This window comes from Streptomyces sp. NPDC014991 (assembly GCF_043080665.1).
Lineage (GTDB): Bacteria > Actinomycetota > Actinomycetes > Streptomycetales > Streptomycetaceae > Streptomyces.
In genome coordinates this window covers 187,041-242,762 of record NZ_JBIBVY010000010.1, presented here as the reverse complement: position 1 = coordinate 242,762, position 55,722 = coordinate 187,041, and the positions used below count along the sequence as shown (strand labels likewise).

Below are 55,722 nucleotides of genomic sequence, written 5' to 3'. Positions count from 1 at the left end.
CTGCTGGGCGTGGGCGACGCCGGCGACCCGGACCTGATCGGCCGCTCGGTGGCCGGGCTGGGGCTGCCCGCCCCGCTGACCGGCGCCCTGCTGTCCTCCGAGCCGCGGGTGGACGAGGTGCACCTGACGGCGTCCCGGGTGCTGGTGGTGAACACGTCCCCGGTGTCCGGCGGTGAACGCCGGGGCACGGTCGTCACCCTGCGCGACGTGACCGAACTCCAGTCACTGATGGGTGAACTGGACTCGGAACGCGGCTTCACCCAGGCCCTGCGCTCACAGGCGCACGAGGCCGCGAACCGCCTGCACACCGTCGTCTCCCTGATCGAGCTGGGCCGGGCCGAGGAGGCGGTGGAGTTCGCGACGGCCGAGCTGGAGCTGGCCCAGGCACTCACCGACCAGGTGGTCGCGGCGGTGAGCGAACCGGTCCTCGCCGCGCTGCTGCTGGGCAAGACCGCCCAGGCGAACGAGCGGGGCGTGGAGCTGGTGGTGTCCCCCGACAGCCGGCTGGACGACGGCCTGCTCCCGCTCGAACTGTCGGCGAGGGACCTGGTCACCATTCTCGGCAACCTGATCGACAACGCGGTGGACGCGGCGCAGGGGACAGCGGGGGCGCGGGTGACGGTGACGGCGTACGCTTCGGCCGCCGAAGTCGTGCTGCGCGTGTCGGACACCGGTCCCGGTGTCGACCCCGCCCATGCCGGCCTGGTGTTCCAGCGCGGGTTCTCCACCAAGCCGGCCGGGCCCGGCGGGCGGGGGCTCGGGCTGGCCCTGGTCCGGCAGGCGGTGAACCGCCACCAGGGCACGCTGACGGCGGTGGAGTCCGACGAGGAGGGTGAGGGCGGAGCGGTGTTCGAGGTGCGGTTGCCGTTGCGCACGGCCCCGGGCGGTGGCGGATGACGAGCGGACAGCAGCCCATCCGCGTGCTCGTCGTCGAGGACGACCCGGTGGCGGCCGACGCCCACGTGCTGTACGTCGGCCGGGTGCCGGGGTTCGTCGCGGTCGGGAAGGCGCACACGGGTGCCCAGGCGCGGCGCGTCCTGGACCGTACCCCCGTGGACCTGCTGCTGCTGGATCTCCACCTCCCGGACGTGCACGGTCTCCAGTTCGCCCGGTCCCTGCGGGCGGCCGGGCATCACGCGGACGTGATAGCGGTGACGTCGGCACGGGACCTGGCGGTGGTGCGGGAGGGTGTCTCGCTCGGGGTCGTCCAGTACGTCCTGAAGCCGTTCACGTTCGCGACGCTCCGGGACCGGCTGGTCCGGTACGCCGAGTTCCACGCGGCGGTGGGCGAGGCGAGCGGACAGGACGAGGTGGACCGGGCGCTGGCGAGCCTGCGGGCACCGTCGCCCGCGGCGCTGCCGAAGGGGCTGAGCGGGCCGACGCTGGAGCGGGTGACGGGCGCGCTGCGGGAGGCGCCGCAGGGGCTCACGGCGGCGGGGGTCGCCGAGGCCGTGGGCATCTCCCGGATCACCGCCCGCCGGTATCTGGAGCACCTGGTGGAGGCGGGCCGGGCCGGACGGAGCCCGCTGTACGGGCAGGTGGGACGGCCGGGGCTGGTGTACCGGTGGGGTGCGCCGAGCCGGTGAACACGCCGGCCGGCGGCCGAGGACACCCCGGGGTCCGCCGGCCCGGCGGATCGGGGCCGCGTGACCCGGCCGGCGAAGGCGGCAGCGGAGCACCCCGGGAGAGGACTGGCCGGGCGGTTCGCGGACGGGTGGCACCGGGGGTCGGCCCAGCCCGCGTGATCCCCCCTACGTTCCTACGGTCCGTGGTCCCGGTGGAACCGACCGTGGTCAACCGCGCGGTCCGGGCCTACGTGGTGCCGGGTGCGCCGTCCCACGGCCCGGCCCGGCCTCCCGGCTCCCCCGTTCGACGCCCCCGCCGCCCGCAGGCTCCGTGCCGCGCTGGGCATGGGACCCGGGCACGTCGCCCATGGGCTGCGTGCCTCCTACGGGCTGCCGTTTGTCACGCCCGACCTCGTGACCGCCCGGAAACACGGCACGATCACCCCGAGCAGTCCCGAGCTCATCGCGCCGGCAGGCGCGTTGAGGTGTTCTCCGGGCGGACTCATCGGCCCGGCCGCGGCCCCTGCGCGAGCATCGCGCAGCCCGTGCCGTGGCACCCCAGGACGTCGCCCGCGCCGTCGGCATGGGCCTGCGCGCGTATCTGCGGACGGAGGAGAGCGGCCGGTGGCGGGGCGCCGAGCGCCGGTCGGCCGCGCCGGCCCGGGTCCTCGGCCGCGCCCTGCCCGACTTCGTCGCCGCCACCGGACGCGAGGCCGGGCTCGCCGAACTGCCGCACAGCGCGGTGACCAGCCGCCGGCAGGCCTACGTGGTGCCGGTGAGGCGGCTCGCGCCCCTGGACCGGGGCATCCTGGAGCCGGTGCTGCAAGGGCCGCACCTGGAACCGGACCGAGGCCACCGGCACCGGCATCGGCTGACCGGAGCCGGCCCCGATCCGGGAGGCAAGCCCTAGAAGACCGACTCGGCCTCGTCCATGCGGTCCTTCGGTACCGTCTTCAGCTCGGTGACCGCCTCCGCGAGCGGCACCATCAGGATGTCGGTGCCGCGCAGCGCGGTCATCCGCCCGAAGTCGCCGCGGTGCGCGGCCTCGACGGCGTGCCAGCCGAAGCGGGTGGCGAGGACACGGTCGTACGCGGTGGGCACGCCGCCGCGCTGGACGTGGCCGAGGATGACCGGCTTGGCCTCCTTGCCCAGGCGCCGCTCCAGCTCGTAGGCGAGGGCGGTGCCGATGCCCTGGAAGCGCTCGTGGCCGTACTGGTCGATGGCACCCTTGCCGTAGTCCATGGTGCCCTCGGCGGGATGCGCGCCCTCGGCGACGCAGATGACGGCGAACTTCTTGCCGCGGGCGAACCGCTCCTCGACCATCTTGACCAGGTCGGCCGGGTCGAAGGGCCGCTCGGGCAGGCAGATGCCGTGGGCGCCGGCGGCCATGCCGGACTCCAGGGCGATCCAGCCGGCGTGCCGGCCCATGACCTCGACGACCATCACCCGCTGGTGGGACTCGGCGGTGGTCTTCAGCCGGTCCATCGCCTCGCTGGCCACGCCGACAGCGGTGTCGAAGCCGAAGGTGCGGTCGGTGGAGGAGATGTCGTTGTCGATGGTCTTGGGCACGCCGACGACCGGGAGGCCGGCGTCGGAGAGCATGCGGGCCGCCGTCAGGGTGCCCTCGCCGCCGATCGGGATCAGCGCGTCGATGCCGAACTCCTCGACCATGTCGGTGGCCCGCTCGCAGGCCTCGCGCAGCCGGTCGCGCTCCAGGCGGGAGGAGCCGAGAATGGTGCCGCCGCGGACCAGGATGCCGCTGACCGCGTCCAGGTCGAGGGCGCGGTAGTGACGGTCCAGCAGACCCCGGTAACCGTCCTCGAAACCGATGACCTCGTCGCCGTACTGCGCCACCGCCCGGTGCACGACCGACCGGATCACGGCGTTCAGGCCGGGGCAGTCGCCACCTGCGGTGAGAACTCCGATGCGCATCGTGCTGTGTCTCCTGCTCGCTGTCGGTACCGGTGAGCTGATGCCGATTCTTTCACGTCCGTGGGGCAGGAGAGGTCTTGACGGGCGCCTTATCTGGCAGCAGGGGTACTGTCAAGAGGGTTCTGCTCACCTCGGTGAGCGATTTTTATGCCGACGACGCGACAGACACGACGGACGCGACAGAAGGAACGGAGTGGACACGTGACGCGCAGCGTGTACGTGACCGGGATCGACCGAGGTGACGGCCGTCAGGTCGTGGAACTGGGGGTCATGGAGCTGCTGACCCGGCAGGTCGACCGGGTGGGTGTGTTCCGTCCGCTGGTCCACGACGGTCCCGATCGCCTCTTCGAGCTGCTGCGGGCGCGCTACCGCCTCACGCAGGACCCGGCGACCGTCTACGGCATGGACTACCACCGGGCGTCCGCGCTCCAGGCCGAACAGGGCACCGACGAGCTGGTCTCCGCCCTCGTCGACCGCTTCCACCTGGTGGCCAGGGACTACGACGTCGTCCTGGTCCTCGGCACCGACTACGCCGACACCCAGCTGCCGGACGAACTGTCCCTGAACGCCCGGCTCGCCAACGAGTTCGGCGCGTCGGTGATCCCGGTGGTGGGCGGCCGCCGGCAGCCGGCCGAGTCCGTGCTGGCCGAGACCCGCAACGCCTTCCGCGCCTACGACGGCCTCGGCTGCGACGTCCTCGCCATGGTCGCCAACCGGGTGACCCGCGAGGACCGCGACAGGATCGCCGAGCGGCTCGCCGGCCGGCTGCCGGTCCCCGCCTACGTGCTCCCCGACGAGCCGGCGCTGTCCGCGCCGACCGTCGCGCAGATCGCCCAGTTCCTCGGCGCCCGGGTGCTGCTCGGTGACGACTCCGGGCTCGCCCGGGACGCGCTGGGCTTCGTCTTCGGCGGGGCGATGCTGCCGAACTTCCTGAGCGCCCTGACCCCGGGCTGCCTGGTGGTCACCCCCGGGGACCGCGCCGACCTGGTCGTCGGTTCGCTGGCCGCGCACAGTGCCGGCACCCCGCCGATAGCCGGCGTGCTGCTCACCCTGAACGAGGTGCCGAGCGACGAGATCCTCACCCTCGCCGCCCGCCTGGCCCCGGGCACCCCGGTGATCTCGGTCTCCGGCAACAGCTTCCCCACCGCCGAGCAGCTGTTCTCCCTGGAGGGCAAACTGAACGCGGCCACCCCGCGCAAGGCGGAGACCGCGCTCGGCCTGTTCGAACGCTACGCCGACACCGCCGACCTGGCCCGCCGGGTCTCGGCACCCAGCAGCGACCGGGTCACCCCGATGATGTTCGAGCACAAGCTCCTGGAGCAGGCCCGCTCCGACAAGCGGCGGGTCGTCCTGCCCGAGGGCACCGAGGAGCGGGTGCTGCACGCGGCCGAGGTGCTGCTGCGCCGGGGCGTGTGCGACCTGACCCTGCTCGGCCCGGTCGAGCAGATCCGCAAGAAGGCCGCCGACCTCGGCATCGACCTCGGCGACTGCGAACTGATCGACCCGGCCACCTCCGAGCTGCGCGACGCCTTCGCGGAGAAGTACGCGGCGCTGCGCGCCCACAAGGGCGTCACGGTCGAGCTGGCCTACGACGTCGTCTCCGACGTCAACTACTTCGGCACCCTCATGGTCCAGGAGGGCCTGGCCGACGGCATGGTGTCCGGCTCGGTGCACTCCACGGCGGCCACCATCCGGCCGGCCTTCGAGATCATCAAGACCCGGCCGGACGCGTCCATCGTCTCGTCGGTGTTCTTCATGTGTCTCGCCGACAAGGTGCTGGTGTACGGCGACTGCGCGGTCAACCCGGACCCGGACGCCGAGCAGCTCGCGGACATCGCCGTCCAGTCGGCCGCCACGGCCGCCCAGTTCGGCGTCCAGCCGCGGATCGCGATGCTGTCGTACTCCACCGGTACGTCCGGTTCGGGCGCCGACGTCGACAAGGTGCGCGCGGCCACCGAGCTGGTCCGCGGCAGGCGGCCCGACCTGAAGACCGAGGGGCCGATCCAGTACGACGCGGCCGTGGAGCCGTCCGTCGCCGCCACCAAGCTGCCCGGCTCCGAGGTCGCCGGACAGGCCAGCGTGCTGATCTTCCCCGACCTCAACACCGGCAACAACACCTACAAGGCCGTGCAGCGCTCGGCCGGCGCGATCGCCGTCGGTCCGGTGCTCCAAGGTCTGCGCAAGCCGGTCAACGACCTGTCCCGGGGCGCCCTCGTCCAGGACATCGTCACGACCGTCGCCATCACCGCCATCCAGGCCCAGAACCTCGACCAGAAGGCACCCGAGCAGTGAGCACCCCCACCCGCGTCCTCGTCCTGAACTCCGGTTCCTCCTCGGTGAAGTACCAGCTGCTGGACATGCGGGACAGCAGCCGGCTGGCGGCCGGTCTGGTCGAGCGCATCGGCGAGCAGACCTCACGGCTCCGGCACACCTGCCTCGGCACCGGTGACACCCGTGAGCACAGCGGCCCGATCGCCGACCACGACGCCGCCCTCAAGGCCGTCGCCGGGGAGCTGAGCCGCGACGGCCTCGGCCTGGACTCCCCCGAGCTGGCCGCGATCGGGCACCGCGTGGTGCACGGCGGACTGTTCTTCACCGAGCCCACCGTCATCGACGACGAGGTGCTCACCGAGATCGAGCGGCTGATCCCCGTCGCCCCGCTGCACAACCCGGCCAACCTCACCGGCATCCGCACCGCGAAGGCCCTGCGCCCCGACCTGCCCCAGGTCGCCGTGTTCGACACCGCGTTCCACACGACGATGCCGGAGTCGGCGGCGCGCTACGCCATCGACCCGAGGATCGCCGACCGGCACCGCATCCGCCGCTACGGCTTCCACGGCACCTCGCACGCCTATGTCTCCCGCGAGACGGCACGGCTGCTGGGCAAGGATCCGTCCGAGGTCAACGTGATCGTGCTGCACCTGGGCAACGGCGCCTCGGCGTCCGCGGTCGAGAAGGGCCGCTGCGTGGACACCTCCATGGGACTGACGCCTTTGGAGGGGCTCGTGATGGGTACGCGATCCGGTGATCTGGACCCGGCCGTCATCTTCCATTTGGCGCGTGTCGGCGGAATGTCCATGGACGAGATCGACACTCTTCTCAACAAGAGAAGCGGTCTGTTCGGTCTGTGCGGGGACAACGACATGCGGGAGATCCGCCGCCGGATCGACGAGGGCGACGAAGAGGCCGCTCTCGCCTTCGACATTTACATTCACCGGCTCAGGAAGTACATCGGCGCCTATTACGCGGTCCTCGGCACGGTGGACGCGGTGGCGTTCACCGCCGGGGTCGGCGAGAACGCGGCACCGGTGCGTGAGGCGGCGGTGGCAGGCCTGGAGAGCCTGGGCCTGGCGGTCGATCCGGAGCGCAACGCCGTCCGCGGCGGCGGGCCGCGGCTGATCTCGCCGGAGTCCGCCCGGGTGGCGGTGGCCGTGGTACCGACGGACGAGGAACTGGAGATCGCGACGCAGACCTACGCACTGGTCGGAAAGCACAACTGAATAGCACCTGAGCGGTGCCCCACTCATTTGTATCTTCCACCAGACGGAATATTCCGTAGCGAAACAAACCGATAGGATCGCTCCATGCGCCGTTCGAAAATCGTCTGTACTCTCGGCCCCGCGGTCGACTCCCACGAGATGCTCGTCGCCATGATCGAGGCGGGCATGAACGTGGCCCGGTTCAACTTCAGCCACGGCTCCCACGCCGAGCACCAGGCGCGGTACGACCGCGTCCGGGCCGCTTCCAAGGAGACCGGCCGCCCCATCGGCGTCCTCGCCGACCTCCAGGGCCCCAAGATCCGCCTGGAGACCTTCGCCGAGGGCCCGGTCGAGCTCGAGCGCGGCGACGAGTTCGTCATCACGACCGAGGACGTGCCGGGCGACAAGCACCTGTGCGGTACGACGTACAAGGGGCTGCCGGGCGACGTCTCGCGCGGCGACCAGGTCCTGATCAACGACGGCAACGTCGAGCTGAAGGTCCTGGACGTCGAGGGCCCCCGCGTCCGGACGATCGTCATCGAGGGCGGCGTCGTCTCCGACCACAAGGGCATCAACCTGCCCGGCACGGCCGTCAACGTGCCGGCGCTGAGCGAGAAGGACGTCGAGGACCTGCGCTTCGCCCTCCGCATGGGCTGCGACATGGTCGCCCTGTCCTTCGTCCGGGACGCCAAGGACATCCAGGACGTCCACCGCGTCATGGACGAGGAGGGCCGCCGCGTCCCCGTCATCGCCAAGGTGGAGAAGCCGCAGGCGGTGGAGAACATGGAGACCGTCGTCGCGGCGTTCGACGCCGTGATGGTCGCCCGCGGTGACCTCGCCGTCGAGTACCCGCTCGAGAAGGTCCCCATGGTGCAGAAGCGCCTGATCGAGCTGTGCCGGCGCAACGCCAAGCCGGTGATCGTGGCGACCCAGATGATGGAGTCGATGATCACCAACTCCCGTCCGACCCGCGCCGAGGCCTCCGACGTGGCCAACGCGATCCTGGACGGCGCCGACGCGGTCATGCTGTCCGCCGAGTCCAGCGTGGGCGCCTACCCGGTCGAGACGGTCAAGACCATGTCGAAGATCGTCACCGCGGCGGAGCAGGAACTGCTCTCCAAGGGCCTCCAGCCGCTGGTCCCGGGCAAGAAGCCGCGCACGCAGGGCGGTTCGGTGGCCCGCGCGGCCGCCGAGATCGCCGACTTCCTCGGCGGCAAGGGCCTGGTCGCCTTCACCCAGTCCGGTGACACCGCACGCCGTCTGTCCCGCTACCGCGCGATCCAGCCGATCATCGCCTTCACCACGGACGAGTCGACCCGCAACCAGCTGACCCTCAGCTGGGGCGTCGAGTCGCACGTCGTGCCGTTCGTGAACACCACCGACGAGATGGTCGACCTGGTGGACCAGGAGGTCGCCAGGCTGGGCCGCTTCGACGCGGGCGACACCGTCATCATCACCGCCGGCTCGCCCCCCGGGGTCCCCGGCACCACGAACATGATCCGCGTCCACCACATCGGCGGCCAGGGCAACTGACCGTCCCGCAAGGACTCGTACGACGCCGAGGGCGCCTCCTGGGACGGGGGGCGCCCTCGGTCGTTCCCCGGCTCAGCCGCCCTGGGTCGCGTGCCGGCCCGGGTTGCCGGACGATGCCGGAGTTGTCGCCGTCCGGCTCCGGCGTCCAGGTGCGGGAGCCATAGGGCGTGGCCCGGTCCTCGAACAGAGGACCGGGCCACGGTGTTGCGGCTCCCGGAAGGGTTCGTTGCGTACGACGACGGTCAGTCGGTCGTGTACTGGCGCATGCCCGGGATGGTCAGGGTGCCGCCGAACTGGGCCGCCTGGACGACCTTGACGTGGGTGAAGAGGATGTACGGGATGTTCAGCGGAGGCGGGTTGTCGGGGGTGAACGTCACGGGGATCAGGCCCAGCAGGTTGCCCGAGATGCTCTCCGTGTACATCGTGGTCTTGCCGCCGTCGATGGTGGACTCCCCACCCTTGGCGCTCTGCACGTGGTAGGTCTTGCCCGACTGCTTGTCCTTCACGATCTGGTGAAGGTCCACGATGCTGGTACCGCCGGAGATGACGTACTTGAGTACCTTCTTCGTGGTGCCGCTCGCCGTCTTCACCTCCACGACGCCCTGGTAGTCGGCGCCGTTGAGCGTCAGGCGACTGGCCTCCAGGTACCAGGGATCGTCCGCCACCAGAGTGCCGTTGTCGACACCGCCGACCTTGTCGGTGGCCGCCGGGCAGTCCTCCGGGGACGTGCTGGAACTGGCGGACGGGCTGGGCGTGGCCGACGCGGTCGCGTCTCCGGCGGTCTTGGCGGCGTCCCCGGCCTTCTCGGTGGCGCTGCCGGCGGTGTCCTTGACCGTGTCGGTGGCCTTCTCGGCCGTGTCCTTCACGGTGTCGGTGGCCTTCTCGACCGTGTCCTTGACGGTGTCGGAGGCGCTGCCGCCGCCCGGGGAGGACGAACCGGAGCCCGAGGAACCGGTGCCCGGGTCGGACGACGGGGAGGGCGCGGACGACGACGGGGACGCGGAGGGCGTCGGGGTCGCGGTCGACGTGCCGGAGTCCTTGTGGCCGCCGGTGAGGATGTCACCGACCGTGTCGCCGATGGTGTCGAGGACACCCCCGACGCCGCTCTGTGTCTGCGACGGGGTCGGCGTCGGCTTCGACGTGGCCGTGTCACCGCCGGAACCGGAACCGGAACCCGTACCGGAACCGGAACCCGTACCGGAGGACGCGGTCGGCTCAGGGGTGGCCTTGTCGCCGGAACCTGAATCCGGCGAAGAGGTCTTGCCCGGGGCCTTCGAATCGTCCGGCGTCTTCGTGTCCGGCTTGCCGGCGTCGGCGCTCGCCGTGGGGGACGGCGTCGCGGACGTACTCTCCGATGCCGATGCGGACGGCGACGGCGAGGCCGACGCGTCCTTGGAGTCGTCCAGGGCCTTCAGACAGTCCTTGTAGTCCTCGGCCTGCTGGCTGGTGGACGCGGACGTGCTGCCGTTGGCGGCGAGGGCGAGCGAGGACGTGTATCCGAAGCCCATGAGCACCGCGGTCGGCATCGCCACGGACGCTATCGCCTTGCCGGCGGGCATGTGGAACCTGGTGAACAGCGTCTTCTTGGGGGCTGCGTGACGGGGCCCGGTTCTCTCACGGAGCCCTTCCACGTCGGTCCCGTGGATCACCTCGTCAGCCGGCACTGTGCCTCCCGTTCGCCCCGTTGGCCGGGCTCGTTCCTGACAGGTCGTTCGCCTCGCTGAACCCGTGGGCCGTCTCGGGCGCGCTCTCCACGGGAGCGTCGTCGTCCGTCAGGGCCGGCGCCGTCTTCCGCGACCCGGACTTGGCCGGCGCCCAGGCCACCGCCATGGCCCCGCCGAACAGCGAGAGCAGGAAGCCGACGATGAAGCCGCCGAAGTTGGAGACCGGGAGTGACACCAGCGCCAGCAGGATCGCGGCGACACCGGCGAACACCCGCACGTGCTGCTGGAACCACAGGGTCAGGCCCAGGACGACGAGGAGCACGCCGATGATCAGGGATCCGGCTCCGGCGGTGGTCGACATCGCCACCGTGAGCGCGCCCAGCTTGAGGTGCGCGTACGGGAAGTACATGATCGGCAAACCGCCGATCATGACGTACAGGCCCGCCCAGAACGGGCGGTTGCCCCGCCAGGCGCGGAACTGCAGCCTACGGCGGGTGAACTGGCCGGGGGCGGCAGAAGTCTCGGCGCTCATGGAAAACAGCTCCCTGGTGCGGCGTTGCTCTGGTGATGTGGTGCTGGGTGGAGCGGTCGGGGGTGCGGGCCGAGAGGCCGGGCGGGGAAACCGGTGGCTCCCCCGCCCGCCATCAAGCGCTTAGTAGCACTCGATTCCCGCGCCGCTGCCCCACTGCAGGCCCATGTGCAGGTTGGACAGGGTGAAGGTGCCGGCGGTGGTCGCCCACGCCGTCTGGTGCACGCCGGTCAGCGTGGCCGTGTCGGCCTGCTGAGCGAACCCGAACGGGTTGGCCTTCTTGCCCTGGTACTCCTCGGCCTTGGGCTTGGGGCCCTTGGCGCTGCCGGCCGCGACGCCGATGTCCATGTTGTCGAACACGGCCTGGTCGGCGTCGAGGTTGGCGACGTCGATGTAGAGCTTCGACGCCTGGACGTCCTTGCCCTTGTTGCCCGCGGTCAGCTTGAGGGTGATCTGCTTGTTCAGGAACGGGACCGGGGTGACCACGGACTGGCACATGTTGGTGATGCTTGCCGTCTCGAACGCCGAGACGGCCACCGGGTGCGCCGCGTCCTTGCCCTCGAGGTCCTTGCCCGTGTCGAGCGCGCCGTACTGGGTGAAGTCATGGCCGACGAGCTTGTCGGCGCTGACCTTGAACTCCTGGCCCGACACGCTGAACGAGGCAGCCAGCGCGCCCTGCGCGAGGGCGACACCTATCGCTGCCGTAGCGGCGACGCTGGGCACCATGACCACAGCGAACCGCTTCCATCTGGTCCCGCCACGCACCTGGGACTCCATATTTCCTCCTTCTCGGACGTACATCTCCTGGCCCGGCCACGCCCCCGGACGGCGGCTCAGCCTGGCAGGGATGGGAGAAGCTCTACGTCCTCGGGAAGGAGAGCGCCCGTACCCGGAGGCGCGAACCGCGCCCGAATCACCGGCGATCACCCCCGAGCGACAACCACTGGTCGCGCCTGACACGCAATCACGCACAACCCTGCTGGACAGGCTTCGCCGGCCGGCGAAGACCCCCCTGCCCGAGAACCGGCGCCACTGCCGCCGGCTCTGCTCGGTGGGGACCCTGAGTCTCCCGTGTCCCGGCCGGATGCCGGGGTGCGGGAATGGACCGAGCGTCGCCGATCGTGGTGCATTCTCGGCCCGGACACAAGGGGGTTCGTTACTGGCTAGTAACGGCTGGATAACCGGAGGACGACCGACCGGTCTCGGAACGCGACACTCGGTGGTGACCCGGGTACGAGAAAAGCCGTTGATCCCTGGACGAACCCAGACAGATCAACGGCTTTGGCTTACTCGGAGTAACAGTGACCGCGATTGCCAAGTTTTGGCAAAGCGCGGTCACCGCGACGCCCCGGTGGCGAATCTTTCACCCCGGCATCACACACCGTGGCGTTTAGTGACTGGTCAGAACAGCGCCCGCGCCAGCGCGCGGCGCGCCCCCACCACCCTCGGGTCCTCCGGGCCCACCACCTCGAACAGCTCCAGCAGCCGGACCCGTGCCGCGTCCCGGTCGTCACCCGCCGTGCGCTGCACGGTCTGGATCAGCCGGCCGAAGGCGTCCTCGACGTGTCCGCCCACCAGGTCCAGGTCGGCGGCGGCGATCTGCGCCCGCACGTCCGACGGCTTATCCGCCGCCTCCTGACGGACCTTCTGCGGATCCATACCCTGCACCCGCTGCAACAACTCGGCCTGCGCGAGACCCAGCAGGGCCTCGGGGTGGGCCGGGTCGTCGGCCAGCACGTTGCGGTAGGCCTGGATCGCCCCGCCCAGGTCGCCGGCGTCCAGCGCCAGCGCGGCGGCGTTCAGGGCCGCGTCGTACGGCCCTGCCGCCGGAGCGGCCTGCGGGGCACCGCCCGGCTCGGCGTCCGGGTCGACGGTCAGACCGGTCAGCCCGAAGCGCTCCTCGGCGACGGCCACCAGCTGGTCCAGCGTCTGCCGGATCTGCTGCTCGTCGGCCGCCCCCTGGAACAGCGGCAGCGCCTGCCCGGCGACGACCGCGAAGACGGCCGGGACGCCCTGGATCCCGAACTGCTGCATCAGCATCTGGTTGGCGTCGACGTCGATCCGGGCGAGGAGGATGCGCCCGTCGTACTCGACGGCCAGCCGCTCCAGGACCGGGCTCAGCTGCTTGCAGGGCTGACACCACTCGGCCCAGAAGTCGATGACGACGGGTACTTCGGCGGAGCGCTGGAGGACGTCGCGCTCGAAGCCCGCCTCATCGACGTCGATGACGAGGTCGGCCGGCGAGACGGCCCCCGTCCCGCCCTGACGGGCGGCTTCGGCGCGCGCCTGCTCGGCCTTGGCCTTGGCCTCTTGGGCCGCCTTCACCGCGGCGAGGTCGACGACTCCGCTCATGGACATGTTCCGTGGCTGCATGCGTCTATCCTCCCCCGATCCCGCGCCGGAACGAAAAATGCGTCGTAGCGGCGCCGGGTCCCCACCCCACGCCTGTGGTCGTCGCCCGTGCACGTCCCTCACGAGCTTTCGCTACGACCCGTAGCGTAATGCCATGCGGGCAGCGCGCGACACCCCGCCCCGGTGATCTCCCTCACGGCACCGCATCATCCGCCGGTTATGGTCGTGGCATGCAGAGCCGTACCCCCGCCGGCCGTCCCGGACGCCCGCGCAGCGCCACCGCGGACGCCGCGATCCTGGCCGCGACCCGGGAGGCTCTCGTCGACCTCGGCTGGTCCAAGCTCACCCTGGGGGACGTCGCCACGCGCGCGGGGGTTGCGAAGACCACGCTCTACCGCCGCTGGGCAGGCAAGAACGAACTCGTCGTGGACGCCGTGGCGGAACTCTTCGACGAACTGCGACTGCCCGACCGCGGCAGCCTCGCCGACGACATCGAGGGCGTCGTCCTCCAGTTCGCGGCCATCCTCGCCCGGCCCGAGGCGAAGAGCGGCCTGATGGCGGTGATCGCCGAGTCCACCCGGGACGACGCCCTGCGCGAACGCATCCGCGCCTCCATCGTGGAACGCCAGATGTGCCTGGTCCTGGAGGGCCGCGCCCGGGCACAGCAGCGCGGCGAGCTCCCCCCGGAGCCCGATGCGCGGGAGTCCGCCCGCACGGTCGACCTGATCTTCGACGTGGTGGCCGGCGCGGTCGTCCACCGCACCCTGGTGAGTGGCAAACCGGCGGACGAGGAGTGGGTCCACAGCTTCACCCGCGTCCTGCTCCACGGCCTGGCGGAAGCCCCGGGAGACGGCTAGGGTCTTTCGTTCGGATCAGGCCGGATCAGGGAGCGGGTCCTGGTGCCGTGCATCGCAAGGCGGAGGAGGGCGCCATGGCGGAGCCATGGCAACCGACGACAACGCGGCGAGGCGCGGTGCCAGGGCCCGCGAGCCCGGCATGATCCGAACGAGAGGGCCTAGCACGCCGCGGGCGGCTCCCACGGGAGGTCGCGCGCCGACGCAACGCTGCCCGCCGGCTGTCGGACCGGCGGGCAGCTTGTCGGGAGGGGGTCAGAAGCCCGGGGGCTCCGTGTACACCCCCCACTCGTCGCGCAGTACCCCGCAGATCTCGCCGAGTGTCGCCTCCGCGCGTACGGCGTCCAGCATCGGCTCGATCATGTTGGCGCCGGAGCGGGCGGCGGCCAGCATGCCGTCCAGGGCGCCGCGCACCGCCGCCTCGTCGCGCGCGGTCTTCCGTCCGGCGAGCGCCCGCACCTGCTCACGCTCCACCTCGTGGCTGACGCGCAGGATCTCCAGGTCTCCGGTCACCGAGCCGGTGGCGACGTTGACGCCCACGACCCTCTTGTCACCCTTCTCCAGGGACTGCTGGTAGCGGAACGCGGATTCGGCGATCTCCCCGGTGAACCAGCCGTCCTCGATGCCGCGCAGGATGCCGGAGGTGATCGGTCCGATCGGGTGCCGTCCGTCCGGGTGGGCCCGCCGGCCCCGCTCCCTGATCCGCTCGAAGATCTTCTCCGCGTCCGCCTCGATCCGGTCCGTCAGCTGCTCGACGTACCAGGAGCCGCCCAGCGGGTCGGCCACGTTGGCGACCCCGGTCTCCTCCATCAGCACCTGCTGGGTGCGCAGGGCGATCTCCGCCGCCTGCTCGCTGGGCAGTGCCAGGGTCTCGTCCAGGGCGTTGGTGTGCAGCGAGTTGGTCCCGCCGAGCACGGCGGCCAGCGCCTCCACGGCCGTACGCACCACGTTGTTGTAGGGCTGCTGCGCGGTCAGTGAGACCCCGGCGGTCTGGGTGTGGAAGCGCAGCCACTGCGCCTTGTCGCTCTTCGCGCCGTACACGTCCCGCATCCAGCGCGCCCAGATGCGCCGGGCGGCCCGGAACTTGGCGATCTCCTCGAAGAAGTCGACGTGCGCGTCGAAGAAGAAGGACAGGCCGGGCGCGAAGACGTCGACGTCCAGTCCGCGGCTGAGGCCCAGTTCGACGTACCCGAAGCCGTCCGCGAGCGTGTACGCCAGCTCCTGCGCGGCCGTGGCGCCGGCCTCCCGGATGTGGTAGCCGGAGACGGACAGCGGCTTGTACGCCGGGATGCCCGCCGCGCAGTACTCCATCAGGTCGCCGATCAGCCGCAGATGGGGCTCCGGCTGGAAGAGCCACTCCTTCTGGGCGATGTACTCCTTGAAGATGTCGGTCTGGAGCGTTCCGTTGAGCACGCCCGGATCGACGCCCTGGCGCTCGGCGGCGACCAGGTACATGCAGAAGACGGGCACGGCGGGCCCGCTGATGGTCATGGAGGTCGTGACGTCCCCGAGCGGGATGTCCTTGAACAGCACCTCCATGTCGGCGGCCGAGTCGATGGCGACCCCGCAGTGCCCGACCTCGCCGAGCGAGCGCGGGTCGTCGGAGTCGCGGCCCATCAGCGTCGGCATGTCGAAGGCGACGGACAGCCCCCCGCCGCCGGCGGCGAGGATCATCTTGTACCGCTCGTTGGTCTGCTCGGCGTTGCCGAACCCGGCGAACTGCCGGATCGTCCAGGTACGGCCGCGGTAGCCGGTCGGGTGGAGCCCGCGCGTGAAGGGGTACTCCCCGGGCCAGCCGATCCGGTCGAATCCCTCGTACGTGTCGCCCGGTCGGGGGCCGTACACCGGCTCCACGGGGTCGCCGGAGAGCGTGGTGAAGTCCGCGTCGCGCTTGCGCGCGGCGTCGTAGCGGGCCTGCCAGCGACGGCGGCCCTCCTCGATGGCGTGAGCGTCCATACCCTTGAATTTACTAGGACGTCCTAGTAAATGTCGATGGCTGACCGCCGTACGACATCCGTACGGCGGTGTGCGCTACGCCTTGGCGACGGCCGGGGCCCGGTCGCCGACCTGCGCGTCCAGCTCGCGGCTGATCTTCCGCTCGACGAAGAAGGCAGCCGTCGGAATGGTGCCCGCGAGCAGCACCCACAGCTGCTTGCCGACCGGCCACTTCGCCTTGGAGCCCAGGTCGAAGGCGAAGATCAGGTAGACGACGTACAGCCAGCCGTGGGCGATGGCGACGACCCGGGTGAAGTCGGCGGCACCGTCGACGCCCAGCCCGTACTTCGCGATCATGCTCAGGCACAGCAGCACCAGCAGGACACCGGTGGTGTACGCCATGACGCGGTAGCGGGTCAGCACGCTTTTTTTCATGGAGCCGAGCGTAACCACCCGTTCCGGGAGATCTTGCCCCGGGTCACTCCTCGTCGAAGTCGTGCGCCGCGATCCGCAGGGGCCGGAGCATCGCGAAGATCTCCTGGCACTCCTCGGCGTCGTACACGCCGAGGCCGAAGTCCATGGCCATCAGGTCGCGGGTGGCCGCGTCGACCACCTCACGGCCCTTGTCGGTGATGACGGCGAGGGTGCCGCGGCCGTCGTTGGGGTTGGGCCGCTTGGCGACCAGCCCCGACCGCACCAGCCGGTCCACGGTGTTCGTCACCGACGTGGGGTGCACCATCAGCCGCTCGCCGATCTTGGACATCGGCAGCTCACCGGCCTTGGAGAAGGTGAGCAGCACGAGCGCCTCGTACCGGGCGAACGTCAGCCCGTACGGCTTGACCACCGCGTCCACCTCGGCGAGCAGGATCTGCTGGGCGCGCATGATCGAGGTGATCGCGGCCATGGACGGCACGTTCCCCCAGCGCTGCTTCCAGAGCTGGTCGGCGCGGTCGATGGGGTCGAACGGAAGGCTGAGAGGCTTCGGCACGTCTTGAGACCCTACCGGCCGGTCATATGCCGGTCAGCTCCGTCTCGGCTTTCGGTCACCTGGGCCCGGGGAGTCACGTCGGCTCAGTGGCCGGCCCGCCGCAAACGGTGCCGTACCGCCCGTTGTGCCACCGGCCCGAGGTCCTCCAGGGCGGCCACCAGTGCGCCGAGCTGCTCCAGCGCGCCGAGCGCCGCCTGCGCACCCTGACCGTCGACCCCCTCGTACAGCTCGATCCCGACGAAGGACGCCGCGACCGCCCGCGCCAGGCCCGCCGGGTCGACGAACTCGCCGAACGGCGTCGAAGCGAGCAGGCGCGTGAGCACCCGCTCGATCTCGGTGATCCACAGCCGCAGCCCGTCGGCGGTGGCCGGTCCCACCGCGGCGTGCGTCGGTGCCCCGGCCAGCAGCTGGCCGAGCAGGGCCACATGTCCCCCGGCCCGCTCCCGCTCGTGGATCTCCCGCCCGAGAGTGAGCAGCTCGGACAGGGAGGAGACACCGGCGAGCCGTTCCCGGTAGCCGGCCACGGCCTTCTCCGCCCCGTACCGGCAGGCCGCGGCGAGCAGTTCGTCCACCGATCCGAAGTGGTAGAAGACCAGCGCCTGATTGACGCCGGCCGCCGCCGCCACCGTCCGCGCCGACGTCCTGGCGATGCCCTGCTCGGTGAGCGTCCGCAGGGCGCCCTCCAGCAGCTTCGTCTTGGTCTCCTGCGCCTTCGCCGTCTCCGGGCTCATGCGCGCGCCTCCTCCCGCACCGGCCTCAGCCCGGGCCGCACCCCGCGGACACGCACATCCGTGTACGACGCCGTGAACGAGCCCTCGTAGCCGAAGAGCGGCCCTGCGTACCGGTTCACCACCCGGACCCGGATGCGTAAGCGGCCGGTCGACTCGTCGTAGGACTCCCGCACCTCGGCCGTGGCGCCGATGATCTCGGGCACCCGGACGTCCACCGGCCCCTCCCGGAACCGGTGCTCGCCGGAGCGGATGAGCAGCGAACCGTCGGGTTCGGCACGCAGGTGCAGGTCGCTGGCGAGGTGCTGGTGGGTGCCGAGGTAGTCGAGGATGCGGTCTCCCCGGGGGCTCAGCACCATCTGCGCGTCGAAACGGCGGGTGCGGCCGGGCAGGTCGAAGGTGCGCACGAAACTCACCGTCTCACGGCCGAAGCTGTCGACGTAGGGCACGTTCTCGATCACGAACGGAATGTTCCGCCCGGCCCGGGGGACCAGGATGTTGCGGACGGCGCCCAGGGCCAGGAACGGCCGCACGAACGCCGGACCGTGCCAGATCCGGTCCATCACACCCCGGCCCGTGCAGGCCTCACCGCTCGCCAGGCCCACCGAGAAGCGGCGCCGCAGGGCCGGGTGGAGGCGGTCGAAGTCGGCGCCCATCACGGTCTGGAAGATCGAGGTCATCCGTGCTCCTCCAGGGTGCGCAGGAGACGGGGTGCCCGGACGCGGGTGGCGGGGGCGCGCAGGCAGCGCCGGGCGGCCGGGGTCCCGGCGAGCGGGGCCTTGAACAGGGCGAGGGAGACGCCGACGACCAGCAGCAGCGGGCACAGGTAGGCCATGGCGTCCGTCAGGGGGCCTAGCGGGCCGGGGAGGGCGCCCTGCCCGAGTCCGGTCAGGCCCAGGGCGAGCAGCAGCGTGCGGACCGTCAGCTCGGCGAGCCAGTTGGCGAGGGCCCGCTCGGGGGTGACGCCCCGCTCCAGCCAGAGCCGGAGCCGGTCGAAGGACCAGGCGGTCGCCCAGCCCATGAGCGGACGGAGGAGCAGGCGGTCGGCGAGGGCGCCGAGGGCTCCCCAGCGGGGGCGGTAGTCGTAGCCGGTGAGGAAGCGGACGCCGTGGGCGTCGGGCACGTAGCGCCAGTAGCCGCTGCCCTCGGCGATCAGCGAGAGGGGGTGGGGGGAGCAGAAGCGCAGGGCGGAGGTCCGGGTGCCGTCGGGGCGTTCCCGTTCGCCGGCCGCCACCCCGGTGCCGGACACGGTGAGGAACGGCAGCACGCGGGTGGCGTAGCGGAAGCGCTGCGGCTCACCCTCCGCGCGCGGGAGGTGGTGGATCTCGGTGAAGCGCAGGTCCCAGCGCTGGTGGCACGCCGGGTCCTGGGTGCGGGCCCATAGCTCGTCCAGGTCGGCGCGGATGTGTGTCTCCACGTACAGACCCATGTGTTCCCCCACGTCAGCATGGTGTTTGAGCGAACGCTCAAACCGTCTGCCCCTGAACGTACCGCTCTTTGAGCGATCGCTCAAACACTTGTGCACGGAATCAGCCGGTGCACGGGAGGACCCCGCGCACGAAAAACCCCGGCCGGTGCGGGCCGGGGTGTCGCCGGAGCGGCGGAGCTACTGCGCCAGGTGCCGCTCGACGGTCGCGACCTTGGAGGTGAGTCCGTCGGTCACACCGGGCCGGATGTCGGCCTTGAGGACGAGCGAGACGCGCGGCGCACGCTGCTCGACGGCGGCGACGGCACGCCTGACGACGTCCATGACCTCGTCCCACTCGCCCTCGACGGAGGTGAACATGGCGTCGGTGCGATGGGGCAGGCCGGACGCGCGGACCACGCGGACGGCGTCGGCGACGTACTCCCCCACGTCCTCGCCGACACCCAGGGGCGTCACGGAGAAGGCGACGATCATGCGTTGGCTCCTTGCCGGCGTGCGCGGGCGGCGATGACGGCGTCCTCGGCCTCGCGGCGCAGCTTGCGCTCGGCGAAGAAGCCGCCGGTGGGCAGCACCGAGAGGACGAAGTAGAGGGCCGCGGTCTCCAGCGGCCACTTGGCGCGGTTCCAGGCGTCCGCCCAGAAGAGGACGTACAGCACGAAGAGGACGCCGTGGATCGCGCCCATGACGGGGACCGCGTTGAAGTCCGTGGTCCGCTTCAGCACCGAGCACAGGAGCAGGATCAGGAAGGACACGGCCTCCGGGGCCGAGACCAGGCGGAGACGGCGGAGGGCGGTGGCGGTCTTGATGTCCACGGGTCACCTTCGGTGGGAGTAATCGTTTGTGAACGCACGCACAAGCGTCTCCCCATTGTGGCAAACGGCGCCCCCAGGGGTCCGGTCAGGGTGGGTGTCCACCCGGCGGCCCTGTTCCGTCCACCCGTCCGGCGGCTACTTTCGCAGCGTGGCGATGTTCCGACTCCAGGGGAGCAAGGTGCTCGCCGTCGACGTGACCGGTGACGCCGTGAAGGCGAAGAACGGCTCGATGGTCGCGTACGACGGGCGGATGACCTTCAAGAAGCTGAGTGGTGGCGGCGAGGGGCTGCGCGGGATGGTGACCCGGCGGCTCACCGGCGAGCAGATGACGGTGATGGAGGTGAGAGGCCAGGGGACCTGCTGGCTGGCGGACCGGGCCGCCGAGATCAACCTGGTCGCCCTGCGGGGCGACAAGCTGTACGTCGAGGCGGGCAACCTGCTGGCGACGGACGGGGGGCTGCGGACGGGCACGACGTTCACGGGCCTGCGCGGCGCCTCGCAGGGCAACGGGCTGTTCACGACGACCGTGGAGGGGCACGGCCAGGCGGCGATCCTCTCCGACGGGCCGGCGGTCGTGCTCCGGGTCACCCCGCAGTACCCGCTGACCGTGGACCCGGGCGCCTATGTCGCCCACCAGGGCGAGGTGCGGCAGTCCCTCCAGTCCGGTGTGACCTTCCGCACCTTCCTCGGGGAGGGCGGCGGCGAGGCCTTCCAGATCCGCTTCGAGGGCGACGGCCTGGTGTACGTGCAGCCGAGCGAGCGGAACACGATCGCGGGGGACCTGTGAGATGACCTTCCGGGAGATCAACGCCAAGATGGTCGAGGCGACCGTGCTGCCGGGGCAGCGGCTGTTCAGCCAGCGCGGGGCGATGCTCGCCTACAAGGGGGACGTGTCCTTCACGCCCAGCGTCCAGGGCGGCCAGGGCGGGGTGATGTCCATGATCGGACGCCGGGTGGCCGGCGAGGCGACCCCGCTGATGACCGTGGAGGGCAGCGGCACGGTCTTCTTCGGGCACGGCGGTCACCACGTGCACGTCATCGGCCTCACCGGCGACACGCTGTACGTGGAGGCCGACCGGCTGCTCGCCTTCGAGGGCACGCTGCGGCAGGGCACGATGTTCATGGGCGCGCAGGGCGGCGTGATGGGCCTGGCGCGCGGGCAGGTCACCGGGCAGGGCCTGTTCACGACGACCCTCCAGGGGGACGGCTCGGTGGCCGTGATGGCGCACGGCGGCGTCTTCGCGCTCCCGGTCACCCCCGAGCGCCCGGTCCATGTCGACCCGCAGGCCTACGTCGCCCACCACGGCGAGGTCCGCAACAGACTGTCCACCGCGATCGGCTGGCGCGACATGGTGGGCCGCGGTTCCGGTGAGGCCTTCCAGCTGGAGCTGAGCGGCAGCGGCACGGTCTACGTCCAGGCGTCGGAGGAGAAGCTGTGAGCACCCACGGAACGGCGGGCGCCGGACCGGTCGTGTACGACCCGATGACGCTGCCCGCCGACGACAACGTGAACGCGTACACCTTCTGCGTCGAGCTCAGGAGCGGCCAGTGGTTCCTCCAGAAGGGGAAGATGATCGCCTACTACGGGGCGATCGAGTTCGACGGCATCGGGCACGGGCGACTCGACCGGCTTGTCCGTACGTCGTTTCATTCGCCACTGCACGCGAGCGACTGGGTCGTGGCGGCGGGCTCGGGGAAGATGCTGCTGGCCGACCGGGCCTTCGACGTCAACTCCTTCGACCTGGACGACGGGAACTTGACCATTCGCGCGGGCAACCTGCTCGCTTTTCAGCCAAGTCTCGCGCTCAAACAATCGATCGTGCCGGGTTTTCTGACCCTTATCGGAACCGGCAAGTTCGTGGCCGCATCTAACGGGCCGGTGGTGTTCATGGAACCCCCTGTCCGGGTCGACCCTCAGGCGCTCGTCGGGTGGGCCGACTGCCCGTCTCCGTGCCATCACTACGACCACGGGTATCTGACGGGTGTACTGGGCGGTCTACGTGCGATGACGGGCTTCGGCGGGGTTTCCGGCGAGGAGCATCAGTTCGAGTTCGCCGGCTCCGGGACGGTGTTGTTGCAGTCGACGGAGACCCTCATGGCCGAGGCGGCCACGGGGGCGGTTCCGCCCGATCCGGGGGTCCCCGGAGGTGGCGGAGCGGCACCGTTCGGGCACGGTCCGCAATCGTCGGCCGCACCGCGCCTTCCCGGACAGCTCGGAGACCTCCAGCGTCGCTTCGGGCTGTGAGCGGTAGTCTGCGGAGTGTGACATCGAACGCGTGCGCACAGTCACACCACCCGAAGTAGTTCGCCATTCAACTTCTTAGGTAGACTTCATTCATGGAGACCGAGACGGCCACGCGCTGGCTGACCGATGCGGAGCAGTGCGCCTGGCGCACCCACCTGGAGGTCAACAGGCTGTTGACGTACCAGCTCGAAAAGGATCTCCAACCGTTCGGCCTGACAATGAACGACTACGAGATCCTGGTGAACCTGTCCGAGTCGGAAGACGTACGGATGCGGATGAGCGACCTCGCCTCCGCGACCCTCCAGTCCAAGAGCCGGCTCTCGCACCAGATCACGCGGATGGAGAACGCGAATCTGGTGCGCAGGGAGAACTGCGAGTCCGACCGGCGGGGACTGTACGCCGTGCTGACCGAGCACGGCATGGAGACGATGCAGAAGGTCGCACCGCACCACGTGTCGTCCGTACGGCGGCACTTCATCGATCTGCTGTCCCAGGATGCCCTGATCGAACTGGACAAGGCGCTCCGGCCGATCGCCGAGCACCTCAGAGGGCAGCGGGGACGCCCCTGAGCCTCCCGGGAGACTCAGGGGGTGACAGCACGGCAGGGGGGCGCACGGCCCGGTCCTATCGCGGTGCCGCCGCGCCCGCCTCCGCCGCACCCGCTGATCCCGCTTCCACCGGATCCGCGCGCACCGAACCCGTCTTCGCGGAGTCCGTCTTCGCGGAGCCCGTCGTCGGGGAGCCCGTCGTCGCGGAGTCCGTGCCCGCCCCTGCCGCCCAGGTGGCGCGGCCGCTCGCGGCCAGGGCGGACAGGAGGGCGATGCCGCCCGCCAGGGCGAAGCACACCGCCGAGGACAGCCGGCCGGCCAGCAGTCCGGCCACCAGCGCTCCCGCCGAACTGCCGGCGTTCACGCCCATGTTCACCCACGCCCCGGCCTGGGTGCGGGCGCCGTCGGGAGCCGTTTCGTCGGCGAGCAGGTAGGCCGTCGTCAGGGCCGGGGCGACGAACGCGCCCGCGACGACCATGGCCCCGGTGAGCGTCCACAGGCCCGGCGCCAGACCGGCCGGGACGAGCACCAGACCGAGGCCCGCCGCGAACCGGCACAGGCGGGCGCGGGTCGACGCGCGCCACCGCACCGCCCCGTGGGCCAGACCGCCCAGCGCGCTTCCCGCCGAGAGCGCGCCCAGCACCCAGGGGACGAGGGCGGCGTCGTACGAGCGTTCCGTGGCGAAGGCCATCACCAGCAGTTCCACGGCGCTCAGGGAGAGACCCGTGCCCAGGGCGACGACGACCGGGGGCAGCACCTGACGCCGACCGCCGCGCTGGTGCCGGCCGGCGGCGGGACGCGGGCCCGGCAGGGCCGGGGACCTGACGAAGACGCAGGTGCCCGCCACGTTCAACACCGCGCTGAGCAGGATTCCGGCGGCCGGCGGGGCGAAGCCCAGGAGGACGCCGACCAGCGCCGGGCCGGAGACGAACAGCAGTTCCTCGGCGACTCCGTCCAGGCTGTAGGCCCGCTGGAGCAGGTCCCCGTCGGCGACCAGCCGGGACCACAGCGCGCGCATGGTCGGACCCAGCGGGGGCGCGCACGCACCCGCCAGGGCCGCGGAGACGGCGATGAGGGGCGCCGGCGCGCCGGGCCGCCAGGTGAGGAGCGCCAGGACGCACAGCAGCGCGCCGTACAGCGCCGACATGGGCAGCAGGGCCCGGCGCGGGCCGTGGCGGTCGATCAGCGCGGCCCGCAGCGGCATGAGGAAGACCGTCATGGCGCCGAACAGCGACAGCACTACGCCGGAGACGGCGTAGGACCCGGTGGCCCGGGTGACGGACAGCAGGACCGCCAGGCCGACCGTGCCGTAGGACAGGCGGGCGGTCAGGGCGGCGGTGAAGGTGCGGCGCGCATGGGGGACGCGCAGGACGGCGGCGTACGAAGGCCGCGAAGGGTACGTGGACACGCGGACGTTCCTCTGGGAGAGGCGGAAGAGGGGACACCGAAGGCAGCGGTGGCCGGTGGCCGGACACCGCGCATCCGGTGCGCTCTACGCCAGGAAGAGGAACGACATGGGGGCAAGCTAGCAGTACGGCGGCCGGGGCGGCAGGGGTCAGCCCCGCGTCAGGCCCGTGACCAGTTCGTCAGCCGCCCGGTAGGGATCCAGTTCGCCGGTCACGATCCGCTCGGCGAGGGCGCTGAGGCGGCGGTCGCCGTGCAGGTCGCCGATGCGTTCCCGCAGTGCCGTGACGGCGATGGTCTCCACCTCGCGGGCCGCGCGGGCCCGGCGGCGCTCGCCGAGGACACCGCGTTCCTCCATCCACGCCCGGTGCTTCTCCAGGGCCTGAACGACCTCGTCGATGCCCTCGGCGCGGGCCGCGACGGTCTTGACGATCGGCGGGCGCCAGTCCCCGGGCCCACGGGACTCGCCCAGGCCCAGCATGTGGTTCAGCTCGCGGGCGGTGGCGTCGGCGCCGTCCCGGTCGGCCTTGTTGACGACGTACACGTCACCGATCTCCAGGATGCCGGCTTTCGCCGCCTGGATGCCGTCGCCCATGCCGGGGGCCAGGAGGACGACGGAGGTGTCCGCCTGGGAGGCGATCTCGACCTCCGACTGGCCGACGCCGACCGTCTCGACCAGGATCACGTCGCAGCCGGCCGCGTCCAGCACCCGGATCGCCTGGGGCGCCGCCCAGGCGAGGCCGCCGAGATGGCCGCGGGTCGCCATCGAGCGGATGTAGACGCCGGGGTCGGAGGCGTGCTCCGACATGCGGACCCGGTCGCCGAGCAGCGCGCCGCCGGAGAACGGCGAGGACGGGTCGACGGCCAGGACGCCGACCCGCCTGCCCTGCTTGCGGTACGCGGTGACGAGCGCGGAGGTGGAGGTCGACTTGCCGACACCCGGTGAGCCCGTCAGGCCCACCACATAGGCGTTGCCGGTCAGCGGCGCCAGGGCCGCCATGACCTCCCTGAGCTGCGGAGACGCCCCCTCCACCAGCGAGATCAGCCGGGCCACGGCCCGCGGCCGGCCCTCTCTCGCCCGGGCGACCAGCGTGGAGACGTCCTGCATCACAGCTCCGTTCACTTCACCGACGTACCGGAACACGGCCCTACGGGACCTCAGGCCTTCGGTACCCGCACGATCAGCGCGTCACCCTGGCCGCCACCGCCGCACAGCGCCGCCGCGCCGACGCCACCGCCACGGCGCTTCAGCTCCAGCGCCAAGTGGAGCACGAGGCGGGCGCCCGACATACCGATCGGGTGGCCGAGCGCGATGGCGCCGCCGTTGACGTTCACCTTTTCCGTGGACACGCCGAGGTCCTTCATTGACTGCACGGCGACCGCGGCGAAGGCCTCGTTGATCTCGATGAGGTCGAGGTCGGAGACGTCCAGGCCCTCCTTCTTCAGGGCGTGCCGGATGGCGTTGGACGGCTGGGACTGGAGGGAGTTGTCCGGGCCGGCCACGTTGCCGTGGGCGCCGATCTCGGCGAGCCACGTGAGGCCCAGTTCCTCCGCCTTGGCCTTGCTCATCACGACCACGGCCGCCGCACCGTCCGAGATCTGCGAGGCGGAGCCGGCGGTGATGGTGCCGTCCTTGGCGAAGGCCGGGCGCAGCCTGCCCAGGGACTCCACGGTGGTGTCGCCGCGGATGCCCTCGTCCTTGCTGAACAGCACCGGGTCGCCCTTGCGCTGCGGGATCTCCACCGGCGTGATCTCGGCCTCGTACAGGCCGTTCTTCTGCGCGGCGGCGGCCCGCTGGTGGGACAGGGCGGCGATCTCGTCCTGCTCGGCGCGGCCGATGCCGAGCCGGGTGTTGTGCTTCTCGGTGGACTCGCCCATGGCGATTCCCTCGAAGGAGTCGGTCAGACCGTCGTGGGCCATCGCGTCGAGCATCTCGACCGCACCGTACTTGAAGCCCTCACGGGAGTTCGGCAGCAGGTGCGGGGCGTTGGTCATGGACTCCTGGCCGCCGGCGACGACGATGTCGAACTCGCCGGCGCGGATCAGCTGGTCGGCCAGCGCGATCGCGTCGAGGCCGGACAGGCAGACCTTGTTGATGGTGAGCGCCGGGACGCTCATCGGGATGCCGGCCTTGACCGCCGCCTGGCGGGCCGGGATCTGGCCCGCGCCGGCTTGCAGCACCTGGCCCATGATCACGTACTGCACCTGGTCGCCGCCGATCCCCGCACGGTCGAGGGCGGCCTTGATCGCGAAGCCGCCCAGGTCGGCTCCGGAAAAGGACTTCAGCGAGCCCAGCAGCCGCCCCATGGGCGTACGGGCGCCCGCGACGATCACCGAGCTGGTCGTTCCAGAAGACATGAGGTGCGATCCCCTTCCAGCTGACGAGCAGCCGAGGAGTGAACGAGGGTTTACTTCGAATGTACTGAGCCGGTGAGCACGCCGTCACCGGCCTGCCGGTGTGATCGCGCGCACGTTGCGTAACCACCCCGGGAGCGCTGCACTGAATCCATGCTGACGCGAATCGACCACATCGGGATCGCCTGCCACGACCTCGACACGACTGTCGAGTTCTACCGGGCCACGTACGGCTTCGAGGTGTTCCACACCGAGGTCAACGAGGAGCAGGGCGTGCGCGAGGCCATGCTCAGGATCAACGGGACGTCGGACGGCGGCGCCTCCTACCTCCAGCTGCTGGAACCGACCCGCGAGGACTCCGCGGTCGGCAAGTGGCTCGCCAAGAACGGGGAGGGCGTCCACCACATCGCTTTCGGTACGGCGGATGTCGACGGGGACGCCGCCGACATCCGCGGCAAGGGCGTACGCGTGCTGTACGAGGAGCCACGACGCGGCTCCATGGGGTCGCGGATCACCTTCCTGCACCCCAAGGACTGCCACGGTGTCCTGACAGAACTGGTCACTTCGGCCCCTGTTGAGTCGCCCGAGCACTGATGCCCGTACATAAGGGCCGGTAGGGTTGGGGGCGGTCGTCCCCGCACCCGGGGGCGACCGCATGCCGGGGTCCGGGTTTCGGGGGACGAGCGTCGGGGCGGCAGCCCGTGCTCCGCCGCTGATCTGACACCATTCCCCGGGGGCCCCGTTCGGCCGATGGACGGAGCTCGTTGCAGAAGCTGACCAGGGGACGGATGGGACCGCGCAGTGCGGGGCTACGAGAGCCAGGAGCGAGAGCCGGCGGCTGACGTCGACCACCTCTCTCGGTTCGAGGCCGAGATGAAGCGGCTGAGGACCGAGCGGGAGAAGGCGTTCCAGCACGCCGAGGACCTCGGCTACCAGGTCGAGGTGCTGCGCGCCAAGCTGCACGAGGCGCGCCGCACCCTCATGACCCGGCCCGCCTACGACACGGGCGATCTCGGCTACCAGGCCGAACAGTTGCTCCGCAACGCCCAGATGCAGGCCGAGCAGCTGCGCCAGGACGCCGAGCGGGAGCTGAGCCAGGCCCGCGCGCAGACCCAGCGCATCCTCCAGGAGCACGCCGAGCAGGCCGCCCGGCTCCAGGCCGAGCTGCACCAGGAGGCGGTGACCCGGCGCCAGCAGCTCGACCAGGAGCTGGCCGAGCGCAGGGCGACCGTCGAGTCCCACGTCAACGAGAACGTGGCCTGGGCCGAGCAGCTGCGCGCCCGGACCGAGGCCCAGGCCCGCCGGCTGCTCGACGAGTCCCGCGCGGAGGCCGAGCAGGCCATGGCGACCGCCCGCGCGGAGGCCGAACGGCTGACCCGGGAGGCCCGGGAGCGGCTCCAGAGCGACGCCGAGAGCGCCCGCGCGGAGGCCGAGCAGATCCTGCGCCGCGCCCGCGCGGACGCCGAACGGCTGCTGAACGCCGCCTCCGACCAGGCGCAGGAGGCCACCGAGCACGCCGAGCAGCTGCGCACCGCCACGGTCACCGAGTCGGACAGCGCCCGCCGGCAGGCCGCCGAGCTGAGCCGGGCCGCCGAGGAGCGGATGACGGCGGCCGAGGAGGCGCTGCGCAAGGCGCAGACCGAGGCCGACAAGGTGGTCACGGAGGCGAAGGAGGCCGCCGCCAAGGCCCTCGCGAGCGCCGAGGCCGCCAACGAGACGCGGACGCGCACCGCAAAGGAGCAGGTCGCCCGGCTGGTCGAAGAGGCCACCAAGGAGGCCGAGCACACCCGCTCCGAGGCCGAGCAGCTGGTCGCCGACGCGCGGGCCGAGGCCGAGAAGCTCGTCGCCGAGGCCGCCGAGAAGGCCCGCTCGATCACCGCCGAGGAGACCGCCACCCAGCTGTCCAAGGCGGCCAGAACCGCCGAGGACGTCCTGAACAAGGCCTCGGAGGACGCCCGCAGGACCACCAGGGCCGCCGCCGAGGAGGCCGAGCGGATCCGCAGCGAGGCCGAGGCCGAGGCGGACCGGCTGCGCGCCGAGGCACACGACATCGCCGAGCAGCTCAAGGGCGCGGCGAAGGACGACACCAAGGAGTACCGCGCCAAGACGGTCGGGCTCCAGGAGGAGGCCCGCCGGCTGCGCGGCGAGGCCGAGCAGCTGCGCGCCGACGCGGTCACCGAGGGCGAGTCGATCCGCGCCGAGGCCCGACGCGAGGCCGTCACGCAGATCGAGGAGGCGGCCAGGACCGCCGAGGAGCTGCTGGCCAAGGCCAAGGCGGACGCCGACGAGCTGCGGCAGTCCGCGACCGCCGACAGCGAGAAGGTCCGCACCGAGGCCATCGAGCGTGCCACGGCACTGCGCCGGCAGGCCGAGGAGACCCTGGAGCGTGCCCGCAAGGAGGCCGAGCGGCTGCGCGCCGAGGCCGCCGAGCAGGCCGAGACGGTCGGCGCAGACGCCGAGAAGGCCGCCCGCGAGCTGCGTGAGGAGACCGAGAGGGCCCTGGAGGCCCGCCGTACCGAGGCCGCCGAGGAGCTGGGCCGCCTCCAGTCGGAGGCGCAGGAGCGGCTGGCGTCGGCCGAGCAGGCGCTGGCCGACGCCCGCGAGGAGGCCACCCGGATCCGCCGGGAGGCCGCCGAGGAGGCCGAGCGGCTGCGCGCGGAGTCCGCCGAGCGGATCCGTACGCTCCAGCAGCAGGCGGAGGCGGAGGCGGACCGGCTGCGCGACGAGGCCGCGTCCGACGCGTCCGCCTCCCGCGCCGAGGGCGAGGCCATCGCCGTACGGCTGCGCTCCGAGGCCGCCGCCGAGGCCGAGCGGCTGAAGGTGGAGGCCCAGGACACCGCCGACCGGGTGCGCGCGGAGGCGCAGGCCGCCGCCGAGCGGCTCGGCACCGAGGCGTCCGAGACGCTGGCCGCCGCCCAGGAGGAGGCCGCCCGGCGCCGCCGTGAGGCCGAGGAACTCCTCGGCGCGGCCCGCGAGGAGGCCGGCCAGGAGCGGCAGCGGGCCCGCGAGCAGAGCGAGGAGCTGCTGGCGTCCGCGCGTACGCGGGTCGAGGAGGCCCAGGCGGAGGCGACCCGGCTGGTCGAGGAGGCCGACCGGCGCGCCACCGAGATGGTCGCCGCCGCCGAACAGCACGCCCAGCAGGTGCGGGACTCCGTCGCCGGGCTGCACGAGCAGGCGCAGGAGGAGATCGCCGGGCTGCGCTCGGCCGCCGAGCACGTGGCGGACCGTACGAAGCGGGAGGCCGAGGAGGAGGCGGACCGGGTCCGCGCCGACGCCTACGCCGAGCGGGAGCGGGCCGGTGAGGACGCCTCCCGGGTGCGGCGCGAGGCGCACGAGGAGACGGAGGCCGCGAAGGCACTGGCCGAGCGGACGGTCGCGGAGGCGATCGCGGAGGCCGAGCGGCTGCGTTCGGACGCGAGCGAGTACGCCCAGCGGGCGCGCACCGAGGCGTCGGACGCGCTGGCCGAGGCCGACCAGGCGGCGGCCCGTACCCGGGCGGACGCCCGCGAGGACGCCAACCGCATCCGTTCGGACGCGGCGACACAGGCGGACACGCTCATCACCGAGGTCCGCGGTGAGGCCGAGCGGCTCCGGACCGAGACGGCCGCCGAGGCCGACCGGGTGCGCACCGAGGCGCTGACCGAGGCGGAGCGGCTCCGTACGGAGACGGCCGCCGAGGCGGAGCGGGTGCGCGCCGAGGCCCTCGCCGAGGCCGACCGGGTCCGGGCGGAGGCCGTCGCGGGCGCCGAGCAGCTCATCGGGGACGCCACCGGCGACGCCGAGCGGCTGCGCGCCGAGGCCGCCGAGACCGTCGGTTCCGCGCAGGCGCACGCCGAGCGGCTGCGGACGGAGGCCGAGCAGCTCAGGACGGACGCGGAGACCGAGGCCGAACGGCTCGTCAGCTCCGCGCGCGAGGAGGCCGAGCGGACGCTGGACGAGGCCCGCAAGGAGGCCAACAAGCGGCGTTCGGAGGCGGCGGAGCAGGTCGACACGCTCATCACGGAGACCACGGCCGAGGCCGACAAGCTGCTCACCGAGGCGCAGCAGCAGGCACTGAAGGCGACCACGGAGGCCGAGTCGCAGGCCGACACTATGGTCGGCGCGGCCCGCAGCGAGGCCGAGCGGATCGTCTCCACGGCGACCATCGAGGGCAACTCGCTGGTGGAGAAGGCCCGTACGGACGCGGACGAGCTGCTGGTCGGCGCCCGCCGGGACGCCACCGCGATCAGGGAGCGCGCGGAGGAACTGCGCGACCGCGTCACCACCGAGATCGAGGAGCTGCACGAGCGGGCCCGGCGCGAGGCCGCCGAGACGATGAAGTCGACCGGCGACCGCTGCGACGCGCTCATCAAGGCCGCCGAGGAGCAGCTGGCGAAGGCCGAGGCGAAGGCCAAGCAGCTGGTGTCGGACGCCGATTCCGAGGCGGGCAAGGTGCGCATCGCCGCGGTCAGAAAGGCGGAGGGGCTGCTCAAGGAGGCCGAGCAGAAGAAGGCCAGCCTCATCAAGGAGGCCGAGGAGCTGAAGGCGGAGGCGATCCGCGAGGCCCGGCGCACGGTCGAGGAGGGCAAGCGCGAGCTGGAGATCCTGGTGCGCCGGCGCGAGGACATCAACACCGAGATCTCCCGCGTCCAGGACGTCCTGGAGGCGCTGGAGTCCTTCGAGGCCCCGGCGGCCGGCAAGGACGGCGGAGTCAAGGCGGGCGCCACCGTGGGTGCCCCCCGATCGGGTGGCAAGTCGTCGGACGGTTAGGGGGAAGGGTGGATTCCGGCGCCTTCCGGGGGTTTGCCCGGGTCCTGGGCGAGCCGTGCGCCGGTCAGCCACCCGAAAGTGGTGCCATTCTCCAGATCAAAACCGTATCCGCTCGATGACACACCGCTTCGGCCCCTAGGATTCCCCTTATCACCTCACCGGTCTCATTCGACAGGAACCCCATGAGCGACACTTCCCCCTACGGCTTCGAGCTTGTGCGGCGTGGGTACGACCGCGCTCAGGTGGACGAACGTATCTCCAAGCTCGTCTCCGACCGTGACAGCGCTCTCTCCCGTATCACCGCCCTGGAGAAGCGCATCGAGGAACTCCATCTCGAAACGCAGAACGCCCAGGCCCAGGTCACCGACGCCGAGCCGTCGTACGCGGGTCTCGGCGCGCGGGTCGAGAAGATCCTGCGCCTGGCCGAGGAAGAGGCCAAGGAGCTGCGTGAGGAGGCCCGGCGCGCGGCCGAGCAGCACCGCGACCTCGCCGAGTCGGCGGCCCAGCAGGTCCGCAACGACGCCGAGTCCTACGCCTCCGAGCGCAAGGCCGCGGCCGAGGACGAGGGCGTCCGGATCGTCGAGAAGGCCAAGTCCGACGCCTCCCAGCTGCGTTCCGACGCACAGAAGGACGCGCAGTCCAAGCGGGAGGAGGCGGACGCCCTCTTCGAGGAGACCCGCGCCAAGGCCGCGCAGGCCGCCGCCGACTTCGAGACGAACCTGGCCAAGCGCCGCGAGCAGTCCGAGCGCGACCTGGCCTCCCGTCAGCAGAAGGCCGAGAAGCGCCTCGCCGAGATCGAGCACCGCGCCGAGCAGCTCCGCCTGGAGGCGGAGAAGCTGCGCACCGACGCCGAGCGCCGCGCCCGCCAGACGGTGGAGACGGCCCAGCGCCAGGCCGAGGACATCGTGGCCGACGCCAACGCCAAGGCCGACCGCATCCGTTCGGAGTCCGAGCGCGAGCTGGCGGCGCTCACCAACCGCCGCGACAGCATCAACGCCCAGCTGACGAACGTCCGCGAGATGCTCGCCACGCTGACCGGCGCCGCGGTGGCCGCGGCCGGCACGTCCACCGACGACGAGCCGATCTCCCGGGGTGTGCCGGCACAGCAGTCCCGTTGAGTCCGGGTGGCCGTACGGCACAGTGAGGCCGTGAGGGGTGGTGGGTTTCCGACCCACCACCCCTTTCGCGTGCGGACGCCCGGCAGGGCGGCCCTGCCGGGGCGGACCGTCGGTGGGGGCCGGTACGTGCGGGCCCGGCGGCGGGGGTCCGGCGGCGGGGCCCGTGGGGGCGGGCGCGGCGGCGGAAGCCCGTCGTCACCGGCGCGGCAGGACGAGATGCACCGGCGAGCCCCACCGGCGGGGCCGGCGGGGCCGGCGGGGAGCACCCGTCGACGCGACGCGAAGCCGGCAGGGAGAGCCCGAACCTGGCAGCGAGCCAGCAGGGGGCAGCCCTCAGCACCGACCCGGCAGCGGGCCAGCAGGGGGCACCCCTCAGCACCGACCCGACGGCGGAAGCCCATCGGCAGCGGCCCGTCAGACCGAAAGGCAGCGGCGGGACCCAACGGTGAGACCGGCCGGAGGCGCCCGTCGGGACCGACCCCGCACGGAGAGCCCGCTGTTCCGGACCTGGCAGCGGGACCCGGCAGGGGGAACCCGTGGGCGCGGCCCCGGCGAGCGGAGGCCACTCACCCGGACCTGACGGCGGGACCCGGCAGGGCACCCCGTCGGCGCCGACCCGGTGGCGCGGTGAGCGGTGGGGCGACCCCCGTCGGCGCGGACCCGGTGGCGCGGCGGACGGCCGCGCGCAGCCGTCCCGCCCGCCGTCCCATGCGTAGCCTGGAGCACGAGGGCCGGGCCTCGTCGGGCGGAACCCGCATGTTCCGGCCAGGACCGGCCAGGACCGGCCGGAATCGGGTGCGGGCGGTGCGGGCCGGAAGGGGGCCGCTGTATGGCGGTCGGTGAACGCGACCTCGAGGACGCCATCCTCGGCCTGCTCGACCGGAGGGCTGCGGGGGCGTCCGTCTGCCCCTCGGACGTGGCCCGTGCGGTCCACCCGCGCGCGGACGAGGGATGGCGGGAGCTGATGGATCCCGTTCGCCGGGCCGCGGCCCGGCTCGCCGCCCGGGGGCAGGTGGAGATCACCCAGCACGGCACACCCGTCGACCCCGCCCGCGCCCGCGGCCCCGTCCGCATCCGCCGCCCCGCCTGACGGCCGGCGCCCCCGAAGCGTCTTCCGGCGTCACGTCCGTCCCCCTCGCCGGCCTCGGGCGCCGGGACTGCCGGTGGACCCGCGGGCACCCCGCGTGACGTCCCGGCTTTACCCGCTCTTGAGTGGAACCGTCAGCGCCCCGATATCCTCCTAACTCTTACGGGGGCGTGTGCCCCGCTGTCCTGAACCTTTTGATGGGTGCGGAGCATGATCGAGGCTGTCGGCCTGACCAAGCGATACGGCGACAAGACCGCCGTGTACAACCTTTCCTTCCAGGTGCGGCCCGGCGCCGTCACCGGCTTCCTCGGCCCGAACGGCTCGGGCAAGTCCACGACGATGCGGATGATCCTCGGTCTGGACAACCCCACGTCCGGGTCCGTGACGATCGGCGGCTACCCCTACCGCAGGCTGCCCAACGCCCCCCGGCAGGTCGGCGCGCTGCTCGACGCCAAGGCCGTGCACGGCGGCCGCAGTGCCCGCAACCACCTGCTGAGCCTCGCCCAGCTGTCGGGCATCCCGGCCCGCCGGGTGGACGAGGTGCTCGGAGTCGTCGGCCTCCAGGACGTGGCCAAAAAGCGTTCCAAGGGCTTCTCGCTCGGCATGGGCCAGCGCCTCGGCATCGCCGCCGCCCTGCTGGGCGACCCGCAGGTGCTGCTCTTCGACGAGCCGGTCAACGGTCTCGACCCCGAGGGCATCCTCTGGGTGCGCAACCTGATGAGGGCGCTCGCCGCCGAGGGCCGTACGGTCTTCGTCTCCTCCCATCTGATGAGCGAGATGGCGCTGACCGCCGACCACCTCATCGTCATCGGGCGCGGACAGCTGCTCGCCGACATGAGCGTGCGTGACTTCATATCGGCCAACTCCGCGGACTTCGCGCGCGTACGCACCCCGGACACGGACCCGCAGCTGCGCGAGAAGCTGACCTCCGCGCTCACCGAGGCGGGCGGGCACGTCCTGCCCGAGCAGGACGGCGCGCTGCGGGTCACCGGGCTGCCGCTGCCCCGCATCAGCGACCTGGCGCACGAGACGGACGTACGGCTGTGGGAGCTGTCGCCGCACCAGGCCTCGCTGGAGGAGGCGTACATGCGGATGACGCAGGGCGCCGTGGACTACCGCTCGACGATCGACCAGAAGGCGGGCCTGCAGCAGCCGCTGCCGCCCGGGGCCCAGCCGCCCATGCCGGTCCCCGGCCAGGGCCAGCCCGGCTGGTACGCCCCGCCGCCGCCCCAGCAGGGCGGCCAGCCGTTCGCCCCGGCACCGCACGCCGGCGCGCCGGCGGGCACGTACGGCACCCCGGGCGCCGGCACCGGCAACCCGTACGCCCAGCAGCCCGCCCAGGCCCAGCCGGCGCAGGCGCAGCCGTCCGCCCCGGCCCCGGCGGCCTCGCAGACCCCGGCGGCCTCGCAGGCCCCGCTCAGCCCGCCCGAGCCGCAGCAGGCGCCCGCCGACGCGGCCCCCGCAGCCGACGCCGGTGCCGCGCCGGCCGTCTCCGTCACCGCCGACCCGACCAAGCCCGAGGACGCCCGATGAGCACCCCCCAGCCCCCGATGCCACAGGCCCCCGCAGCCGTGCCCCAGTGGCAGGCGGCGCCCGGTGGGCCGTACCCCGGCTACACCTCGCCCATCCCGGTCGTGCGCACGCACCTCGGGCACGCGCTGGCCTCCGAGTGGACGAAGATCAGGTCGGTGCGGTCGACGATGTGGACGCTCGGCGTCTTCGTGCTGCTCGTCCTCGGTGTCGGTCTGCTGGCCGGCGCCCTGGTCGCCGCCCACTCCGACCCGTCGAGCCTGTCCGGCGACAACCCGCTGTCCTTCGGCTTCTTCGGTCTGCTCCTCGGCAGCATCTGCATCATGACGCTCGGTGTGCTGACCACGGCCTCCGAGTACGGCACCGGCATGATCCGTACCACGATGACCGCGTGCCCCAACCGGGCCCGGGTCCTGGCCGCCAAGTCGATCGTGTTCTTCGCCGTCGCGTTCGTCGTCACCCTGGTCTCGTCCGGCTTCGTGGCCATGGTCCAGGCGTCCATGCTGGCGGACACCGGCGCCCGGTCCCCCTCCGGCGGTGACTGGTTCAAGGCCACCGTCGGCGTCAGCCTCTTCATCGCCCTGCTGGGACTGATCTCGCTGCTCATCGGCTCGGTCATCCGGCACTCCGCGGGCGCCGTCACCCTCATGATCGGCGTGCTGCTCGCGCCGCTGGTGCTCGCGCTGTTCATGGGGACGGAGTCGCTCAACAAGGTGCGGGAGTGGCTCTTCGAGTACTCGATCCCCAACCAGCTGAGCGTCTTCTACGCCAACTCCCTGAGCGAGTCCGGCCCCTCGGGCTGGGACCCGCTGTGGATCATGCTGGGACTGACGGCGGCGATGTACGCGGGCGCGTACGCGCTGCTGCGGAGCCGGGACGTCTGAGACCCAGGGCCCCGCACCACAGGCCGACGATCCGGCCTAGAACCTCGGCGCGTTACGGGACCGCTGCACCCGCGTGGTGCGGCGGTCCTTCGCGTTCCAGCACGCCTTGTGCCAGTGCCGGCGGTCGTCGACGCCCGAGTGCTCCGGCCAGGCCACCACGTGCGGCACCGCGGAGGGGATCAGCTGGTCACAGCCCGGGCAGCGGTACGTCTTGCCCTGCGCGCTCGCTCCGGCGACATGCCGCACGCTCCACTCGTCGCCCTGCCAGCTCTCGGTGGACTGCCAGCCGCCGTACCGGCCGGCGCGGTCGACCTCGGCGCTCCGGCCCGGTGATCCGGCTGCGTTGGGTCGGTTACGACGCGGGGACACGGGACACCTCTCGGGGCTATACAGGAAGCGCGGGCCGCCTCCAGCCTACGCGCCGCCGGGTCGGGTACGCGTAGGGAACCAACCCGTACAAGTCCCCTTCCAGGGCCACCCATTCTCAAGACAATCCGCAAATCTCTCCGCGAGACCGTGTCCTGCGCACGTGTCAGACGGTTATGCCGGGCGGGGGAGCTCCGGGTCGGAGCCGAGGAAGCAGGAAAAGCGATGCGCGTAGGAAGTTTTGTGCTGGCGGCCCAGTTCCCGGGCCAGGGCCCCGGGGAGGCCCTGCACCGGGCGGTCCGCTCCGCGGAGGTCGCCGAGCAGTCCGGGCTGGACGCGGTCTGGCTGGCCGAGCACCACTTCGTGCCCTACGGCACATGCCCGTCCGCCATCACCCTGGCCGCGCTGCTGCTCGGCCGCACCCGTCGCATCCAGGTCGGCACAGCGGTCAGCGTACTGCCCACCGCCCACCCCGTCGCCCTCGGTGAACAGGCGGCACTGCTGCATCTGACGAGCGGCGGGCGGTTCACGCTGGGCGTCGGACGCGGCGGCCCCTGGGTGGACCTGGAGGTCTTCGGCACGGGCCTGGAGGCGTACGAACACGGGTTCCCGGAGTCGCTCGATCTGCTGCTGCGCTGGCTGGGCGAGCCGTCGGTCGGGGCCCGCGGTGAGCGGTTCTCCTTCCGTGAGGTGCCGGTCGTCCCCCGCCCGTTGGAGGCCCTGACGGACACCCCCGGCCCCGAGGTCGTCCTCGCCTGCACCTCGCCGGCGAGCGTACGGCTGGCCGCCGAGCGCGGGCTGCCGATGCTCCTCGGCATGCACGTCGGCGACGAGGAGAAGGCCGAGATGATCACCGCGTGGCAGCGCTGCGCCCGTGAGGCCGGACGGCCGGGCGAGGAGATCGCGGGCGCCGCCCATGTGTCGGCCGGCGTCTGCCAGCTCGCCGACCGGCGCACGGACGCGGTGGAGACCCTGACGAAGGCGATGCCGGGCTGGCTGAGACAGGGCCTCGAGGCTCATGTGACGGTGGACGGACGGGCGCGCGCGATGCGCGACCCGCACGCCTACACCGAACTGCTCTGCGGACTGCACCCGGTCGGCACCCCCCGGCTCGCCGCCGACCGGCTCGCGGCCACCTCGGAACGCACCGGCATCTCCCGCTTCGCCCTCCTCACGGAGGGCTCCGGCGATCTCGCGGCCACGGAGGACAACCTACGGCGCCTCGGTGCCGAGGTACTGCCCCAGGTGCGCTGAGCGGCTTCGCACGCGCAGGCCACCTGGAGGCTTGCCGCCCCGGTACGGAAATGGTGCCCCCGCGGGTGGAGCGGCAAGCGGACGGCTCACTGCCGCGGCCGTACCGAAGCCGTGCGTCAGCAGTCCCGGAACTCCGGCGACTGGTTCAGCAACTGGCTGCGCACCGACGTGAAGCGGACCAACGTCTCGTCCACCGAGGCGTCCAGCGGGAACACCGCCACCCGGTGGCAGTTCTGGAAGGCCAGTCGCACACCGAAGTGCCGCTGCAGCGCGCCGCGGATGGCGTCACTCGCGAGCGCGCGCAGCAGCTGACCGCGTGCCTGCTCGTCCGGCGGGGGCGTCTGGTTGTCGGCGAAGGAGCCACCGTCCACCTTCAGCTGGGCCACCAGGGAGCTGATCATCTCCCATGCGTAGGGCAGGGAGGTCCGGACGCAGTCGACGAATGCTGCTTCGTCGACCTCGCCTCGCTCGGCCTGTTCGAGTAGGGCCGGTGAGACGTCGAGCGACATGGGTTCTCCTCTCGCACCCCCGAAGAGCAGGGGTTGCCGGACAGGTAAGGGAGTTCGCGATCCAGAACACGCTCAGTACATGCGCCGCGACCTCCCGTTCTCTACGGTAGGCAACGGTCGGTGACCACACCAGCAGAATGCGTATATGGAACGGTCCCGTTGCGCCCACAATCGGCCAGGGATGAACAAGAGTTTCCAGGGACAAAGAGGACGATCCGCAGGGAGCGGGGCGGGTGGATCGCGAGCACCTGCGGGTGTCGAGTAGCGTTGCCGACCATGCGTCTCGTCATTGCCCGATGCTCGGTCGACTACGCCGGCCGGCTCACCGCCCATCTGCCCTCGGCGCCCCGACTGATCCTGGTCAAGGCGGACGGCAGTGTCTCCATCCACGCCGACGACCGGGCCTACAAGCCGCTCAACTGGATGTCGCCGCCCTGCGCCCTGAAGGAGGGCAAGGGCGAGGACGAGGGCGTGTGGACCGTCGTCAACAAGGCGGGCGAGAAACTGATCATCACGATGGAGGAGATCCTCCACGACTCCTCGCACGAACTGGGCGTGGACCCGGGTCTGATCAAGGACGGCGTGGAAGCGCACCTCCAGGAACTGCTCGCCGACCGCATCGAGACGCTCGGCGAGGGTTACTCGCTCATCCGCCGTGAGTACATGACCGCGATCGGCCCGGTGGACATCCTCTGCCGGGACGCCGACGGGCAGACCGTCGCCGTCGAGATCAAGCGGCGGGGCGAGATCGACGGCGTGGAACAGCTCACGCGGTACCTGGAGCTGTTGAACCGCGACCCGCACCTCGCTCCGGTCCGCGGCGTCTTCGCCGCCCAGGAGATCAAGCCCCAGGCCCGCGTCCTCGCCACCGACCGCGGCATCAGCTGCCAGATCCTGGACTACAACGCCCTGCGCGGCATCGAGGACGACAAACTCCGCCTCTTCTGACCCCACCACCGGCCGGCCCCGCCGCGGCCGCGCGGAACGCTCAGATCATGGTGTCGGCCGTTCCCGGTGCGCTCTGCGACGCCGACGCGCTGCTCGACGTTCCTCCGGTGGAGCCGCCCGTCGTCGTTCCGCCGCCGTCGCCGCCCGTGGTGCCACCGCCGGTGGACCCGTCCGTCGAGCCACCACCGGTCGTGCCGCCGGTGGTACCGGTGGAGCCGCCGGAGTCGCCGGTGCCGGTGGTGCCGGTGGTGCCGGTGGTGCCGGTGGTGCCGGTGGAACCGCCGGTGGGGGTGCCGCCCGTGGACGTACCGCCCGTGGGGTCGGCGGTCGTGCCCCCCGTCGTACCGCCGGGCGAGCCGCCGGTCGTACTCCCCCCGGTCGTACCCCCTGTCGTCCCGCCCGAGGACGGGGCGCTCGACCCTCCGGGCCTGGGTGACCTGGACGGCGTGCCGGAGGGGGTGGCGGAGCCGGGTGGGTCGGCGCTCTCCGACGGCCGGGGGGTGTTCGCCGGCGGCGCGGGGTCGTCCGCCGTGCCGTACGTGCCGTCGGGGCCGGGCGACGTGGGCCGGCCGCCGGCCGAGCCGGCGTGGCCGGTGCCGCCGTTCCCGCCGGTGTCCACCGGGTCCGCGACGACCCCGCCGTCGTCGGCGCCCTGGCTCGCGGACGGGTTGACGCCGCCCCTGCCCGCCGGGTTCCGCCCGGGGTCGTCGGGCGACGTCATGCCGAGCGTGACGACCGTGCCGAGCACGGCGGCGAGGAGTGCGCCGGAGCCGGCCGCGACCATGTTGCGGCGGGCCACGCGCCTGAAGCCGCCACCCCGCGGCGCGGCGTTCGGCGCGGGCCGCGCGAGCCGTTGGGTGGCCGGGACGGCGCCGACGGGACCGTACGGCGGCCAGGCCTGCTCCCCGAGCGCCGGCTCCGCGGGCTCCGGCACCGGCGGCCCGGGCACGTCGCCCGTGCGGTCGGCGAGCAGTGCCAGCGCCCGGCGTCCGGCGACCGCACCCCGCTTGTCGGCGAGGGCGCCGCGCAGTCCGCCGGATGCCTCCAGTTCGGCGCGGGCCCGGTCGAACTGTCCGGTGCAGAGCGCGAGGATGCCCAGTTCGTGGTGGAAATAGGCTTGTTCGGACACCTCGCCGGCCATCCGGGAGGCTTCCGCCCCGGACCGCAGGGCCCGTTCCCAGGCGCTCCAGTGGAGTCCGGCGGCGAAGGCGGGCGCGGCGGTGCGGGCGAGCCGTACGGCGGTGCTCTCCTCCTCCTCGGCGGGCGGCGACGTCTGGGGTACGACGGCGGCGAGCGCGGCCAGCACCGCGTCGGCCTCCGCGCACACCCGCTCCGGGGTGACCGAGGGGTGCCCGGCCCACCAGGCGTAGTGCTGGGCGGCGGTGACGGCCCGGTCGGCGGCGTCGTCGGCGTATCCGGCGGCTTCCAGCTGGGTCTGCACGCCGGCCGCGAGGCGGTAGCGGGAGCCGACCGGGGAGACCAGGCCGCAGCCGGCGAGTTCGCCGAGGGCGGCGTCCGCGTGGGTGTCGCCGACCAGGGCGGGCAGGTGCGCCTGGTGCGGTACCTCACCGCCGAGGGCGACGGCGAAGCGGAGGGCGGCGCGGGCGGAGGTGCCGAGCCGGGAGGCGAGCAGCGGGGCGGGGGCCGCGGCCTCGCCGAGGGAGGGCAGGGGTATGTGCTCCCGCTCCGCGTCCGGCTCCGGGTCGGCGGCGGCACGTACGTCCTCGAAGACGCCGTACTCGTCGACCGCCTCGATACCGGCCCGCAGTTGGTCGCGCTGGCGGAGGAGGGCGCCCGCCTGTACGAAGCGCAGGGGCAGCCCCTCGGACTCGAACCAGAGGTCGCCGGCCCAGTTGGCCTCCTCCTCGGTGAGGACCCTGCCGACGGTGCGCTCCAGGAGTTCCACGCCGCCGGCGCGGTCGAGGCCGGTGAGGAAGACCTCCTCGACGTCCGACTCGGCGGAGGGCGCGGGCACGTCGGGGGTGGCGGCGAGCAGGAAGGCGCACTCGGGGGTGGCGTCGAGCAGTTCGTCGAGGGCGGCGCCGCCGGACTCGAGGTCGTCCAGGACGACGACCGCGCCGATCTCGCCGACGCAGGCGAGCAGTTCGTCCTGGTCGGGGCGGTGGCGCGGGGCGTCGTAGACCGCGTGGAACAGGTCGTGCAAGAGGTCGCCGGCCGTGCGGTGGTGGCCGTTCAGGCGCACCACGCCGTCGGGGGCGAGGTCCAGGCAGTCCTGGGCGACCAGGTCGAGCAGGGCGGTGCGGCCGGAGCCGGCCGGGCCGGTGAGACGGACGGAGCGGCCGCGGGCCAGGAGGCGGACCAGTCGTTCGCGTTCGTCCTGACGTTCCAGCAGGGAGAGGGGCGGCTCGGCGGGGCCGGGCGGGGCCGGTGGCCGGGCCGCGCGCTCGGTGCCGGCGCGTTCGTCGGCGGTGCGCTTGCGGGGCCTGCCGGGCCGGTCGACCGGCGGGCAGGGTTCTATCTCGCTGCCGTCGACGGGGTTGACGGTCAGCTGGAGGTCGCCGGAGACGAGTTGGGCCATCCGGGCGGGTGCCGGTGCGCCCGGGGCGAAGTCGGCGGTGAGCGATTCCCGGGGCGGGCGGCGGTTGTGCGCCGGTCCGTGCTCCTCGGGTGCGGGGTTCGTCGGGTTCATGGGTTCAAGCCCCCCAAAAGCGTCGTGCACGTGTCCGGCCCTCCCGGCCTTGTCGCACACCGCGCTGTCGCTTCTGGTCCGGGCCCGCTCGGCCGAGTGTCGCGAGGCAGCGGGCGACCGAACCCTAAACCGTCACCCGGTGTCTCCGACAGGGCGGGGTGCCGTGCGGTCCGAGACGTCACGGTCTCGTGAGGATTGCCCTCGACGGGTGCCGCGGCGGCTGCGTCCGGGTGTCCCGCGTCGGCCGGTTCAATCCCGTACGCGTCTCACACGCGGGGAAGCGACTCCACTCCGATGCCGCCCTCGATGGCGAGGATGCGGTGCAGCCGGGTGGCCACCAGCAGGCGCTGCATCTGGGGAGGTACGTCCCGCAGCACCAGGCGGCGCCCGCAGCGGCCGGCCCGCCGGTGGGCGCCCATGATCACCCCGAGTCCGGTGGCGTCCCAGGAGTCCAGTTCGGACAGGTCGAGCACCAGGTCGCCGACTCCGTCGTCGACGGCCGAGTGCAGGGCCGTACGGGCGTCCGCCGCGCTGCGGACGTCGAGGCGGCCCCCGACGACCAGCTCGGCGTGGTCGCCCCTGATGAACATATGCGCTCCCCGTTGGCTGCGGTTGGCGTACCTCGTGACGGTGCTGTGCAACGTCTGACTGCGTGGGCGTCGATGCGGTTGCTGCTTGTAAGCGAACCGATACCGAATTCACCCCGGGGAGTGATACTCCCGGGGTGGCTGTGCGTGGGTGGGTGACTCAGTACGTGTAGAAGCCCTGCCCGCTCTTGCGTCCGATGTCACCGGCATCCACCATCCGGCGCATCAGCTCCGGCGGGGCGAACTTCTCGTCCTGGGACTCGGTGTAGATGTTGCTCGTGGCGTGGAGCAGGATGTCCACGCCGGTGAGGTCGGCGGTGGCGAGCGGGCCCATGGCGTGGCCGAAGCCCAGCTTGCAGGCGAGGTCGATGTCCTCGGCGGTGGCGACGCCGGACTCGTAGAGCTTGGTCGCCTCGACGACGAGGGCGGAGATCAGCCGGGTGGTGACGAAGCCGGCGACGTCCCGGTTGACGACGATGCAGGTCTTGCCGACGGACTCGGCGAACTCGCGGGCCGCGGCGAGGGTTTCGTCGCTGGTCTTGTAGCCGCGGACGAGTTCGACGAGCTGCATCATCGGCACCGGCGAGAAGAAGTGGACGCCGACGACCCGCTCGGGGTGCTCGGTGGCCGCCGCGATCTTGGTGATCGGGATGGCGGAGGTGTTGGAGGCGAGCACGGTGTCCTCGCGCACGATCTTGTCGAGCGCGCGGAAGATCTCGTGCTTGACCTCCAGCTTCTCGAAGACGGCCTCGACGACGATGTCGGCGTCGGCGGCGGCGTCCAGGTCGGTGGTCGCCGTGATGCGGGCCAGGGCGGCCTCGGCGTCCTGCGCAGCCAGCCTGCCCTTGCCGACGAACTTGTCGTACGAGGCCTTGATGCCGTCGGTGCCACGCCTCAGTGCCTCGTCGGTGACGTCCCGCAGGACGACGTCCCAGCCCGCCTGGGCGGCGACCTGAGCGATGCCCGATCCCATGAGACCGGCCCCGATGACGGCGAGCTTCCGTGCCACTCCGACTCCCTTGAACGCGCTGTAGGTCTGCCTCTCTCCGGCGGACCATAGCGCTCCGACGCCGCTGTGTGACCGGTAAGTAACGCGCGTCACGTCTCATTTGACGGACATCACACCGGCTGGGGTCAGGACGGCCCACGGACGGCGTAGTTGAGCACCTTCTCGCCCAACAGGTCCTCGATGTCACCCAGGAGCACGAGTACCTCTCGTGACACTTCGGCCGGTTTGCGCCCGGCGAGCATGCGGCGGCCGATGGCGACGAAGACCGTCTGGTGGATCCAGCAGATCTGACCGGCGATCAGGCCGGGCAGCGGGTCGTCCCCGCCGGCACCGGTCTCCTCGCGCAGGGCCGCCTCCAGGCTGTCGTGGATCTCCTGCTGGAGGCTCCACAGCCGGGAGCGCAGGGGCGGGGCCTCGTGGATGACGCGCATGAAGCGGTCGTAGCCCTCCGTCAGGCCGACCCGCGGCGAGACGGCCTCGACCTCCTCGCGCAGTTCGCGCAGCACGGCCCGGGCGGCGGACTCGCCCGCGTCCCGGCCGCGCACCCAGCGGGCGAGCCGGTCGACCACGCCGGCGGAGCGGTCGAAGAAGAGGTCCTCCTTGGCGGGGAAGTAGTTGTAGACGGTGTTGACGGAGACGTCGGCCGCCTCGGCCACGTCCGCCATGGTCACCGCCATGAAGCCGCGCTCCATGAACAGTCCGGTGGCGATGTCCGAGATGCGCTGTCTGGTCTCGCGCTTCTTCCGCTCCCTGAGCCCCTCTGCCATGCCGTCATCGTAGGGCGCCCGGGCGTCTTTGGACCCTCTGCAAATTTGGTGGCATTGCAATTATGGGCGGTCTCTGTTTTTCTGGGGTCATGGCAGCAGTCATCAGTGCGGCGGGCCTGGCCCGCACTTTCAGGACGAGAACCGGACCCGTCGACGCCGTCCGTGGCATCGACCTCACCGTCCGCGCGGGCGAGATCCTCGGTTTCCTCGGGCCCAACGGCGCGGGCAAGACCACCACCCTGCGGATGCTCACCACCCTGCTGAAGCCCACCGGCGGTGCGGCCACCATCGCCGGGCACGACCTGGCTACCGATCCGGCCGGGGTGCGCCGGGCCAGCGGCTACGTCGCCCAGTCCGGCGGGGTCGACCCACAGCTCACCGTGCGGGAGGAACTGGTCACCCAGGGCCGGATGTACCGCCTGCCCAAGACGGAGGCCGTCGCACGCGCCGGAGAACTGGCCGCGGAGCTGGACCTCACGGCGCTCCTCGACCGGCGGACCGGCGCGCTCTCGGGCGGCCAGCGACGCCGCCTGGACATCGCCCTGGCACTCACCCACCGCCCCGAGGTGCTGTTCCTGGACGAGCCGACGACCGGCCTGGACCCGGGCAGTCGCGCCGACCTGTGGGACCTGGTCCGCCGGCTGCGCGACCGGCACGGCACGACCGTCTTCCTGACCACGCACTACCTGGACGAGGCCGACGCCCTCGCCGACCGCCTGGTGATCGTCGACCGGGGCACGGTCGCCGCAGAGGGCACCCCGGCGGCGCTCAGGCTGCGCTACGGCGGTTCGGTGGACGCCTCGCTCCAGGACACCTTCCTCGCCGTCACCGGCCGCGGCCCCGCGCCGGCGCCCGACCCCTCTCCCGTAGCCGTATGAGACCGACAGGGACCCGCCCGATGCTCCTTCACGACACGGCCCTCGTCTACGGCCGCTATCTGCGCCAGTCGCTGCGCTCCCGCTTCGCCCTGCTCTTCGGCGTGCTCACGCCCCTGCTCTACCTGCTCTTCTTCGGCCCGCTGCTCACCGGACTGCCGCTCGGCGGCGAGGGCAGCTCCTGGCAGCTGCTGGTGCCCGGCCTGCTCCTCCAACTCGGCCTGTTCGGCGCCCTGTTCGCAGGATTCACGGTCATCCTGGAAAAAGGTCAGGGAGTGGTGGAGCGGATGCGGGTGACCCCGGTCAGCCGGCTCGCCCTGCTGCTCGGCCGGGTGCTGCGCGACGCCACGGTCCTCGTCTTCCAGGCGGTACTGCTGGTGCTGGCCGCGCTGGTGATGGGCCTGCGCGCGCCGCTGGCCGGCGTGCTGATCGGCTTCGCGTTCGTCGCGCTGCTGACGGTCTCGCTGGCCTCGCTGTCGTACGCGCTCGGCATGAAGGTCCGCACCCCGCAGGAGTTCGGACCGCTGATCAACATGGTGTCGATGCCGTCGATGCTGCTGTCCGGGCTGATGCTCCCGATGTCCCTGGCGCCGGGCTGGCTGGACGTGCTGTCGCACTTCGTGCCGTTCCGCTATCTGGTGGACGCGGTCCGCGACGCCTACGTCGGCCGGTACACGACCGCGCACATGCTCTACGGCGTCCTGGTCGCCGTCGGGTTCTCGCTGCTGGCCGTGACGGTGGGCACACGGGTGTTCCGGACGGCCGGGGCGTAACTACGCTGGCCGCATGGTCAATCTGACACGCATCTACACCAGGACCGGCGATCAGGGCACCACCAGTCTCGGCGACATGAGCCGGGTGCCCAAGACGGACCTCCGCATCTCCGCGTACGCGGACACCAACGAGGCCAATGCGGTCATCGGCACCGCGATCGCCCTGGGAGGGCTGCACGAGGAGATCGTCACGGTCCTCACCCGCGTCCAGAACGACCTGTTCGACGTGGGCGCGGACCTGTCGACGCCGGTGGTGGAGAACCCCCGGTTCCCGCCGCTCAGGGTGGAGCAGTTCTACGTCGACAGGCTGGAGGCGGACTGCGACCGCTTCAACGAGCGGCTGGAGAAGCTGCGCTCCTTCATCCTGCCCGGGGGCACCGCGGGTGCCGCCCTGCTCCACCAGGCGTGCACGGTCGTACGGCGGGCCGAGCGCTCCACGTGGGCGGCCCTGGAGGTGCACGGCGAGACGATGAACCCGCTCACCGCGACCTACCTGAACCGCCTCTCGGACCTGCTGTTCATTCTGGCCCGCAGCGCCAACCGGGAGGCCGGCGACGTGCTGTGGGTGCCGGGCGGGGAACGCTAGGCCCTCTCGTTCGGATCAGGCCGGGCTCGCGGGCCCTGGCACCGCGCCTCGCCGCGTTGTCGTCGGTTGCCATGGCTCCGCCATGGCGCCCTCCTCCGCCTTGCGACGCACGGCACCAGGACCCGCTCCCCGATCCGGCCTGATCCGAACGAAAGACCCTAGCCCCCGCGGACCGGCCGGACGCCGGTCCGGTCAGGAGCCGGTCCGGCCGTCGGCCAGCTCGCGCAGGATGTCGAGGTGGCCGTTGTGCCGGGCCGTCTCCTCGATGAGGTGCAGCACGATCCAGCGCAGGTCGAACACGCTGCCGTCGTCCCGCTTCCGCCGCGCCTTGACGTCCAGGTCGTGCGCGGCGATCAGCTCGTTGTGCCGCGCGGACTCCTCGGCGTACTCGTCGAGCAGCCGCGACAGCGGGAGGTCGACGGCGACGCGCATCTCGCGGTCGGGGTCCTCGTCGGTCCAGGGGCCCTCGTCCTCCTCGCCGAGGAAGATGACCCGGAACCAGTAGTACTCGACCCAGCGCAGATGGTTGATCAGCCCGCTCATGGTCATCAGCGGCGAGCCGGGGAGCGGAGCCTTGCGGGCGTCCTCGTCGGAGAGTTCCTCGCACTTGGCCCGGGCGGTGGCGCGGACGTAGTCGAGGAAGGTGGTCAGCTGCGTGCGCTCGTCCCAGGCGGGAGGCGTGTCGGTGCGTGTCATCACCGGAATGATCCACCGCCGTCCGGCTCCGTGTCGACGGCATTACCGGCGGCCTCCTCCCGGGGCTCCCGCTTCGGGAAGAGCGTGTAACTGGCGGCGATGACCAGGTTGACGGCGATCACCCACAGCATGCGCTCCTGCCACGCCCGCAGCTCGCCGGTGTCGCCGTCGCCGCCGACGTACCGGACGGCGCCCTCGAGGAGGGCGAGGGCGAGGGCCGAGGCCAGGATCCAGCGGCCCGCGGTCCTCCACTCGTGGACGGTGCGTGCCCGGCCGTACTTCGGGGCCCTGGCCGGGCGCCGGCCGCCGGCGAACCGGTGGGCCGCCCAGGCGTCCGCCCACCTGAGGGTGGCGGGGCCGAGGCCGACCGTGAAGCCGATGTAGACGGCGGCGAGGCCGTGCCGCCAGTCGGGTGCGGCGCCGTTCCTGAGGTCGAGCGCGGTGGCGACGAGGAGCACCACCTCCAGGAGCGGCTCGCACAGCAGCAGCACCAGGCCGGTGCGTGGCATCCGCAACGCGTACCGCAAGGCCAGTCCGGCCGCCAGCAGCACCCAGAACGCCACCTCCGCGGCGATCACCAGCGTGACGATCACTGTCCGCTCCCCTCGTTCACCACTCCAGGTTGCCGTGTCCGCCGCGCCGGTTCCGTCGTCGGCGCGGACGAGGTCGCCGTAAGCGAAAGTCGCAGTCCGGCACCCTCCCCGGGGGGCAGGCGCACCGCCGCGCGGCCGTGTTGGATGGGGGCCATGACCCGCGCACTCCCCCGACCGCACCGTGACGACCTGCGCATCGCCGTGGGCGGACTGGCCGGCGGGGTGCTGTTCTGGGCACTGAGGACGCACCCGCGCCTGGCCTCGGACCCCGACGTGCTGTGGCACCCGGCGTGGGCCCCGCTGGTGCCGCTGGCGGTGACCGCCGCGTGCGAGCTGCTGCGCCGCGTACGGCCCCGGACCGGCCTGCTGTTCGGCACGGCCGCGCTGGCCCTGGACACCGTGACCCAGGGCAGTCTCGTCACCGTGGTGCTGTACACGGACCTGGTGTACGCGGCCGTCCTGTACGGCACCGCGGCCTCGGCCCGCCGTATCCCCTGGATCACCGGCCTGTGCACGGTGCTCGGCGGGGTCGTGCCCGCCACCGTCTGGCGCGATCCGCAGGGCCTGCTGATCGGGGTCGCCATCGGTGTGGTGGCGTTCGCGCCCGCCACCACCGGCTGGGTGGTCCGCGACCACCGCGACGCCGCCGAGGCGGCCCGGCTGCGCGCCGAACAGACCGCGCTGCTCGCCGAGATGGACCGGGCCCAGGCCGTCACCGCGGAACGGGTACGAATGGCGCGCGAGTTGCACGACATGGTCGCCAACCACCTGTCGGCCATCGCCATCCACTCCACGGCGGCGCTGTCGATCGGCGACCCGGAGACCTCGCGGGACGCCCTGGCCGTCGTCCGGGAGAACAGCGTGGCGGGTCTGGCCGAGATGCGCCGGCTGATCGGCATCCTGCGCGACGGTTCCGGCGACCGGGCGCCCGCCGCGTCCCCCACCCTCGACGGTCTGTCCGCGCTGGTCACCGCCGCCCGGGCCAACGGCCTGGACGTCCGCCTCGACGCCGGGCACACCGACGTGCCCACGCCGGTGGAACTGGCCGCCTACCGCATCGTGCAGGAGTCGCTGACGAACGCCCTGAAGCACGGTGCCGAGGGGTGCGTCCATGTCGGGCTGCGGCAGCGGGAGGGAACCCTGGACATCCGGGTGACCAGCCCCTACCGGCCCGGTGACTCCCCGCGCGCCCCGGGCTCGGGCTCCGGGCTCGCCGGGATGCGGGAGCGCGCCGCGCTGCTCGGCGGGCGTTTCGAGGCGGGCCCCGAGGGCGCGCGGTGGGCCGTCCGCGCCGTGCTTCCGCTCACCGAAGGAGACCTTGCATGATCCGTGTCCTGGTCGCCGAGGACCAGTCCGCCGTCCGCGCCGGGCTCGTCCTGATCCTGCGCAGCGCGCCGGACATCGACGTGATCGCGGAGGCGGAGGACGGTGAGCGGGCGGTCCGGCTGGCCGGTGAGCTGCGGCCGGACGTCGTCCTGATGGATGTGCAGATGCCGCGCCTGGACGGGGTGTCGGCCACCCGGCGGATCGTCGCCGAGCGGCTCGCGGACGTGCTCGTGCTGACCACGTTCGACCTGGACGAGTACGTGTTCGGGGCGTTGCGGGCGGGCGCGGCCGGTTTCCTGCTGAAGAACGCCGATGCACGGGACCTGCTGGAGGCGGTGCGGACGGTGGCGCGCGGGGAGGGGATCGTCGCGCCGGCCGTGACGCGCCGGCTGATCGCCGAGTTCGCCGCGGCTCCGGCGCGGGGGGCGCAGAGCGACCCGGCGGTGCTGGAGGGGCTCACCCGGCGGGAGCGGGAGGTGCTGGGCTGCATCGGTGAGGGCCTGTCGAACGCGCGGATCGCGGCCCGGCTGGACATGGCGGAGGGCACGGTGAAGACGCACGTCAGCCGGTTGCTGGCCAAACTGGAGCTGCGCAGCCGGGTGCAAGCGGCCGTTCTGGCGAATGAGTTGGGGCTCTAGCGGGGCAACTCCGGAATGGTCCAGACCTATTGACGAGTGGTCCAGACCTTTCTACTCTCGCAGCACTCGGGCATGGAGGCTCAGTCATGCCCCTGACACCCCCGACGACGAGGGAGGCGCAGCATGCGCTTCAGACACAGAGCCGCGGCAGGGTTCGCGACCCTGTTGCTCCCGCTGGCCGGCCTGGTAGGCCTCGCGAGCCCCGCCCAGGCCGCGAGCAACGCCACCGCCACCTACACCAAGGCCAGCGACTGGGGCACCGGCTTCGGCGGCCAGTGGACCATCAAGAACACCGGCAGCTCCAGCATCAGCTCCTGGACCGTCGAGTGGGACTTCCCCTCCGGTACGTCCGTCACCTCCTCCTGGGACGCGGACGTCACCGGCTCCGGAACCCACTGGACCGCGAAGAACAAGTCCTACAACGGCAGCATCGCCCCCGGCGCCTCGGTCTCCTTCGGCTTCAACGGCGCGGGCTCCGGCTCCCCGTCGAACTGCAAGCTGAACGGCGACAGCTGCGACGGCACGACGGTCCCCGGTGACGCGGCCCCCTCCGCGCCCGGCACCCCCACCGCCTCCTCCGTCACCGACACCTCGGTGAAGCTCGGCTGGAGCGCGGCCACCGACGACAAGGGCGTCAAGAACTACGACGTCCTGCGCGACGGCAAGGTCGTCGGCACGGTCACCAGCACGTCGTACACCGACACCGGTCTGACCGCCGGCACCGACTACTCCTACACCGTGCAGGCCCGCGACACCGCGAACCAGACCGGACCGGTCAGCGGCGCGGCCAAGGTGCACACCACCGGCGGCGGCACCACTCCCCCGCCCACCGGTGACAAGGTCAAGCTCGGCTACTTCACCGAGTGGGGCATCTACGGCCGGAACTACAACGTCAAGAACCTGGTGACGTCAGGCTCCGCGGCCAAGATCACGCACATCAACTACGCCTTCGGCAACGTCACCGGCGGCAAGTGCGCGATCGGCGACTCCTACGCCGACTACGACAAGGCCTTCACCGCCGACCAGTCGGTCAGCGGCGTCGCCGACACCTGGGACCAGCCGCTGCGCGGCAACTTCAACCAGCTGCGCGAACTGAAGGCCAAGTACCCGAACATCAAGGTGCTGTGGTCCTTCGGCGGCTGGACCTGGTCCGGCGGCTTCGCGGACGCGGCCAAGAACCCGGCGGCCTTCGCCCAGTCCTGCTACGACCTGGTCGAGGACCCGCGCTGGGCCGACGTATTCGACGGCATCGACATCGACTGGGAGTACCCGAACGCCTGCGGTCTGACCTGCGACACCAGCGGGGCGGCGGCCTACAAGAACCTGATGTCCGCCCTGCGCGCCAAGTTCGGCTCGAACAACCTGATCACCGCGGCCACCACCGCCGACGGCTCCGCCGGCGGCAAGATCGAGGCCGCCGACTACGCGGGCGCCGCCCAGTACGTCGACTGGTACAACGTGATGACGTACGACTTCTTCGGTGCCTGGGACGCCAAGGGCCCGACCGCCCCGCACTCCCCGCTCACCTCGTACAACGGCATCCCGAAGGAGGGCTTCACCACCGCAGACGCGCTGGCCAAGTTCAAGGCGATCGGCGTCCCCGCGAAGAAGCTGCTCATCGGCATCGGCTTCTACGGCCGCGGCTGGACCGGCGTCACCCAGGACGCCCCGGGCGGCACGGCCACGGGCCCGGCGGCCGGCAGCTACGAGCAGGGCATCGAGGACTACAAGGTCCTGAAGTCGTCCTGCCCGGCCACCGGCACCGTCGCCGGCACCGCCTACGCCCACTGCGGCAGCAACTGGTGGTCGTACGACACCCCGGCCACCATCAAGTCGAAGATGGCCTGGGCCAACAGCCAGGGCCTCGGCGGCGCGTTCTTCTGGGAGTTCAGCGGTGACACCAGCGACGGTGAACTGGTGAGCGCCATCAGCAACAACCTGTAACAGAGCGTCCGGGCGGCATCGACGCTCCCCCGGACCTCGTCCGGGACGCGACCCCACCCCAGCGGGTGAACGAGGTTACGCCACGTTCACCCGCTGTCCGGGTGGGGCTGCTTCCAGCCACGCGAGAAATCCGGTCAGCGCGTCTTCGCTCATCGCGAGTTCGAGGTGCGCGCCCCGGTGCGTACAGGCCAGCACCACCGCGTCGGACAGCAGCGCCAGCTCCTCCTCGCCCTCGGGCAGCCGGCGGCCGGCCACCTCGATCTGCGCGCGCTCCAGGACGCGGCGGGGACGGACGGCGTAGGAGAAGACCCGGTACCACTCGATGCGGTCACCGTTGTAGCGGGCGACCCCGTAGCTCCAGCCCTTGCCGCCCGCGTCCGTCTTGTCGGGTACGCCCCAGCGCAGCGAACAGTCGAACGTACCACCGGAACGCTGGATCAGCCTGCGGCGCAGCCCGAACAGGAACAACCCCACCGCCACGAGCGCGACCACGATCCCGCACACAGTCAGAGCGAGGATCATCGGCACCGACCTCCTCGTCTCTCAGGCAGTGGCACCGCTGGTGTCACTGAGTAATGAAACGGAAAAAACATCCGCAGCTGCCTCAGCCGCGACCGGCACCGGATTGCTCCGGGCCGGCCGCGGCTGAGAGACGTCAACGTACAGCGCGGCTGGTTCAGCGCGCCGCCGCCGCGCGCAGTCGGACGTCCGCACGGCGCTCGGCACCGGCGTCGCCCTCCGCCTTCGCGCGCTCCAGCTCCCGCTCCGTGCGCTGGACATCGATCTCGTCCGACAGCTCGGCGATCTCGGCCAGCAGCGACAGCTTGTCGTCCGCGAACGAGATGAAACCGCCGTGCACCGCGGCGACGACCGTCCCGCCTTCACTCGTACGGATGGTCACCGGGCCCGACTCCAGCACACCGAGCAGCGGCTGGTGACCGGGCATGACGCCGATGTCGCCGGACGTGGTGCGCGCGACGACCAGGGTGGCCTCGCCGGACCAGACCTGGCGGTCGGCGGCGACCAGCTCGACGTGCAGCTCAGCAGCCAAGGGTGGCTCCTCGGGTCACCACCCGGCGGTAGTGCCGGGTGTTGGGGTCAATTCTAGTAGGCGTGGGTGAGGGGGCGGGACGCGCCCGCCCCCTCACGTGAGCACGAGGCTCAGGAGACGCCCAGCTCCTTGGCGTTGGCCTTGAGGTCCTCGAGGCCACCGCACATGAAGAACGCCTGCTCGGGGAAGTGGTCGTACTCGCCGTCGCAGATCGCGTTGAACGCGGCGATCGACTCGTCGAGCGGCACGTCCGAGCCGTCCACGCCGGTGAACTGCTTGGCGACGTGGGTGTTCTGGGACAGGAAGCGCTCCACACGACGGGCACGGTGGACGACGAGCTTGTCCTCCTCGCCCAGCTCGTCGATACCGAGGATCGCGATGATGTCCTGGAGGTCCTTGTACTTCTGGAGGATCGTCTTCACGCGCATGGCCGCGTTGTAGTGATCCGCCGTGATGTAGCGGGGGTCCAGGATCCGGGACGTGGAGTCCAGCGGGTCCACGGCCGGGTAGATGCCCTTCTCCGAGATCGGACGGGAGAGAACCGTCGTCGCGTCGAGGTGGGCGAAGGTGGTGGCCGGGGCCGGGTCGGTCAGGTCGTCCGCGGGGACGTAGATCGCCTGCATCGAGGTGATCGAGTGACCGCGGGTCGAGGTGATGCGCTCCTGGAGGAGGCCCATCTCGTCGGCCAGGTTCGGCTGGTAACCCACCGCGGACGGCATACGGCCGAGCAGCGTGGAGACCTCGGAACCGGCCTGCGTGAAGCGGAAGATGTTGTCGATGAAGAACAGCACGTCCTGCTTCTGGACGTCACGGAAGTACTCGGCCATGGTCAGGCCGGCCAGCGCGACGCGCAGACGGGTGCCCGGGGGCTCGTCCATCTGGCCGAAGACCAGGGCGGTCTTGTCGATGACGCCCGAGTCCGACATCTCCTCGATGAGGTCGTTGCCCTCACGGGTGCGCTCGCCGACACCGGCGAACACGGAGACACCGTCGTGGTTGTTGGCGACGCGGTAGATCATCTCCTGGATGAGCACCGTCTTGCCGACGCCGGCACCGCCGAACAGACCGATCTTGCCGCCCTTGACGTACGGGGTCAGCAGGTCGATGACCTTGACACCGGTCTCGAACATCTCGGTCTTCGACTCGAGCTCGTCGAAGTTCGGCGCCTTGCGGTGGATGGACCAGCGCTCGCCGTCGTAGGACTCGTCGACGTTCAGCACCTCACCGAGGGTGTTGAACACCTTGCCCTTGGTGAAGTCACCGACCGGGACGGTGATGCCCGTGCCGGTGTCGGTGACCACGGCCTGGCGGACCAGGCCGTCGGTGGGCTGCATCGAGATCGTGCGGACCAGGCCGTCACCCAGGTGCTGGGCGACCTCCAGGGTCAGCGTCTTCTTCTCGCCCGCGTTCGCCGGGTCGGCGACCTCGACGTGCAGGGCGTTGTAGATCTCCGGCATCGCGTCGACGGGGAACTCCACGTCGACGACCGGGCCGATGACCCGGGCGACGCGGCCCGTAGCCGTCGCGGTCTCAACAGTGGTGGTCATTATCGGTCACTCCCCGCGGTCGCGTCGGCCAAGGCACTGGCGCCACCGACGATCTCGCTGATTTCCTGGGTGATTTCGGCCTGGCGGGCCGCGTTGGCAAGGCGGGACAGCGTGTTGATCAGCTCGCCCGCGTTGTCGGTGGCCGACTTCATCGCGCGCCGCGTGGCGGCGTGCTTCGAAGCGGCCGACTGGAGCAGCGCGTTGTAGATACGGCTCTCGACGTAGCGCGGCAGCAGGGCGTCGAGGACGTCCTCCGCCGACGGCTCGAAGTCGTACAACGGGAGGATCTCGCCCTGGGGGGCGCTCTCCCGCGCGACCTCGTCGAGACGCAGCGGCAGCAGCCGGGCGCCGAGCGCCGTCTGCGTCATCATCGAGACGAACTCGGTGTAGACGATGTGGAGCTCGTCCACACCACCCTCGGCCGTGTCCTTCTCGATCGCCTCGATCAGAGGCGCCGCCACCTTCTTGGCGTCCGCGTACGTCGGCTCGTCGGTGAACCCGCTCCACGTCTCCGCGATCTTGCGCTCACGGAAGTTGTAGTGGGCGGCACCGCGCCGGCCGACGATGTACGTGTCGACCTGCTTGCCCTCGCGCTCCAGGCGCTCGGTCAGCTGCTCCGCCGCCTTGATGGCGTTGGAGTTGAAGGCGCCGGCCAGACCGCGGTCACTCGTGAGGAGCAGGACCGCGGCGCGTGCCGGGTCCTCCGCCTCCGTGGTGAGCGGGTGCCTGGTGTTCGAACCCGTACCGACCGCCGTGACCGCGCGCGTCAGCTCGGTCGCGTACGGCGTGGAGGCCGCCACCTTGCGCTGCGCCTTGACGACGCGCGAGGCGGCGATCATCTCCATCGCCTTGGTGATCTTCTTGGTCGCGCTGACGGATCGGATGCGACGCTTGTAGACCCGGAGCTGGGCTCCCATGAGTCAGGTCCCTTCCTTACGTCACTTGGCGGCAGCGGCAGGAGTGTCCTCGCCGAGCAGCTTGCCGTCCGAGGTCTCGAACTGCTTCTTGAACTCCGCGATGGCGTCCGCGATGGCCGTGAGCGTGTCGTCGGACATCTTGGCGCCCTCGCGGATGGAGGTCATGAGGCCCTGCTCCTTGCGGTGCAGGTACTCCAGCAGCTCCTTCTCGAAGCGGCGGATGTCGGAGACCGGCACGTCGTCCATCCGGCCGGTGGTGCCGGCCCACACGGAGACGACCTGGTCCTCGGTGGACATCGGCTGGTACTGGTCCTGCTTCAGCAGCTCGACCATGCGCTGACCGCGCTCCAGCTGCGACTTCGAGGCCGCGTCCAGGTCCGAACCGAAGGCGGCGAACGCCTCCAGCTCACGGAACTGGGCGAGGTCGACCCGCAGACGGCCGGAGACCTGCCGCATCGCCTTGTGCTGCGCGGAACCACCGACTCGGGAGACGGAGATACCGACGTTCAGCGCGGGGCGCTGACCGGCGTTGAACAGGTCCGACTCCAGGAAGCACTGGCCGTCGGTGATGGAGATGACGTTGGTCGGGATGAACGCCGAGACGTCGTTGGCCTTCGTCTCGACGATCGGCAGACCGGTCATCGAGCCGGCGCCCTCGTCGTCGGAGAGCTTGGCGCAGCGCTCCAGCAGACGCGAGTGCAGGTAGAAGACGTCACCCGGGTAGGCCTCACGGCCCGGCGGGCGGCGCAGCAGCAGCGACACGGCGCGGTAGGCGTCGGCCTGCTTCGACAGGTCGTCGAAGATGATCAGGACGTGCTTGCCCTGGTACATCCAGTGCTGGCCGATGGCCGAACCGGTGTACGGCGCCAGGTACTTGAAGCCGGCCGGGTCGGACGCCGGGGCGGCGACGATGGTCGTGTACTCCAGGGCGCCGTTCTCCTCCAGCGCGCGGCGCACGCCGGCGATGGT

General features: G+C 71.7%; 53 protein-coding genes and 1 pseudogene (2 of these 54 running past the window's edge). 25 read left to right on the top strand and 29 right to left on the bottom strand.

Translation table 11 applies throughout. The annotated features are described in order from the left end of the window. From ACF1BE_RS18255 to ACF1BE_RS18245, 3 genes and pseudogenes are all read left to right on the top strand, one after another. Positions 1-897, top strand: partial view of an ATP-binding protein gene (locus ACF1BE_RS18255; protein WP_392200037.1) — the 3' portion only. It extends 738 nt beyond the left edge of the window; only the last 897 of its 1,635 coding nucleotides appear in the window; its start codon lies beyond the left edge, outside the window; its stop codon occupies positions 895-897. Next, positions 894-1,586, top strand: coding sequence for a response regulator (locus tag ACF1BE_RS18250; protein WP_392200036.1), 693 nt, complete (start codon positions 894-896; stop codon positions 1,584-1,586). Before ACF1BE_RS18255 ends, ACF1BE_RS18250 begins: the two co-directional genes overlap by 4 nt. Positions 1,587-1,826: 240 nt before the next feature. Beyond that, positions 1,827-2,475: pseudogene (locus ACF1BE_RS18245) on the top strand (XRE family transcriptional regulator). On the opposite strand, the gene ACF1BE_RS18240 reads toward ACF1BE_RS18245, so the two are convergent. After that, positions 2,472-3,497 (bottom strand): ATP-dependent 6-phosphofructokinase, encoded by a 1,026-nt coding sequence (locus tag ACF1BE_RS18240; protein ID WP_121786827.1) that lies wholly within the window; start codon positions 3,495-3,497, stop codon positions 2,472-2,474. The pseudogene ACF1BE_RS18245 and the gene ACF1BE_RS18240 sit on opposite strands and share 4 nt — an antisense overlap. Before the next feature lie 201 nt (positions 3,498-3,698). Between ACF1BE_RS18240 and pta the strand changes: the two genes are divergently transcribed. The 3 genes from pta (at position 3,699) to pyk (ending at position 8,509) form a co-directional block, all read left to right on the top strand. After that, positions 3,699-5,789 carry a phosphate acetyltransferase gene (pta, locus tag ACF1BE_RS18235; protein WP_392200035.1) on the top strand — a complete coding sequence of 697 codons (2,091 nt, stop codon included), beginning with the start codon at positions 3,699-3,701 and terminating at the stop codon, positions 5,787-5,789. Further along, complete coding sequence (locus tag ACF1BE_RS18230; protein WP_392200034.1) at positions 5,786-6,997, top strand: acetate kinase; 1,212 nt, start codon at positions 5,786-5,788, stop codon at positions 6,995-6,997. The genes pta and ACF1BE_RS18230 overlap by 4 nt, the downstream gene beginning before the upstream one ends. 84 nt (positions 6,998-7,081) lie before the next feature. Beyond that, complete coding sequence (gene pyk / locus ACF1BE_RS18225) at positions 7,082-8,509, top strand: pyruvate kinase (protein ID WP_392200033.1); 1,428 nt, start codon at positions 7,082-7,084, stop codon at positions 8,507-8,509. Between the two features lie 242 nt (positions 8,510-8,751). On the opposite strand, the gene ACF1BE_RS18220 is transcribed toward pyk, so the two are convergent. The 4 genes from ACF1BE_RS18220 to ACF1BE_RS18205 all read right to left on the bottom strand — a co-directional run bounded on the left by ACF1BE_RS18220 (position 8,752) and on the right by ACF1BE_RS18205 (position 13,075). Then, the gene (locus ACF1BE_RS18220; protein ID WP_392200032.1) at positions 8,752-10,173 is read right to left on the bottom strand and encodes a hypothetical protein; all 1,422 of its coding nucleotides are present in this window, start codon (positions 10,171-10,173) and stop codon (positions 8,752-8,754) included. Next, positions 10,163-10,705, bottom strand: a complete 543-nt coding sequence (locus tag ACF1BE_RS18215) for a DUF6114 domain-containing protein (protein WP_392200031.1) — start codon at positions 10,703-10,705, stop codon at positions 10,163-10,165. Before ACF1BE_RS18215 ends, ACF1BE_RS18220 begins: the two co-directional genes overlap by 11 nt. A gap of 120 nt (positions 10,706-10,825) precedes the next feature. Next, positions 10,826-11,479 carry a DUF6230 family protein gene (locus tag ACF1BE_RS18210; RefSeq protein ID WP_392200030.1) on the bottom strand — a complete coding sequence of 218 codons (654 nt, stop codon included), beginning with the start codon at positions 11,477-11,479 and terminating at the stop codon, positions 10,826-10,828. A 624-nt stretch (positions 11,480-12,103) separates the two neighbouring features. After that, positions 12,104-13,075: a tetratricopeptide repeat protein gene (locus ACF1BE_RS18205; RefSeq protein ID WP_392200029.1), complete on the bottom strand. Its 972-nt coding sequence runs from the start codon at positions 13,073-13,075 to the stop codon at positions 12,104-12,106. Between the two features lie 209 nt (positions 13,076-13,284). Here ACF1BE_RS18205 and ACF1BE_RS18200 point away from each other — a divergent pair, with 209 nt between their 5' ends. After that, positions 13,285-13,911, top strand: a complete 627-nt coding sequence (locus ACF1BE_RS18200) for a TetR/AcrR family transcriptional regulator (protein ID WP_392200028.1) — start codon at positions 13,285-13,287, stop codon at positions 13,909-13,911. Positions 13,912-14,163: 252 nt separating this feature from the next. Here ACF1BE_RS18200 and ACF1BE_RS18195 read toward each other — a convergent pair whose 3' ends face one another. From ACF1BE_RS18195 to ACF1BE_RS18160, 8 genes are all read right to left on the bottom strand, one after another. Then, positions 14,164-15,864: a methylmalonyl-CoA mutase gene (locus ACF1BE_RS18195; RefSeq protein ID WP_392200027.1), complete on the bottom strand. Its 1,701-nt coding sequence runs from the start codon at positions 15,862-15,864 to the stop codon at positions 14,164-14,166. Between the two features lie 75 nt (positions 15,865-15,939). After that, positions 15,940-16,278 (bottom strand): DUF3817 domain-containing protein, encoded by a 339-nt coding sequence (locus ACF1BE_RS18190; RefSeq protein ID WP_356820175.1) that lies wholly within the window; start codon positions 16,276-16,278, stop codon positions 15,940-15,942. A gap of 43 nt (positions 16,279-16,321) precedes the next feature. Then, complete coding sequence (locus tag ACF1BE_RS18185; RefSeq protein WP_392200026.1) at positions 16,322-16,831, bottom strand: MarR family winged helix-turn-helix transcriptional regulator; 510 nt, start codon at positions 16,829-16,831, stop codon at positions 16,322-16,324. A gap of 83 nt (positions 16,832-16,914) precedes the next feature. Next, positions 16,915-17,562 (bottom strand): TetR/AcrR family transcriptional regulator, encoded by a 648-nt coding sequence (locus tag ACF1BE_RS18180; RefSeq protein ID WP_392200025.1) that lies wholly within the window; start codon positions 17,560-17,562, stop codon positions 16,915-16,917. Next, positions 17,559-18,239, bottom strand: coding sequence for a DUF4166 domain-containing protein (locus ACF1BE_RS18175; protein WP_392200024.1), 681 nt, complete (start codon positions 18,237-18,239; stop codon positions 17,559-17,561). Before ACF1BE_RS18175 ends, ACF1BE_RS18180 begins: the two co-directional genes overlap by 4 nt. Next, positions 18,236-18,988: a hypothetical protein gene (locus ACF1BE_RS18170; RefSeq protein ID WP_392200056.1), complete on the bottom strand. Its 753-nt coding sequence runs from the start codon at positions 18,986-18,988 to the stop codon at positions 18,236-18,238. Before ACF1BE_RS18170 ends, ACF1BE_RS18175 begins: the two co-directional genes overlap by 4 nt. Before the next feature lie 177 nt (positions 18,989-19,165). Further along, complete coding sequence (locus ACF1BE_RS18165) at positions 19,166-19,459, bottom strand: MTH1187 family thiamine-binding protein (protein ID WP_392200023.1); 294 nt, start codon at positions 19,457-19,459, stop codon at positions 19,166-19,168. Then, positions 19,456-19,797, bottom strand: coding sequence for a DUF3817 domain-containing protein (locus ACF1BE_RS18160; RefSeq protein ID WP_392200022.1), 342 nt, complete (start codon positions 19,795-19,797; stop codon positions 19,456-19,458). Before ACF1BE_RS18160 ends, ACF1BE_RS18165 begins: the two co-directional genes overlap by 4 nt. A gap of 154 nt (positions 19,798-19,951) precedes the next feature. On the opposite strand from ACF1BE_RS18160, the gene ACF1BE_RS18155 reads away from it, so the two are divergent. From ACF1BE_RS18155 to ACF1BE_RS18140, 4 genes are all read left to right on the top strand, one after another. Continuing rightward, positions 19,952-20,584 carry an AIM24 family protein gene (locus tag ACF1BE_RS18155; protein WP_392200055.1) on the top strand — a complete coding sequence of 211 codons (633 nt, stop codon included), beginning with the start codon at positions 19,952-19,954 and terminating at the stop codon, positions 20,582-20,584. A gap of 1 nt (position 20,585) precedes the next feature. Beyond that, entirely contained in the window at positions 20,586-21,236 is a 651-nt protein-coding gene (locus ACF1BE_RS18150) for an AIM24 family protein (protein ID WP_392200021.1), read from the top strand. After that, positions 21,233-22,042, top strand: coding sequence for an AIM24 family protein (locus ACF1BE_RS18145; protein WP_392200020.1), 810 nt, complete (start codon positions 21,233-21,235; stop codon positions 22,040-22,042). Before ACF1BE_RS18150 ends, ACF1BE_RS18145 begins: the two co-directional genes overlap by 4 nt. Positions 22,043-22,134: 92 nt before the next feature. Continuing rightward, positions 22,135-22,611 carry a MarR family winged helix-turn-helix transcriptional regulator gene (locus ACF1BE_RS18140; RefSeq protein ID WP_392200019.1) on the top strand — a complete coding sequence of 159 codons (477 nt, stop codon included), beginning with the start codon at positions 22,135-22,137 and terminating at the stop codon, positions 22,609-22,611. A 55-nt stretch (positions 22,612-22,666) separates the two neighbouring features. Here the strand turns inward: ACF1BE_RS18140 and ACF1BE_RS18135 are convergent, their stop codons facing one another. The 3 genes from ACF1BE_RS18135 to ACF1BE_RS18125 all read right to left on the bottom strand — a co-directional run bounded on the left by ACF1BE_RS18135 (position 22,667) and on the right by ACF1BE_RS18125 (position 26,352). Beyond that, positions 22,667-23,998, bottom strand: coding sequence for an MFS transporter (locus tag ACF1BE_RS18135; protein ID WP_392200018.1), 1,332 nt, complete (start codon positions 23,996-23,998; stop codon positions 22,667-22,669). A 147-nt stretch (positions 23,999-24,145) separates the two neighbouring features. Beyond that, positions 24,146-25,102 (bottom strand): methylmalonyl Co-A mutase-associated GTPase MeaB, encoded by a 957-nt coding sequence (gene meaB, locus ACF1BE_RS18130; protein WP_392200017.1) that lies wholly within the window; start codon positions 25,100-25,102, stop codon positions 24,146-24,148. A gap of 50 nt (positions 25,103-25,152) precedes the next feature. Continuing rightward, the gene (locus tag ACF1BE_RS18125) at positions 25,153-26,352 is read right to left on the bottom strand and encodes an acetyl-CoA C-acetyltransferase (RefSeq protein ID WP_392200016.1); all 1,200 of its coding nucleotides are present in this window, start codon (positions 26,350-26,352) and stop codon (positions 25,153-25,155) included. A gap of 150 nt (positions 26,353-26,502) precedes the next feature. Between ACF1BE_RS18125 and mce the strand changes: the two genes are divergently transcribed. From mce to ACF1BE_RS18095, 6 genes are all read left to right on the top strand, one after another. After that, on the top strand, positions 26,503-26,943 hold the full coding sequence (gene mce, locus ACF1BE_RS18120; protein WP_121786850.1) for a methylmalonyl-CoA epimerase: 441 nt from the start codon (positions 26,503-26,505) through the stop codon (positions 26,941-26,943). A 207-nt stretch (positions 26,944-27,150) separates the two neighbouring features. Further along, the gene (gene scy, locus ACF1BE_RS18115) at positions 27,151-31,098 is read left to right on the top strand and encodes a polarized growth protein Scy (protein WP_392200015.1); all 3,948 of its coding nucleotides are present in this window, start codon (positions 27,151-27,153) and stop codon (positions 31,096-31,098) included. A gap of 182 nt (positions 31,099-31,280) precedes the next feature. Then, positions 31,281-32,216, top strand: a complete 936-nt coding sequence (locus ACF1BE_RS18110) for a cellulose-binding protein (RefSeq protein ID WP_392200014.1) — start codon at positions 31,281-31,283, stop codon at positions 32,214-32,216. Positions 32,217-33,045: 829 nt separating this feature from the next. Further along, positions 33,046-33,306: a DUF3253 domain-containing protein gene (locus ACF1BE_RS18105; RefSeq protein ID WP_392200013.1), complete on the top strand. Its 261-nt coding sequence runs from the start codon at positions 33,046-33,048 to the stop codon at positions 33,304-33,306. A gap of 207 nt (positions 33,307-33,513) precedes the next feature. Continuing rightward, positions 33,514-34,836 carry an ABC transporter ATP-binding protein gene (locus ACF1BE_RS18100; RefSeq protein WP_392200012.1) on the top strand — a complete coding sequence of 441 codons (1,323 nt, stop codon included), beginning with the start codon at positions 33,514-33,516 and terminating at the stop codon, positions 34,834-34,836. Beyond that, complete coding sequence (locus tag ACF1BE_RS18095) at positions 34,833-35,717, top strand: ABC transporter permease (RefSeq protein WP_392200011.1); 885 nt, start codon at positions 34,833-34,835, stop codon at positions 35,715-35,717. The genes ACF1BE_RS18100 and ACF1BE_RS18095 overlap by 4 nt, the downstream gene beginning before the upstream one ends. A 36-nt stretch (positions 35,718-35,753) precedes the next feature. Here ACF1BE_RS18095 and ACF1BE_RS18090 read toward each other — a convergent pair whose 3' ends face one another. Then, positions 35,754-36,086 carry an ATP/GTP-binding protein gene (locus ACF1BE_RS18090; RefSeq protein ID WP_392200010.1) on the bottom strand — a complete coding sequence of 111 codons (333 nt, stop codon included), beginning with the start codon at positions 36,084-36,086 and terminating at the stop codon, positions 35,754-35,756. 222 nt (positions 36,087-36,308) lie between these two features. Here ACF1BE_RS18090 and ACF1BE_RS18085 point away from each other — a divergent pair, with 222 nt between their 5' ends. Further along, on the top strand, positions 36,309-37,337 hold the full coding sequence (locus tag ACF1BE_RS18085; RefSeq protein ID WP_392200009.1) for an LLM class flavin-dependent oxidoreductase: 1,029 nt from the start codon (positions 36,309-36,311) through the stop codon (positions 37,335-37,337). Between the two features lie 116 nt (positions 37,338-37,453). On the opposite strand, the gene ACF1BE_RS18080 is transcribed toward ACF1BE_RS18085, so the two are convergent. Then, positions 37,454-37,846 carry an SCO5389 family protein gene (locus tag ACF1BE_RS18080; RefSeq protein ID WP_392200008.1) on the bottom strand — a complete coding sequence of 131 codons (393 nt, stop codon included), beginning with the start codon at positions 37,844-37,846 and terminating at the stop codon, positions 37,454-37,456. A 276-nt stretch (positions 37,847-38,122) separates the two neighbouring features. On the opposite strand from ACF1BE_RS18080, the gene nucS reads away from it, so the two are divergent. Next, the gene (nucS, locus tag ACF1BE_RS18075; RefSeq protein WP_392200007.1) at positions 38,123-38,794 is read left to right on the top strand and encodes an endonuclease NucS; all 672 of its coding nucleotides are present in this window, start codon (positions 38,123-38,125) and stop codon (positions 38,792-38,794) included. A 40-nt stretch (positions 38,795-38,834) separates the two neighbouring features. Here nucS and ACF1BE_RS18070 read toward each other — a convergent pair whose 3' ends face one another. The 4 genes from ACF1BE_RS18070 to ACF1BE_RS18055 form a co-directional block, all read right to left on the bottom strand. Further along, the gene (locus ACF1BE_RS18070; RefSeq protein WP_392200006.1) at positions 38,835-41,444 is read right to left on the bottom strand and encodes an ATP-binding protein; all 2,610 of its coding nucleotides are present in this window, start codon (positions 41,442-41,444) and stop codon (positions 38,835-38,837) included. Positions 41,445-41,710: 266 nt separating this feature from the next. Further along, complete coding sequence (locus ACF1BE_RS18065) at positions 41,711-42,034, bottom strand: STAS domain-containing protein (RefSeq protein WP_356820139.1); 324 nt, start codon at positions 42,032-42,034, stop codon at positions 41,711-41,713. A gap of 157 nt (positions 42,035-42,191) precedes the next feature. Further along, on the bottom strand, positions 42,192-43,040 hold the full coding sequence (locus tag ACF1BE_RS18060) for a 3-hydroxyacyl-CoA dehydrogenase family protein (protein WP_392200005.1): 849 nt from the start codon (positions 43,038-43,040) through the stop codon (positions 42,192-42,194). A gap of 125 nt (positions 43,041-43,165) precedes the next feature. Further along, on the bottom strand, positions 43,166-43,807 hold the full coding sequence (locus ACF1BE_RS18055; RefSeq protein ID WP_392200004.1) for a TetR/AcrR family transcriptional regulator: 642 nt from the start codon (positions 43,805-43,807) through the stop codon (positions 43,166-43,168). 89 nt (positions 43,808-43,896) lie between these two features. Here ACF1BE_RS18055 and ACF1BE_RS18050 point away from each other — a divergent pair, with 89 nt between their 5' ends. Genes ACF1BE_RS18050 through ACF1BE_RS18040 form a run of 3 tightly spaced genes read left to right on the top strand, consistent with a single transcriptional unit; the run spans position 43,897 to position 46,041 of the window. Continuing rightward, on the top strand, positions 43,897-44,685 hold the full coding sequence (locus tag ACF1BE_RS18050) for an ABC transporter ATP-binding protein (RefSeq protein ID WP_392200003.1): 789 nt from the start codon (positions 43,897-43,899) through the stop codon (positions 44,683-44,685). Positions 44,686-44,705: 20 nt separating this feature from the next. Next, on the top strand, positions 44,706-45,455 hold the full coding sequence (locus ACF1BE_RS18045; protein ID WP_392200002.1) for an ABC transporter permease: 750 nt from the start codon (positions 44,706-44,708) through the stop codon (positions 45,453-45,455). A gap of 13 nt (positions 45,456-45,468) precedes the next feature. Continuing rightward, on the top strand, positions 45,469-46,041 hold the full coding sequence (locus ACF1BE_RS18040) for a cob(I)yrinic acid a,c-diamide adenosyltransferase (RefSeq protein ID WP_392200001.1): 573 nt from the start codon (positions 45,469-45,471) through the stop codon (positions 46,039-46,041). 192 nt (positions 46,042-46,233) lie between these two features. On the opposite strand, the gene ACF1BE_RS18035 is transcribed toward ACF1BE_RS18040, so the two are convergent. Together ACF1BE_RS18035 and ACF1BE_RS18030 are read right to left on the bottom strand one after the other, a co-directional pair. Beyond that, positions 46,234-46,737, bottom strand: coding sequence for a DinB family protein (locus ACF1BE_RS18035; RefSeq protein WP_392200000.1), 504 nt, complete (start codon positions 46,735-46,737; stop codon positions 46,234-46,236). Continuing rightward, complete coding sequence (locus ACF1BE_RS18030; RefSeq protein ID WP_392199999.1) at positions 46,737-47,330, bottom strand: hypothetical protein; 594 nt, start codon at positions 47,328-47,330, stop codon at positions 46,737-46,739. Before ACF1BE_RS18030 ends, ACF1BE_RS18035 begins: the two co-directional genes overlap by 1 nt. A gap of 153 nt (positions 47,331-47,483) precedes the next feature. Between ACF1BE_RS18030 and ACF1BE_RS18025 the strand changes: the two genes are divergently transcribed. The 3 genes from ACF1BE_RS18025 to ACF1BE_RS18015 all read left to right on the top strand — a co-directional run bounded on the left by ACF1BE_RS18025 (position 47,484) and on the right by ACF1BE_RS18015 (position 51,238). Continuing rightward, the gene (locus tag ACF1BE_RS18025) at positions 47,484-48,656 is read left to right on the top strand and encodes a sensor histidine kinase (protein ID WP_392199998.1); all 1,173 of its coding nucleotides are present in this window, start codon (positions 47,484-47,486) and stop codon (positions 48,654-48,656) included. Further along, positions 48,653-49,294: a response regulator gene (locus ACF1BE_RS18020; RefSeq protein WP_392199997.1), complete on the top strand. Its 642-nt coding sequence runs from the start codon at positions 48,653-48,655 to the stop codon at positions 49,292-49,294. Before ACF1BE_RS18025 ends, ACF1BE_RS18020 begins: the two co-directional genes overlap by 4 nt. Before the next feature lie 123 nt (positions 49,295-49,417). Then, positions 49,418-51,238, top strand: a complete 1,821-nt coding sequence (locus ACF1BE_RS18015; RefSeq protein WP_392199996.1) for a glycosyl hydrolase family 18 protein — start codon at positions 49,418-49,420, stop codon at positions 51,236-51,238. A 75-nt stretch (positions 51,239-51,313) separates the two neighbouring features. Here ACF1BE_RS18015 and ACF1BE_RS18010 read toward each other — a convergent pair whose 3' ends face one another. From ACF1BE_RS18010 to atpA, 5 genes are all read right to left on the bottom strand, one after another. Next, positions 51,314-51,760 (bottom strand): DUF2550 domain-containing protein, encoded by a 447-nt coding sequence (locus tag ACF1BE_RS18010; RefSeq protein WP_392199995.1) that lies wholly within the window; start codon positions 51,758-51,760, stop codon positions 51,314-51,316. 154 nt (positions 51,761-51,914) lie between these two features. Then, positions 51,915-52,289 carry a F0F1 ATP synthase subunit epsilon gene (locus ACF1BE_RS18005; RefSeq protein ID WP_121786871.1) on the bottom strand — a complete coding sequence of 125 codons (375 nt, stop codon included), beginning with the start codon at positions 52,287-52,289 and terminating at the stop codon, positions 51,915-51,917. A 110-nt stretch (positions 52,290-52,399) separates the two neighbouring features. Further along, a complete protein-coding gene (atpD, locus tag ACF1BE_RS18000) occupies positions 52,400-53,836 on the bottom strand; it encodes a F0F1 ATP synthase subunit beta (protein WP_392199994.1) in 1,437 nt (478 codons plus the stop codon). Further along, positions 53,836-54,753 carry a F0F1 ATP synthase subunit gamma gene (locus tag ACF1BE_RS17995; protein ID WP_392199993.1) on the bottom strand — a complete coding sequence of 306 codons (918 nt, stop codon included), beginning with the start codon at positions 54,751-54,753 and terminating at the stop codon, positions 53,836-53,838. The genes atpD and ACF1BE_RS17995 overlap by 1 nt, the downstream gene beginning before the upstream one ends. Positions 54,754-54,774: 21 nt before the next feature. Continuing rightward, positions 54,775-55,722 carry the 3' portion of a F0F1 ATP synthase subunit alpha gene (gene atpA / locus ACF1BE_RS17990; RefSeq protein ID WP_392199992.1) on the bottom strand. 645 nt of this gene lie beyond the right edge of the window, so the window shows 948 of its 1,593 coding nt (coding positions 646-1,593); its start codon lies beyond the right edge, outside the window — the gene reads right to left on this strand; the stop codon is at positions 54,775-54,777.

Coding starts and splice junctions, on each gene's coding strand:
- ACF1BE_RS18150 (WP_392200021.1), top strand. CDS start 20,586: ATGACCTTCCGGGAGATCAACGCCAAGATGGTCGAGGCGACCGTGCTG.
- ACF1BE_RS18215 (WP_392200031.1), bottom strand. CDS start 10,705: ATGAGCGCCGAGACTTCTGCCGCCCCCGGCCAGTTCACCCGCCGTAGG.
- ACF1BE_RS18065 (WP_356820139.1), bottom strand. CDS start 42,034: ATGTTCATCAGGGGCGACCACGCCGAGCTGGTCGTCGGGGGCCGCCTC.
- ACF1BE_RS18055 (WP_392200004.1), bottom strand. CDS start 43,807: ATGGCAGAGGGGCTCAGGGAGCGGAAGAAGCGCGAGACCAGACAGCGC.
- ACF1BE_RS18035 (WP_392200000.1), bottom strand. CDS start 46,737: ATGACACGCACCGACACGCCTCCCGCCTGGGACGAGCGCACGCAGCTG.
- ACF1BE_RS18010 (WP_392199995.1), bottom strand. CDS start 51,760: ATGATCCTCGCTCTGACTGTGTGCGGGATCGTGGTCGCGCTCGTGGCG.
- ACF1BE_RS18140 (WP_392200019.1), top strand. CDS start 22,135: ATGGAGACCGAGACGGCCACGCGCTGGCTGACCGATGCGGAGCAGTGC.
- ACF1BE_RS18190 (WP_356820175.1), bottom strand. CDS start 16,278: ATGAAAAAAAGCGTGCTGACCCGCTACCGCGTCATGGCGTACACCACC.
- ACF1BE_RS18155 (WP_392200055.1), top strand. CDS start 19,952: ATGTTCCGACTCCAGGGGAGCAAGGTGCTCGCCGTCGACGTGACCGGT.
- mce (WP_121786850.1), top strand. CDS start 26,503: ATGCTGACGCGAATCGACCACATCGGGATCGCCTGCCACGACCTCGAC.
- ACF1BE_RS18170 (WP_392200056.1), bottom strand. CDS start 18,988: ATGGGTCTGTACGTGGAGACACACATCCGCGCCGACCTGGACGAGCTA.
- nucS (WP_392200007.1), top strand. CDS start 38,123: ATGCGTCTCGTCATTGCCCGATGCTCGGTCGACTACGCCGGCCGGCTC.
- ACF1BE_RS18240 (WP_121786827.1), bottom strand. CDS start 3,497: ATGCGCATCGGAGTTCTCACCGCAGGTGGCGACTGCCCCGGCCTGAAC.
- meaB (WP_392200017.1), bottom strand. CDS start 25,102: ATGCAGGACGTCTCCACGCTGGTCGCCCGGGCGAGAGAGGGCCGGCCG.
- ACF1BE_RS18110 (WP_392200014.1), top strand. CDS start 31,281: ATGAGCGACACTTCCCCCTACGGCTTCGAGCTTGTGCGGCGTGGGTAC.
- pyk (WP_392200033.1), top strand. CDS start 7,082: ATGCGCCGTTCGAAAATCGTCTGTACTCTCGGCCCCGCGGTCGACTCC.
- ACF1BE_RS18175 (WP_392200024.1), bottom strand. CDS start 18,239: ATGACCTCGATCTTCCAGACCGTGATGGGCGCCGACTTCGACCGCCTC.
- ACF1BE_RS18180 (WP_392200025.1), bottom strand. CDS start 17,562: ATGAGCCCGGAGACGGCGAAGGCGCAGGAGACCAAGACGAAGCTGCTG.
- ACF1BE_RS18165 (WP_392200023.1), bottom strand. CDS start 19,459: ATGATCGTCGCCTTCTCCGTGACGCCCCTGGGTGTCGGCGAGGACGTG.
- ACF1BE_RS18105 (WP_392200013.1), top strand. CDS start 33,046: ATGGCGGTCGGTGAACGCGACCTCGAGGACGCCATCCTCGGCCTGCTC.
- ACF1BE_RS18125 (WP_392200016.1), bottom strand. CDS start 26,352: ATGTCTTCTGGAACGACCAGCTCGGTGATCGTCGCGGGCGCCCGTACG.
- ACF1BE_RS18200 (WP_392200028.1), top strand. CDS start 13,285: ATGCAGAGCCGTACCCCCGCCGGCCGTCCCGGACGCCCGCGCAGCGCC.
- atpD (WP_392199994.1), bottom strand. CDS start 53,836: ATGACCACCACTGTTGAGACCGCGACGGCTACGGGCCGCGTCGCCCGG.
- ACF1BE_RS18205 (WP_392200029.1), bottom strand. CDS start 13,075: ATGCAGCCACGGAACATGTCCATGAGCGGAGTCGTCGACCTCGCCGCG.
- ACF1BE_RS18045 (WP_392200002.1), top strand. CDS start 44,706: ATGCTCCTTCACGACACGGCCCTCGTCTACGGCCGCTATCTGCGCCAG.
- ACF1BE_RS18080 (WP_392200008.1), bottom strand. CDS start 37,846: ATGTCGCTCGACGTCTCACCGGCCCTACTCGAACAGGCCGAGCGAGGC.
- ACF1BE_RS18210 (WP_392200030.1), bottom strand. CDS start 11,479: ATGGAGTCCCAGGTGCGTGGCGGGACCAGATGGAAGCGGTTCGCTGTG.
- ACF1BE_RS18070 (WP_392200006.1), bottom strand. CDS start 41,444: ATGAACCCGACGAACCCCGCACCCGAGGAGCACGGACCGGCGCACAAC.
- ACF1BE_RS17995 (WP_392199993.1), bottom strand. CDS start 54,753: ATGGGAGCCCAGCTCCGGGTCTACAAGCGTCGCATCCGATCCGTCAGC.
- ACF1BE_RS18040 (WP_392200001.1), top strand. CDS start 45,469: ATGGTCAATCTGACACGCATCTACACCAGGACCGGCGATCAGGGCACC.
- ACF1BE_RS18025 (WP_392199998.1), top strand. CDS start 47,484: ATGACCCGCGCACTCCCCCGACCGCACCGTGACGACCTGCGCATCGCC.
- ACF1BE_RS18085 (WP_392200009.1), top strand. CDS start 36,309: ATGCGCGTAGGAAGTTTTGTGCTGGCGGCCCAGTTCCCGGGCCAGGGC.
- ACF1BE_RS18020 (WP_392199997.1), top strand. CDS start 48,653: ATGATCCGTGTCCTGGTCGCCGAGGACCAGTCCGCCGTCCGCGCCGGG.
- ACF1BE_RS18100 (WP_392200012.1), top strand. CDS start 33,514: ATGATCGAGGCTGTCGGCCTGACCAAGCGATACGGCGACAAGACCGCC.
- ACF1BE_RS18195 (WP_392200027.1), bottom strand. CDS start 15,864: ATGGACGCTCACGCCATCGAGGAGGGCCGCCGTCGCTGGCAGGCCCGC.
- ACF1BE_RS18250 (WP_392200036.1), top strand. CDS start 894: ATGACGAGCGGACAGCAGCCCATCCGCGTGCTCGTCGTCGAGGACGAC.
- ACF1BE_RS18050 (WP_392200003.1), top strand. CDS start 43,897: ATGGCAGCAGTCATCAGTGCGGCGGGCCTGGCCCGCACTTTCAGGACG.
- ACF1BE_RS18015 (WP_392199996.1), top strand. CDS start 49,418: ATGCGCTTCAGACACAGAGCCGCGGCAGGGTTCGCGACCCTGTTGCTC.
- ACF1BE_RS18095 (WP_392200011.1), top strand. CDS start 34,833: ATGAGCACCCCCCAGCCCCCGATGCCACAGGCCCCCGCAGCCGTGCCC.